The sequence below is a fragment of the Psychrobacillus sp. MER TA 171 genome, assembly GCF_023713305.1.
Classification (GTDB): Bacteria; Bacillota; Bacilli; order Bacillales_A; family Planococcaceae; genus Psychrobacillus.
In genome coordinates this window covers 56836-114506 of sequence record NZ_JAMAWN010000008.1, presented here as the reverse complement: position 1 = coordinate 114506, position 57671 = coordinate 56836, and the positions used below count along the sequence as shown (strand labels likewise).

Sequence of the window (57671 nt, the reverse complement as noted above, 5' to 3'; positions counted from 1 at the left end):
AACCGAATCCATGAAAGCGGATGCTTTTTATCGGGCAAACGGCTTTATATTTGACCGCAGATCTCCTGACACCACTCATGTAATAGGACTTTAAATAACAATTCTATAAGGTGCTCTTTGTGAAGTTATTTTTACAAGGAGCACCTTTTTATATTTAATTCTTAGGTTCCTCTAGATGCTTTTCTTCTCGCATAGCTTTTCGCTCCAAAAGCATAAAAGCCTCGTTTTCTAAACGCAAAAGTTCTATCTCTAATTCCTTTTGTTTATGCTGCTGTTGTTTCACTGTTACGTAGCCACCCATAGCGATTAAACTCAGCAAGGATAAGCCAATAGTTGAAAAAATAAAGATAGCAATAATATCCTCCAAGAAATGCACCTCCCTTTATATAAATAGTATAACAAATACATTAATAGTTAAAGTTTCCAAGGATAAGAAAAACATAGAAGCAAATAACTAACAGGAGCTAACCTTTTGACAGTCTTCTTATATTAATATAATATAGAGAAGTCTCGAATTTGAGATAAATAAAAATATAAAATATATGGATATTATAGAGGAGTTATAAAAATGAACGTATTAGTAGTAAAAGCAAATAACCGACCAGCAACAGAAGCAATTTCAAGTAAAATGTATGAAACTTTCATGGCTGAACTTGAAGGTAAAGACGTAAACGTAACAGTTTATGATGTATATGAAGAGGATACTCCATACTTCGGACAAGACCTTTTCAATGCTTTCGGTAAAGTACAAACTGGTGGAGAGTTGACGGACGTTGAATCTCGCTTATTAGCAGCTAAACAAAAAGCAATGGATCTATTAACTGCTGCAGATGTTGTAGTATTTGCATTCCCATTATGGAATCTAACAATCCCTGCTAAATTACAAACTTTTATTGATTATGTATATGCTGCAGGCTTTGCATTTAAATATGATGCACAAGGCAACATGGTTCAATTAATGACAGATAAAAAAGCAATCTTCTTAAACGCTCGTGGTGGAATTTATTCTACACCTGAGGCAGCGCCAATGGAAATGGCTGTAAACTATATGCGTGCAGTATTTGGTGGAGTATTCGGTATGCAAATCATTGATGAAGTAATTATTGAAGGTCATAATGCTATGCCTGCTAAAGCACAAGAAATTATCTCTGCAGGTATGGAAGAAGTAAAAGCTTCTGCTCAACGCTTAGTAGAGTTAACAGTAAAAGGATAATAAACATATTTGGAGCCGGCAAGATCCTCAGAGATCTTGTCGGCTTTTTTTTTATAGGAGAGATTCTTATCAATGGAGGGCTAGAATGCATCCCGATACAAAGAGGCACGGAATGTAGTAAATCGACTCAAGGTATGTCAGTCCCACAATTGATTACTAAACTGAAAATTTTTAATAGTGCCGGTCCCCATTACGATAAATTATGAAGTATGGTTGGAGACAGTTTTCCGACTTTGTTTATGCGATTAAATTTATTAAATGAACTTTACCGACGGATCAAAGCCGTTTCTAATTATTGATTGGAGCACCAGACGGCGACTCCGGCGGGATGAGTGAGACAGATCAGACATCACAACCACGCGCGTAAGCGATGGGTGATGGCTTATCGCTCACCCCGCGGAAAGCGTCCGGCTGGGGCGAAAAATCAATTCTACTTTCTGATGTATTTGCATCATAAATCAACTCTACCTTTTAACATAGCCAAAAATAAAAACATTTTGATATACTACATATAGAACAGTGTGTTATAATATACATAGAACAAGAGGTAAATAGGAGGTCATGAAATGTTTATAGAGATAAAGCCGAATTCATCTGTGCCGATCTATTTACAGCTAGCGCAACAATTGATGGAAGGAATGGCTAGAGGAGAGCTAAAGCCAGGGGATTCCTTGCCATCTGTTAGAAGCTTTGCCGCTGATTTGGGTATGAATATGCATACGGTTAATAAGGCTTATCATCTTTTGGAAGAGAAAGATTTCATTCAAATTGTTCCGAAATCAGGGGTAATTATACAACCAAAAGGCATGGAAAAAGCAACAGATCAACAAAAGCAATTGTTAGCTGAACAGATTCGCCCATTGCTAGCAGAGGGGATGGTATTGCAACTTTCAGAGGAAGAAATGGTTGTAATGGTACGAGAGCTTGTTCGACATATTAAGGAGGGGTAAATAATGATTTTGTTGTTATTTGGATTTATTCTTTTATTTATTACGATTTTACAGGCATACATTCCAAGATTTCTAAAACCAACGATTGTTTTTGGTGTAAATGTTCCTGAGCAGCATGAAAAGGACAAGGAAATCCTTCAGTTAAAAAATAGATACACAGCTGTAGTTCTTTTTGGTGGGTTAGTTATTTTTGCGGGCTATATTGCTTGGGCGTTGCTTCAAAATCCTCGGGAAGAGGTATTGGCTCTTGTTAGTGTTGGAATTCAAATTGGTGTTCTATTTTTGAGCGTTGCCTATTACTTCATCATGCATACGAAAATGAAGAAATTAAAAGAGAAGCGTCGCTGGTTTTCCGACAAAAATGAAGTCAAAGTAGTTGATTTAGGATTTCAAGAGAAGCTTCAACTGCTGCCGAGAATTTTATTTATTATTCCCATGATTGTATCGATTGGGCTTATATTTTATACGCTTATAAAATATCCACAGATGCCGGACATGATTCCTACTCATTGGGGTCCGACTGGGGAAGCAGATGCTTTTAGTGAGAAAAGCTATCTTACTGTTATTTCCCTTCCACTAATTTTATTGATAATGCAGGTAATGTTTTTATTTACTAGCGAGGGAATTAAAATGTCGGGAACAAGCATTAGCCCTCAACGCAAAAAAACTTCCGTTAAGCAGCAGCTTGCATTTCGGAAATACTCTAGCTGGCTCTCTTTTGTCATGTCGGTAGGAGTCACCTTGCTGATGGGATATCTTCACTTACAGACAATACATCCTGAAATAACCTCATCCCTAGTTATGATTGCTTTACCAATAGGATTTTTGGTGCTTGCTTTTGCTAGTGTAGGTATTTTTACTGTAAAAGTTGGTCAAGGAGGATCACGTTTGAAAGTAGGGGAGGAAGAAGTGGTTGCAGGAAATCCTCATAGTACATCTGTAGATGATGATCGATTTTGGAAGGGCGGTATTTTCTATATCAACAAAGATGATCCAAGTGTTTTTGTAGAAAAACGCTTTGGAGTTGGCTGGTCTGTCAACTTTGCAAGACCGTTAGCCTGGTTATTTATTTTAGGACCTATCGTACTCATTATTGGTATTTCATTTCTCTTATAGAAAATGTCTCTAGAGTAAAACACTCTAGGGATTTTTTTAATTTTTGCCTGCGTTTGAACGAACAATAAATAGGAAAAGGATATAGGACAGATAACAGAAAGGAAGGTTCTCTTATGTGCGGACGTTTTAGTCTATATACGGATATGGAACAGATGAAAGAACGATTTGATGTGCAGTTTGTATCCAATGAAGAGGATTATTATCCTAATTATAATATAGCCCCCTCTCAGTCTGTCGTAGCTATTATTAACGATGGAACCAGCAATAGAATGGGGCAGCTACGGTGGGGGTTGATACCCAGCTGGGCGAAGGACGAGAAGATAGGTTACAAAATGATCAATGCAAGGTCCGAAACAGTTGATGTAAAACCTAGCTATCGCAATGCTTTTACACAACGAAGATGTATCATACCTATGAATTCCTTTTATGAATGGATCGCAAATGAAAAGGAAAAGATTCCAATGCTTATAAAAATGAAAAACAATGAACTATTTGGAGTAGCCGGAATATGGGAGACCTGGAAAAGGGAAAATGAAGAAACGGTTCATTCCTGCACTATTCTCACAACCGAAGCTAATTCTTTAGTAAAGACTATTCATGATCGTATGCCAGTCATACTACCACCAGAAATGTTCGGGAATTGGTTAGATCCAAACCTTCGTGATAAAGATAGGCTTAAAGCAATGTTAAGCCCTTTTGAATCAGCCTTAATGGAGGCTTATCCAGTTTCGAAGGAAGTAAATACTCCAAAAAATAATTACGCTGAGCTCTTAAACTCATTATAAAATAACTACCTGTAACAAAAAAGACAGGCTCCTAAAAGCCCGTCTTGTGAGGTAAAGTATAGTAACTAGGAGGAACATTAACACATTTATTTAGCAGGACTCTCCGCCAACATAACCGCCGCCGCCACTTCCGTATCCGAAAGTACCAACTACGATGATTAAAAGAATAAATAAAACAACTAATAAAGCGAATCCAGAACCCATGCCAGCTCCGCCGCCTGGGTAACCGCCACCGCCAGTGTTACCGCCGTATCCACCGCCGTAGCCACCACCACAATAATTTGAATAACTCATTATTAACACCTCCTCCTCGCTAAGAGTTATCTTATTTATATGTAGAGGGATAAGGTTAGACTGATGAATATGTAACGATTTTTCATATTATTTTTTAGGCGATACGAAAAAATATTGGGGTTCACTGGTATTGACGGGATATGGTGAGGTCGGACAGGTAAGCAAAACTGTAAAATAATAAAAAACGAGCAGTTATGACTGCTCGTTTGTAACTTCCATCGTCTCTTCGGTAACCTTCCAATGCTTAGAAGGAATAATATTATTATTTAACTTTAGAACAAATTTATGGGCATCCTCATAAGTTGTAAAAGTTTTATTGAATTGGCTGTTGGAATTTTTCAAGGTCTCTGTTGTACCATTGATTTTGCGAGTGATTAGAAACATAGGTACACCTCCGCCTATCACTATTTTGTTATAATTTATTATACCGACAAAAACATATAAAAGGTATAAATATACAAATTTATATTATAATTGTTACTGTATTGTAATATAGTAACCAAATATTAAAATAATAAATAATTATGACTATAAAAGTAATTTATTTACAATGTAGTAGTTTTTATTTTACGGAGATGTTATAAGAACTGAAGTACTGTTTTAAAAACCAATGCAATGAGTTGGAAGGAAAGTACTTAAGAGGGTAGGTCTTATAAAACGGTAGGTGGCGAAGCGAGCGGGTTGATGGATAAGGCTTTACGATTAGTGACGAGAGATGGTCTGTTGCTAGTCCGACAGATATCCTCATAACAAAAAGTAGGCTCTCGAAGGAGGGCCTACTTGGATTCCAATATAGCGAAATTAATTGGAATGACCAAAACCAATCGTATGAAGGCTAACCGGCAGTTCCTGCCCATCTCGAATAAGAGAAATAATTAAATTTTGCCCGGGATCACATGAAAATACATAACTTTCCAAGTCGTCATAGCATTGAACCGTATTCCCATTTACTGCTGTAATCACGTCATCTACTTCTAGTAACCCATCAGCAGGAGTAGAGGCTATTACTTGAACTACTTTAGTTCCTTCTCGCTTATCTGCAGTACGATGCAAGACACCAATCCAACTTTTCCAAAAGTTTTTGCGTAAATCCACTTCCTTTTCTAATACACTCTTAAGGTTTAACATGAACTGATAAGTACCAAAAAGCATATTGTCCATTTCCATTAAGCCGATGTCCCCAGCCCAAGAGCCTGTATATTCAATGGAGACAAGGACACCATCTGCTTCAGAGGTAATGGTCCATGTGGTCAATTGCTTGTCGTTCCCTTGCAAAATGAGTTTTTGTTCTTCCTCTAACTCTATAATAGTTCCAACATAGCTAGCGCCCCACCCATAATCTAGGGTTACCTGTCCGCCGATACTTATATCCATTTCGCAACTTCTGGTTTCCCAGGCATTACGTTCGTCTGCTTGCGTAAGTGCTCTCCATACCTTCTCAGGTGTAGATTTTATGAAGATTTCCTTTTGAACCGACTGAACGACTTTAACCAATTTTAATCCTCCTCTAAATAGTTTTTTAGCTTGTGAGCTTATCCTCTAATATCAAACCAATCTCTTCTTGCAATTTTTTATAGTGAACAGCAAAATTGTCTTGCTTTAAACGATAGAGGCGATATTTTCCTTCTCTCCTTTCCTCAATTAATTCCTCTTCTAGCAATATAGTGAGGTGTTTTTTTACTGCAGGCTGGGAGATTGGGAAATGATCAACTAGTTCGGTTTGAGTACATTCCTTTTGAGACAATATGGTGAGGATACGACGACGTATGGGATCTGCTATTGCTCTGTAAATGTCCGTCAAAAAATGACCTCCTCAACACATAACCTTTTGGTTATATGTAAAATATACAATATTGGATAAGCGGTGTAAATATATAGTTGTAATATTTTAGTTAAATCGTTTAAGACTTACTAGTGTCTGTCTTCTCCATTAGCTTTCTTACATTTTCTTTTGGGTTCCAACAGTTGAATTTATGAGAGGGTTCAGTTTGAAAGCCTAATCTTTTGCATTTATAATACATGCCTTTAGTCGTTTTTTCACTGCTAAAATGAATGCAAGTTGCACAGCAATGGAAATCCTTCATCCTTTTACCTCCTATGATGTAATGATCTGTTTATATTGTTCAGTGATTTACGATACGGGGGATTTAGCTGGGGGAGGGGTGTGATTTTGTTATTTAAAATAGGCCTTGGAATTAATCACCCCAAGACCTAAAATATCTAACTTAAGCTTCGTCGAATACTTCGACTTTTTCCATTTTGTCGCCATTTTTCATAGCTTTTGCTACTTCTAAACCGCTAGTTACTTTACCAAAAACAGTGTGAACACCGTTTAAATGTGGTTGTGGTTCGTGAACGATGAAGAATTGGCTTGACCCAGTGTCTTTTCCAGCGTGAGCCATAGAAAGGCTTCCAGCTTCGTGTTTGTGAGGATTTCCAGCAGTTTCACATTTAATAGTTTTACCGCTTCCACCCATACCAGTACCAGTTGGATCGCCACCTTGGCTTACAAAACCAGGAATTACACGGTGGAACACTACACCATTGTAAAAACCACTGTTAGCTAATTCTTCAAAGTTAGCTACTGTGTTTGGTGCTTCGTTTGGATATAGTTCAAATTCAATTTTGTCTCCAGATTCCATAAGGAAATAACCTTTTTTCGCCATTATAAAACACTCCTTTTGTAATGAAAATTCTTTCACAGTATAGCATGAAGTCTTGCTTTTTCCAAAGAACATAGCTGTTATTGGCATGTGTAGTGTACTAAATATAAAATGACGACCATTTCTTCTAAAAACTTACTAAGGAAAACCGGTTTCAATTAAACAAATGGATGTAAGCATGATATGAAAGTGGTACGATACAAAAAGAGGTGATTATATGAACGGACAAAATAGAAAAGACATTCACGCAGGACTAGAAGTTTATATTATTTTGAAGAAGGATCAGCGTACCGGTAACAAAACAAAAGGAATCGTTCAAGATATTTTAACGAATTCATCCTTTCATCCACACGGTATTAAAGTAAGACTCACAGATGGTCAAATTGGCCGTGTGTGTGAAATCGTAAAGTAAAAAGTTGGGGCTTCAAAAGAGCTCTAAAAATAAAAAAGTGTAAAGGGAGAATGAGAAAAGATGCAGGTAGAATCTCAAATTTTAGAGTGGTTTGAACATTTTCATAAATACCCCGAAGTTAGCTGGAAGGAATTCGAAACAACGAAAAAAATAACAGAGATCCTTGATTCGCTCCACGTATCTTATCGATTATTTGATGATGTTACAGGCCTCCTAGCAGAGATAGGTGAAGGGGATGAAGTGATCGCAATTCGTGCAGATATAGATGCTTTGTGGCAGGAGGTGGACGGGGTTTACCGCGCCAATCATTCCTGCGGTCACGACGCTAATATCTCTATGGTTTTAGGAGCCCTTCTTTTACTCAAGGATGAAAAATTAAATAAACGTATTCGTTTCATCTTCCAGCCTGCAGAAGAAAAAGGAAATGGTGCGAATTCTATGGTTGATAGAGGAGCGCTTGAAGGAGTTACGCATCTCTTTGGTGTGCATTTAAGACCGATAGAAGAACTACCTTTTGGTAAGGTTTCACCAGCAATTCACCACGGAGCAGCTATGTTTCTTGAAGGTAAAATTAAAGGAATGGATGCCCATGGAGCCAGACCTCATCAAGGGCAGAATGCAATTGATGTAGCAGTCGCTATACATCAATCCTTAAAGAATTTATATTTTTCTCCTTTTGAGGCATATTCCGCGAAACTAACTAAAATCCAGGCTGGCGGTGAGAGCTCTAATATTATTCCTGGTACAGCTAGCTTTTCAATTGATGCACGTGCTCAAAAGAATAGTGTGCTAAAACAGATGAAAGTACAAATTGAAAAGAATTTACATGCTCTTCAAACTCTTTTTGATATAGATATAGAATGGGAATGGCAGGATATCACTCCAGGAGCAGAAGTCTCCAATGAGGCTGCTTTAATAGCTAAAGAAGGTATCATGCAAGCGATAGGAGAAGAGAGCCTGGCGGAAGAGGTTATCACATCTGGTAGTGATGATTTCCATTTTTATACGATTAGACAGCCAGATTTAAAGGCTACTATGATTGGGGTCGGTGCAGACCTTTCTCCTGGTCTTCATCATCCACATATGTCTTTTGACCGTAAAGCCCTTTATATCGGCGCTCAAGTCCTTATGAAAACGCTTTTACAAGTTGCTAAAAAAGATTGACGAATTTTTAATAAAAGATTAATATATCTCTAATAACGACTAATAAACGACAATTATAAATTGTCGAAAAAGTCGTGAAGGGGTGAAGTGGAATGGTAGAAAAGAAGGAACAAACAGAGAAAAAAGAAATGTCATTAATATGGGCGATTACGCCTTTAATAGTAATGATTATAACAATGGTTATTGCTGTAGTTAAGTTGGAGCAAGGTCCTCACATTCCGCTAATAGTCGGTACAATCATAGCAGCTTTTGTTGCTTGGAAGCATGGCTTTAAATGGAATGATATCGAAGAAATGATGTATAAGGGGATTAAACTAGCACTACCAGCAGTAGTCATCATTATATTGGTCGGCCTTATTATTGGGGCATGGATTGGTGGAGGCGTAGTAGCCACCATGATTTATTTTGGACTAAAAATCATTACTCCGTCCTTCTTCTTAGTAACTATTTGTGTGATTTGTATGATTGTTTCTCTGGCCATTGGTAGCTCCTGGTCTACAATGGGGACTATCGGGGTTGCAGGTATGGGGATTGGTCTAAGCATGGGGATTCCAGCAGCTATGATTGCGGGCGCAGTTATTTCTGGAGCTTATTTTGGTGACAAGATGTCGCCACTTTCTGATACTACCAATCTTGCAGCTGGTCTTACAGGGACAGATTTGTTCGTACATATCCGACATATGTTTTATACAACTATACCAGCAGCGGTAATTGCGTTAGTAGCTTACGGTCTGTTAGGAATGAAATATAAAAATAGCAGTATTGATCAGGAGAGCATCCAGCAAACAATAGGTGTGCTTGATCAAAGCTTTGTAATATCTCCATGGTTATTGTTAATCCCGTTAGCAGTAATTGTATTAGTTGCTTTAAAGGTACCAGCTATACCAGCTTTAGTAGTTGGTATTTTACTAGGATTCCTTTCTCAAATTTTTATACAAGGGGGAGACGTAGCATCAGCTGTTAGCGCTCTTCAAAGTGGATTTGTAATTGAAACAGGTAACACAATGGTGGATGAACTATTTAATCGTGGTGGATTGGAGTCCATGATGTATACCGTGTCGATGACCATTGTGGCGATGACATTTGGTGGGATTTTAGAATTTTCAGGTATGCTTCAATCTATTATGAATCAAATTTTAAAGCTAGCAAAGACTGCTTTTTCGATGATAGCTTCTACTATATTAGCTTGCTTTACAACGAATGCGACATGCTCTGAGCAATATATCTCCATCGTTGTGCCAGCAAGAATGTTTTCTAAAGCATATACGAATATGGGGCTTCACTCTAAAAACCTTTCTCGTGCTTTAGAGGACGGAGGAACGCTGACTTCGGTGTTCATCCCTTGGAACACATGTGGTGTTTTCATATTAGGAACATTAGGGGTAGGTGCTTTTGAATATGCGCCCTATGCTATTTTAAACTTTACAGTGCCAATTTTATCTATGATCTATGCCGCGGTAGGATTCTCTATTGTTAAAATTACAGAGGAAGAAAAGCAAGAAATTTTAAACAGAGAGATTGCCGAAGCGTAAAAAAGAAAGTTCAGTGACAAGCTGAACTTTCTTTCTTTTTTTATAGGTTCATGATCGAATATGGATAAAAAGATTAGTTGATGCCCATACACATTTATTGGTAGGTAGGAAAATTAAATTCATAGATTGCTCGCGGGCGGCCTTGCTGGTACGTCATTTCTTCCCCGACAATGGATGCATAACCTTTGTTCAACAGCTTCTTTAGTATCCTTTCGGTAGTCCTGCGGCTGACCTTTAAAAAGATTTCTAAATCATGTGCCGTAAACGCAACGGAATGGTGGAGGCGACTAAAAAGCATAATTTTAGAAAGGTTTGCCGGACTTAATGTTGTTTCCTTAGCCAATACCAAAAGTCGAGGATCGCTCGTTCTTAAATTGATCTTGGTTTTATCCTGGAAGAGGGGACCAGTCAATTGTTTTCTTTCATTCATAAGGAAGGCTGTATTTTCAGTCGCATGGGCTAAGGCATCTTTGGCATTTTCACTTGCTTCTATCGCTGTAGTGCCATATCCAAAGGCAATTCGAATGGGTGTACTAAAAAGTTTCAACCAACCATCGACCTTATTGCTCTGCAAGGCTTGTTGAACCTTCCCTTGAGTTGTAAAAAGCAAGTAAAGGAGGTCATCCGATTTTACAATAGAAGCATCGATAGAATCTGCAATACTTTTGAGGGTAGCTGCTGTATGAATGTCTTGCTCGGTAAGCGAAATAGAGCAAACGGCAATTTTAGCAGCCTCACTTTTTGTGAGTAATGCCAGTGACCTAGTTTCTTCAAGGGACTTTAAAATAGAGTTTTTAGGGTCAATCATTCGTACAACAGGGATTCCCCTTTGTACCAGGGTCTCATAAACTGCGTGCACAGAGGTGATAGCCAATTTTGTTTTTTCTTTCCTTTGAAGATTTATATGAAAGGAAACCACTTCATCTAAAGAGAACGCCGGATCTATTTGCTTAAGGAAGGGTACTGAATCGGTTTGATTAATATCCTGTAGGACACTCTCTACAAGGGCAGGTTCTATTAAATCCATGGATATTTGTTGTATAGGAGTATTACAGGTTGCTAATAATGTAGTGGCTACAGAAGTACCATCCTGTTTTAAATAATAGGAAGGTACCGGCAACAGCTCTCTCTCCTGTTCCGCATATAGATAGGGGAGCGAACCAGAGAAAAATACAGCGTCGCATGGTTTTATATTTTTTAGTAGTTCCTTTGCTTCTTTTGGGGTATGATATTGATAATAATCTAAACGGATAGAAGGAATTTCTTGTTCGAAAAGCTTCAAGCGATCTATAAAGTTTCTAGAACCAAGTACTGCTATACGTGTTTGCATGACATCCTCCTTTTTTTAAAATATTAACGACTATTTAACGACAACTATAACTAAATAATATAAAAATGTAAAGGAAGTTAGAAAAATATGAAAATTAAAGAAATAGAAATTTATGCTATTAGATTACCATTAATTGACCCATTTATCATCAGCTATCATACATACGATGATATGCCTTCGATTATAGTTAAGCTAACAACAGAAGAAGGTTTCATTGGATATGGGGAGGCAGTAGCAGACGAGCATGTAACAGGGGAAACGTGGGAGAGTACTTATGCGATGCTGAAAAATACGTTAGCACCGGCTTTGATTGGAGAAAATCCAATGGAGTTTGAGCGACTGCATGAAAAAATGGACAAGGCGGTTTACCAAGCTCCAGCAGCTAAAGCAGCTTTAGACATTGCTTGTTACGACGTAGTAGGTAAAAAACTAGGAGTTCCTGTCTACCAATTGTTAGGCGGACGTTATCACGAAAAGTTTCCGGTTACTCATGTACTTAGCATAGGATCACCAGAGTCTATGGCAGAGGAAGCAGAAAAACGTATCAAAGAGGGCTATACATCGTTTAAAATGAAGGTTGGAACTGAAGTACAAGCGGATGTACAACGAATCCAAGCTGTTAGAGAAAAAGTGGGTAATGGGGTTGCTATCCGAGTGGACGTAAATCAGGGATGGAAGAACAGTGCCAACACGATTTCTGCCATGCGTCAGCTGGAGCATATAGGATTAGATTGGCTAGAGCAGCCTGTTATGGCAGATGACTTCAATGGCATGGTGGAGGTCAAGGAAAAAACGAGTACTCCTCTTATGATGGATGAAGGCTTGAGAGGAATACGAGACATGCGTGAATTAATAGAAAAACAAGCCGCGCATAAGGTGAATATCAAGCTGATGAAATGTGGCGGTATATATCCTGCTATGAAGCTCGCTCATATGGCAGAAATGGCTGGACTTGAATGCCAGATTGGCTCAATGGTGGAGTCTTCCATTGGTTCAGCAGCAGGTTTTCATGTGGCATTTTCTAAAAAAGCATTTACGAGTGTTGAATTGACCGGTCCACTTAAATTCTCGAAGGACGTTGGAAACTTATGCTATGATGTCCCATTTATTAAACTTAATGAGCGCCCAGGTTTAGGAATTGATGTGGATGAAAATATGTTAAAAGAGTTAACCGAGTTCACCGTAAAAGTCATGAAGTAAGAGGAAGTGTATCAATGAAAGAATGGACTGTCAGTCTAGGGGGAAAAGATTATCCAGCTAGAGAATTAACAACAGACAATATGGAACAAATTTTAGCGTTACAGAGCGTTGTTCTCCAACACTTAGAGAACAAGGAGTTTTTACAGCCTCTCACAAGAGAGGAGTTTGAAGATTCTCTTAAGCATCGTTTAATGGTAGGAGTATTTGCTGGTGAGGAGCTAATTGCGTTTCGTACCCTTGCAATCCCGGTAATGGATGAGCATCATCTAGGATATGATATCGGTCTTTCTGAATCAGAATTAGGTGATGTGGTTTACCAGGAAATCACAAATGTCCATCCAGAATATCGAGGCTACGGTCTTCAAAGAAAACTAGCAGACCTAGTAATGGAGCTCCTGCAGGATTCTCCGTACATCTACATTTGTGCGACAGTAGCTCCATTTAACTTTGCCAGCTTGAAGGACAAGCTTAGCCAAGGAATGGTTATTAAAGCGCTTAAACGTAAGTATGATAATATGTTACGTTACATATTTTGCAAGAGGCTCGACGGAAATGACTATATTGTATTTGGTGAAAGTCAGATGAATATAAAAATGTCTGACATAGAAGAACAGCAAAAGCTACTTAAAGCAGGCTGGGTAGGCACCAACATTCTTCAAAAAGAAGAAGAGTGGTACGTAGTCTATAAAGAAACGATCTAAAGTAATGGGAATACCTTTAGAGCTATAGCCTTGAGGTAAATCTTATAAATTTTTGCTTATTTGCATAGACTATAAAAGGCAGGGACACTAGTGTCTCTGCCTTTCTTATATATTCATTATAGCAGATTTATTTTTTTATTATAAGACTGCAAATTGTTAGAATTTTTTGTAATAATACATAAGCATGCTATGTCAGGGAGGTTAGTGGATGGAAAAACATATTTGGGATGAGGAACAGCGACATTTAACCACAGTAGTTGAAAAGCTAAAGGGACATATAGATGTTCTTCAAGTTTTTCTTAAAAAACAAAAAGGTGAACTAATAGAAGAGCGGCAATCCGTTTCAAAGGAGTTCTCAGATTTGTCTGATGAACGTGGAATTGATTTTGCAACCATACTACCTACTCTCAAGGAAAAAGAGTTACGTTATATCCATGTTAATGATGTGCTTTCTAAGTTAGAGCTACTCTATAAAAGTGCTTATTTTGGACGAATTGATATAGAGGATGAACAACTGGAAAACCTTTATATTGGACTCGCTACGTTTGGTGAAGAAGATACAGGTGATATTATTATCCATGATTGGCGTGCCCCTATATCGAGTCTTTTTTATGAAAACAAATTAGGTGAAGCGTTCTACCAAATTCCTAGTGAAGAGATAGTGCCCGTCCAGATCCAAAGACGCCGACAATTTAAAATCTCCTACGATAATCTTCTACAAATATTTGATGCAGACATATATATCGGTGATGAGGTGCTACAAAGCCTTATGACGGATACGGCAAAACAAAAGATGAAGAGTATTGTGACGACCATTCAAAGTGATCAGAATGCAGTTATTCGTTCAGAAAGTCATCATAATATGATGGTGCTAGGACCACCGGGAAGTGGAAAGACATCTGTAGCTATGCAACGCATCGCTTATCTTCTATATCAATACCGCAGGACGCTTTCGGCCAAAAATATTATGCTTATTTCCCCAAGCGATTTGTTCAATGATTATATTTCTAATGTGTTACCGGAATTAGGAGAGGAAAATGTCGTCCATTCTACCTATTATCGTTTATATAAAGGCATGAAGCGCCTTCCATTAGTGGCAGAGACCTTTTATGAAAATGTAGAGCGGCTACAAAAGGCCGACTTGATACATCAGGAAAGCTTTTATTGGAAAAACTCAAATGCTTATGCAATTCATCTCGTACAATCCCTACAGGATTTAGCAATGGCCGGCTTACCTTTTTACACATTGAGTATTGGTAAGAAAGTTTTTATATCAGCTACAGAGCTGCAAGAATTGTTTTATCGAAAATATACAAACTTGGAAATAGACTTCCGTTTAAAAAAGATTCGTAATCACTTGATGCCTAGGTTAAGGGAATGGAAGGAACAGGCGATTTTGAGGAGATACGAGGAGCTTAGGGGAGTCGACCAATACATCGGTGATGACGAGGATTTAATGAGACAGAGTAAAAAAGAGATAGAAAAGCAGTACTCACCCCTCCATAGTGCAATAGAAGAACTGGGATTCGTTAACATCATGAAAATTTATACGGGTTCCATTAGGAGTATGGATACAACGGAGGCTAAAAAAGTCTATGAATTAACGATTCGACAAATAAAATCCAAACATCTTTTTTATGAAGATTTAGGTCCGCTTATGTATATACAAGCTAAAATCAAAGGGATTGACAGAAACCTGGACATCAAGCATATTGTAATCGATGAAATACAGGACTATTCATTTCTTCAGTTTAAAGCTATTCAGCAGCTTTTCCCGAAAGCTCACTTTACCTTGCTGGGAGATAAAAACCAAATAGTAAATCCAACAGAAAAAGATCAGATACCAAGGGAGCTTTCCGATATATCAATAGTAGAACTTAACAAATCGTATCGTTCTACGCATGAAATTACAGATTTTATGAGTGCTGTTTTAAAGCAAGATAAGGTCCTCTCGCTAGGAGTGAGGGGGAGAAAGCCATTAGTAAAAAGAATAGACAAGGAGCAGCGGCTAACGGAAATAAAAGCAGTGGTAGATTCTTATTATGAGACCAACACCTCTTTGGTTATATTATGTAAGGACATGGCAAGCTGTAGGATGCTCTATGAGGAATTGAAGAATATCATTCCCTCTATTCAACTAATATCACAGGAACAAAAGGTATATATGAAAGGGATATTAATCATGCCAGGATACATGGCAAAGGGGTTTGAATTTACGACTGTATTAATAGCAGACGCTGACCAATCGATTTACAATGGGACCAATGACAAGTTTCTTCTCTACACGATGGTCTCGCGAGCAACCAGAAACTTAATTATTTTCTATCATATAGAGCTTACGGAGGCTTTGAAACAAATCCAAAAGGACTTATATCTTACGGAAACCTTAAAATAAAACAAAGACACCCACCTTTATCTGACTGTAAAGGTGGGTGTCTTCAGTCAAAGGTATGAGGCTGATTTAAGACCATTGGCTGAATGCAATCTAGGTCAATTCCCTTACATTAAGAATAGTAAGAATATTTGAAGGGGTGTTTGACGATGAAAAATTTATATCAAGACTCAAGATTTTGGCTAATCATATTGGCTAATATAGCTTCCTCTATAGGCTCAGGAATTACAATGATAGCAATTCCCTGGATGCTCGTGACGAGTGACGACGGTAACGCAGTATTCGGTTATATTACGATTTCAATGACTATCATTAGTTTTATCATAACGCCCTTTGTTGGCTCGTTAGTAGATAGAATGTCCAGAAAAAAGTTGCTGTTAATTAGTGAAATAGTTTGTTTAGTTGCCTTATTGTTTTTCACTTCCATTGGATTCTTGGGCTTATCCTATGAAATTTGGCATTACACACTAATTTATATGATTGGCAGTCTGTATTACACTATTTTTTATCCAACCATGTTTGCGATGAATCAGGAGATTTTTCATAAGGATCAGTATAAATCTTTAAACGGGACAATGGAGGTACAGGGGCAGCTTTCTAGCATGATAGCTGGAGGAGTAGCTAGTATTTTGTTAATGAAATGGGATTTACATTTTATTTTACTATTAGATGTTTTGACTTACGGAGCAGCTATTTACTTCTATGTTAAACTTCCTTATGCCAGAGCGAAACGATCAGAAGCAGAGAAGGAAGAGAAAGGTAGAGCTTGGGATGGGTTAGTTTATATGATGGGACGTCCAGCCATGTTCGTTTTTTTGGTATTTGCCTTTATGCCCTTTATAGGAGTTATGCTGACGAATTATTTGTTTCCTGTTTATTTAGTGGAAGTACTAGAGGCGGATGCTAGCGTTTATGGCTTAGAAGGAATGATATATGCTGCTGGAGCAGTGCTAGCAGGGGCATTTGTTCCGATGCTTGCGAAAAAACTAGGAAATGAGAAGACTATTATATTAGGAGTGCTTATATATACCGTTGCCATTTCTTTGATTGTTTTTGTAGAACTACCTGTATACCTATCGTTAATGTTGTTTTTAGCTATCGGAAACAGTGGGGCTCGAGTAGCGAGAAATTCGTTCCTTATGGATCAAGTTCCGAACAAGATTATTGGCAGAGTTGATAGTTTGTTCCGTTCTATTGGCTTGCTCATCAGAATTTTATTGCTTGCACTTTTTACAGGAATGGTCTCTTCCGGATTAATTATCATATGTTTCTATATATTAAGTGGACTATTGGTCGCGTCGGCCTTCATGGTTACAATTAGCTGGAGGAAAGGCTTTTCGGTAAGAAATAAGAAAGCTATTTGTATAGAGGAAGTCAGTCTGTAAACAGATGAGTCATTAAGTTCTATAGGTAATCTACGAAACTTAATAAATAAATCAATAGAACTGCTCTTTCGTAAGGTGGAATATGAAGAGCAGTTTTTTCATATTCTCTTGATAGTGAAATGTAGAGGAATTTTAAAAATATAAGCTTAAAGTTATTCGTTGATTTTGACTAACAATTTTTTATGGTGACTGTAAACATTATAAAAAGGACATTCCAATTACTATTAAAATCATAAAATAGATGACGAAATTGGGTTGGTGACAGTTTTTCAGCTTCGCTTATTCGAGTAAATTTATTAGCGCTTTATCGAACCTAAACCTGATCCCATTTATTGCTTGGAGTGCCAGACATCGACTCCTACGGGATGAGTGAGATAGATAAGACAGCATAAATACGCGCTAGCGATGAGTGATGGCTTATCGCTACCCCGAGGAAAGCGTCCGGCTGGTGCGAAAAATCAATTCTACTCTCTGATTTAAGATTTCTTTTCATCATAAATCAACCCCACCCTTTAATATAGCCAAAATATAAACAGTAATTTACAAAGAAGCTTCTATTATAACCCGAATTTAATCTTTTTTATAATTTTGCCTGCTGGAAGTTATTAGGTCTAAAAAACTAGGATTCTCAGGTTAATATCCTACCCTAAACTATATTGTAAAACATATGTTTATAAACTAACGTCAATTCCATAATTTTAGAGTACAAAGAATTGTTGAAATTAACAATGTAATTAAGTAGTACATGTTGATTTTACTATATTCGTTGTTTATAATGGAAGACGACTCAATAATGATAATCGTTATCAACAAAGTTGAGAAATATATTTTTTATGGGGATTACAAATGAGATTATGGATATTAGTAGTAGCAACTATTATCCTATCCTTTATTTCGCTATTTATAGGTGCCATTGATATAAAACCGAGTGATCTGCTTGATTTGGACTCCCAGAAGACCCAAATCTTTGTAATGAGTCGATTGCCACGTTTAATGGCAATTATTTTAGCTGGTGCAGGAATGGGTATTGCAGGCTTAATTATGCAAAGTTTAAGTCGAAATAAGTTCGTATCACCGACAACGGCCGGTACGCTGGATGCAGCAAAACTAGGTGTCATAGTTTCGATGATATTCTTTACAAATATGTCTTATATGGGACAAATTTTCTTTAGTTTTTCATTTGCACTAATAGGTACGTTTATTTTTATGCAATTGCTTGAGCGTATTAAGTTCAAGGATGTTATGTTCGTACCCTTAATTGGTATTATGTATGGTAATATCATTGGTGCCATTTCCACATTCTTAGGATACGAAGCAGATGTCTTACAAAATGTAGATTCCTTCTTCTTAGGAAGCTTTACACTAATTGTCTCTGGACGCTATGAATTACTATACGTAGCCGTACCTGCCATTATTATAGCTTATATTTACGCAAACAAATTCACTGTAGCAGGCATGGGTGAGGACTTTGCAAAAAACTTAGGTTTAAGTTATCGTACAGTATTAAATATAGGTCTTGTTATTGTAGCAATTATTTCTACAACGGTCGTTTTAACAGTAGGTATTATACCGTTTTTAGGTTTAATCGTACCGAACCTTGTTTCTTTGTATTTAGGAGATAATTTACGCAAGACAATCCCGCATACTATTTTCATGGGAGCAGCATTCTTACTCGCATGTGATATTATCAGCCGACTAATAGTTCATCCCTATGAGATTCCGGTAAATACAACAGTTGCCGTAATTGGCAGTGCGATCTTCTTAATTATGTTGTTTAGGGGGAAAGCATATGCGAAAAAATAGTAAGAAGCTAATTATTTTGGCTGTTATTGCATTAGTATGTATGGCATTGTTTGCATTTTATAATATTCAAGGCGGCTTTAGTTATGCCTTTCCAAAGCGTGTAGAACGTTTAGCTGCAATGGTAATCACGGGTACTGCAATTGCATATGCAACGATTATATTCCAGACAGTAACACATAATCGTTTATTAACACCTTCCGTAATGGGTGTTGACTCTATGTATGAGGTAGTACAAACGGTGATTTACTTTACAGCAGGCTCTGCCTCTTTATTCGTCGTAAATCGTTATTTGAACTTTAGTGTATCGATTATGGCAATGATCATTTTCGCGGTGCTTTTATATCGTTTCTTATTCCGAGCAGATAAGTATCCAATCTTCCTTCTCTTATTAGCAGGTATGATTATTGGGACTTTGCTAGGAAGTCTAGTGACATTTATGCAGGTCATCATTGATCCTGTTGAATATGAAAGTTTACAAGCTCGGTTGTTTGCAAGCTTTATGAATGTGAAAACCGAATTATTACTAATTGCCATGGTTATACTAGGACTGGCATTTTTGTATGGCTCTAGGTTATTAAAAGATTTGAATGTTGTTTCGTTAGGTCGAGACAATGCCATTAACCTCGGTGTTAACTATGACAAGATTGTTCTACAAGTTTTGATTTTATCTTCTGTGTTAATAGCTACTTCCACAGCTCTAGTTGGTCCTGTTACATTCCTAGGACTAATCGTAGCGAACGTAGCTTATCAATTTTTAGATACGTATAAGCATTCTGTACTAATTGTTGGAGCGAGCTTGATTAGTATTATCGGCCTTGTCGGAGGACAATTTATCGTACAGCATGTGTTTCATTTAAATACAACTATTAGTGTCATCATTAACTTTGTCGGTGGGATTTACTTTATTTACTTATTACTAAAGGAAAGTAGGAAAGCAGCATGATAGAAATTAAAGAGCTTTCTAAAAGCTTTGGGAAAAAACCGGTCGTTGAAAATGTAACACTAAAAATACAACCAAAGGCAATCACTTCTTTTATTGGACCAAATGGTGCAGGTAAATCCACATTGTTATCCATGGTAAGCCGCCTTTTAGATGCGGATACAGGGGAAGTATTTTTAGATCAAACGGATGTAAAGAAAATGAAATCGAATAACTTTGCAAAGCGTGTGGCTATTTTAAAGCAGGCCAACCATTTAAATATCCGTTTAACAGTACGTGAGCTTGTTGCTTTTGGTCGCTATCCTTATTCCAAAGGACGACTAAATGCAGAGGACGAGAAGTTGGTAGATCAAGCGCTGGAGTATTTAAATTTAACAGATATGCAAGATAAGTTTTTGGATGAGTTATCAGGTGGTCAAAGGCAGCGTGCTTTTATTTCCATGGTAATTGCTCAAGATACGGAATATATTTTATTGGATGAGCCGTTAAACAATCTAGATATGAAACATTCCGTACAAATCATGAAAATCTTACGTAAACTTGTAGATGATTTAGGAAAAACTGTCGTTATTGTATTACATGACATTAACTTTGCTTCTGTTTATTCTGATCGTATCGTTGCACTGAAAGAGGGGCGCCTTGTAAAGGATGGTCCAACACATGAGATTATCAATTCCGAAGCATTACGTGATGTCTACGATATGGATATCCCAGTACAAGTGCAGGATGGTTGCCGTATTTGCGTATACTTTAATTCTCAATAACTTTGTAGACGAAAGGTTTCTTTTAGTTTGTAATCAGTAGATTCCATGTACGTGCATAAGTCAGACACTTATGCACGTGTTTCATGAGGCTAAATGAGAATGATAATTAATTGCAGAAATCAGTTGACAAATTTTGAGGGTTTCATTTAAACTAGAGTTAGAAATGAAAATGATAATCATTTTCAATTAAAGTAAGTATATTTTAGGAGGAAAAGAAAGATGAAAAAATGGAAGTTTTTAACTGCAGTTGCAGCTTTAACATTAATGCTAGGAGCATGTAACTCAGATGATGATTCAGCAACTGGTGAATCTACAGAGAAAGATTCAACTTCAGCAGCAACTGACACGGCTGAAAAATCTGCATTTCCAATGAAAATATCTTCTTTGACAGCTTCAAGCGAAGATGAAGAAAAAGGTACAACAATTACATTTGAAGATGTAACTTTAGATAAAATGCCGGAGCGCATTATCACTTTAGATTACGGTTTCTTAGATACACTTGATGCACTTGGAGTAGAGGGAATTGTAGGAATCGCAGCGAACGGTGGTAAAGGTAATATCCCACCACACTTAAAAGAAAAATATGTTGTTGACGGTGTAGCTGATGTTGGTACGCTAAAACAAATCGACTTTGAAGCGGTAGCAGCTGCTGAACCAGATGTTATTTTCATCTCAGGTCGTCAAGCACCATTCTATGAGGAATTAAAAGAAATTACACCAAATGTAGTATTCATCGGTTCTGACAATGAAAATTATATTAACGCTGTAAATGAAACAGTTGACTTAGCAGCTCAAATCTTTGATAAAGAAACAGAAGCTGAAAAGCTAAAAGCAGATCTACAAGCAAAAGTGGATGAAGTGAAAGAAAAAGCAGCAGGTTATGAAAATGCGTTAGTAGCAATGTACAATGACAAAAAAATCTCTGGTTTCGATAACGGAGCAGATTCTCGTTTTGCATATGTGTACAATGACTTTGGTTTCAAACCAGCAACTACTGATATTGAGGCATCATCTCATGGTTCAGATTTCTCTTATGAATCGGTTCTTTCTGTAGATCCAGAAGTTTTATTAATAATTGACCGTACTGCTTCTGATGTAGATGCAATTAAAGCAGATATTGAAAATGATATTATTAAACAAACTCGTGCTTACAAAGAAGGCAAAATTGTGTACCTAGATGGTGTTAACTGGTACTTCTCAAGCAATGGTGTAACAACAGAAACAGAAAAATTAGATGAAATCTTAAATGAGTTAAAATAATCTCATAAAAAGATTCTTATCATAACCAAATAAACCCTATAAGATAGACCTTTGAAAAAAAGGTCATCTTATAGGGTTTTTGTTTTTAGCCTTGTTTTTTAATCACTAACTTCTAGTGAATAGAATATGACTTTGGAATATCTAATTTGTTGAACGTAAGAACAAATGGTTTAGATTCTGACCGTCTGGTTTACCGTATGTAAATTAAGAGCTATTCAAATAACTAAATTGCATTTATCGGTTGTTAAATAAACCAACAAGAAAGTGATACTGGATAAAATAATATATAAAAACTTTTTCAAGTATTTTGTGGATTTTAATTTTTCCTATCACGCTGTTTGCCTACTAAAAAATAAGAGGTGATCCAAGCGGTAATTGGAATGACTAATGTGACACCTATTGCTGCACAACATATAGTTATTATTTCGCTACTAAAAACTTTTGAATTAACAATTTCTCCAACAGAGTAAGATAAGTCTTTAAACCATATAAGTAAAGCCAAATAACTACCGAAGAAGGCAAAAAAAAGCGTGTTCGTACTCGTTCCTAAAATATCGCGTCCGATACTTATTCCAAAACGGAATAACTCTTGGCGCTCGATATTTGGATGGTGATAGTGCATTTCACGCATTGGCGATGCAATAGCAATGGCAGCATCTGTGATGGCTCCAATTGTACTCATAATGATCACCGACACAGCTATCTTTATGAAATCAAGTCCAATGTAAAATGAAAACATCCCCAACTCTTCTGTTTCCTCTTCGCCAAAACCTTGTATCATTGCCTTATTTGTTATAGCAGTAATAAAGGCGACTAAGATGACGGTTGTAATAATCGTAGCTATAAAAGCCGTTTTCGTTGTGCGGTTCACTTTATTAATATAAAAGAGGTTAATACAACTAATGAGCACACATGCGATAAATGTTAATAAAATGGGATTTATCGTTGGAGCATTCATAAAAAATAGCGTAACGATAATGACTCCAAAATTAAAGAATAATGCAATAAAAGAACGAACGCCTTTTTGTCCGCCTATGACTGTCATCAATAGGAATAACAGTCCGGCAAGTAAAACGATTACATTCATAACTTAGCCTTCCTTCTCTTGACAAAAAATATTGCGGTATAAAGCCCAATTGGAATCGTGATAACAATACCGATACCGCCTGTTAATGCACGAACTAACTCAAGTGAAAGATTCATTGAAAGAGTGTAGCCGAGCGTAGACGAATTTTTAAAATAAAGTAACAGAGTAGGGATTGAACCACTAACATAAGCAAAAAATAAAATATTCGTCATAGTGCCCATAATATCCTTGCCGATTTCCATTCCAGATTTTGTGAGATCTTTTACAGAAATAGTAGGGTCTTTTTCATACAACCCAAAAATCGAAGTAGACATTGTAATCGAGACGTCCATTACGGCGCCTAAAGAACCAATAAAAATGCCAGCTAAAAATACAATTTTGTATGGACGCGTTATAAATTGTAATTCCTCATAACGAAGGCCATTTTCACCTGTAACGACTAAAGCAATGTACGTAATGAGAAGTGACGAAAACGTACCAATCAGTGTAGCTATGATCGCAGCGAATGTCTTTTCGTTAACCCCATTCACGAGTAATAAAGAAACGACGGTAAATAAAATAATGCTAACCCCACAAATCCATAGCAGACTCTGGTTTGCATGATCGATATAAATGTCTAAGGCGAACCAAAGTAGCATCGCATTAAAAGCTAAACCAATAACAGATAACAATCCTTGTTTTTTTCCAATGAGCAGAAGTACAAAGATAAAGACCCACGCAATGATGACTAAATATTTATCACGTTTCACACCGGTAATCGTGCCAGTGTTTTCTTGGACTTCTTCAACTTGCTCATTAACAGAAATGAAAATTTCACTGCCAACTTCAAATTTCTGGTCAAATGCTTGAGATTCTGAAAACTCATTCGTTAAATGAACGAGTAAACCTTTTTCGTGACCATTTTTTACTTCGGCGATTATTTGCTGTGTATATAATACGTCTTTATTTTGATGAATATCTTTTACTTCTACTGAGTTGTCTATAGTCATTTCAACGACTTCTGCAATCGAATTTTTATATAGAGAATGATTATGGTACACAAATACAATCGAGCTAATAACACAACATATGAGAACAATCGCGAATATGCGCTGTTTCCATGTGGTCTTTTGATATATTCTGTGAAGAAACAGCATGTACACACCTCCTGTAAACAAGATTTAATTATATAATTCAAAAGTAAATTTAGCTAATTTCAATTTATATTTTACATGAGCTCCGACGTTTAACGAATTATTAATGGTACTAGATAGATGTTTGATAGATAGAATAGGTTGGAGTATAACGTTAATAACAAAGGAAAAAAGACATTTTCAAAAAACGCTTCTCCATAACTGTTGCATTAGAAAAAAACAGTATCAAAGTAAAACAAGCTAGAAAATGTAAAAAGAACCCGGTGAACCGTGGTTCTTTTGTTCTAAATTATTAGAACACCATCTTAAACACACAGAGGACGATGTAAGTTATTGTTTTTTGGTTAGAGTTCCGATTAGGAAGGAAGGGAACACCTGGCTATTAGAGCTGCTGTGATCCAGAATTGGTAAGAGTGAGGTCTATATGGGATAAAGTTTGAAACTATTTCTTCTTTCAACCGTATAAAGAAGTAGAAAAAAAGAAAGAAGGATGGATAAATGGCTTTTGTATTTATTATTTCAGCCGTAGTCGCAGTACTCACTGCATTATTAGTAGTCCCACTTGGCGGCGATCGTAAGGATAAAGTGTCTTCTATTGCTTTACTTGCAATCCTAACGTTCGTTGTAGTCGCAATCATATATTATGTAACAAATTTAGATAGAAACTGGACTGCCTTATGGCCGTGGCTAGTATTGATCACCTTTGCAGGAACGTTTTTGGCAAGAGGTGTAGAACAAAAGGTAAAAGGTATCCTTTTACTAGGAAGCTTAGCTTTAGCAATTTATATGCTATCAGCACCTGTGTGGAATGCTGATAAAAAGTATGAAGTAGCAAAAATGGATGAAGAAGTTGAAATTGAGGCATTCGATGAAACGAAAACACCAGCTAGTGTTCCTCCTAAGTTTGCGCGTAACAAAATGAAGAAGGCGTTTGGTCAAGTACCAGATACAAGCTACTATGAATTAGGTAATTTGCAAATTCAAAAGGTAAATGGCAAGTACGTATATATCGCACCGGTAGAATTTTCAGGATTCTTCAAATGGTGGAATGGAGACGTTACGCCAGGTTATTTCACAATGAGTGCAACTGATTCAGCGGATAACCCTAAATTTGTGAAATCCCAAATGACCTATACACCATCGTCATTTCTTCATAAAAACTTAGAAAGACATATGCGTATGAAGCATCCGACTAAAATTTTCTATGGAGATGCCCAATTAGAAATCGATGAAGATGGAAAACCATACTATATTCGTTCATACGGTAAATTTATCACTGCACGTAATGGCTTTGATGTAGAGGGGATCGTTGTTGTAGACCCAGCTACAGGTCAAACGGAATCATTTGCTTTAGCAGATGTACCTGAATTTATTGATGGTGCTGTTTCACCAGAAACTGTAAGCTTACAAAACAGTTATTATGGAAAATATGTACATGGTTTTATTAATAGCTTGATCGGTAAAAAAGAAGTGAAGCTTCCTTCAGACGAAGGGACGGAGGCTAATGTAAGTCCTATCTTCACTGAAAACGGAGAAATGTATTATTTTACAGATTTCACTAGCCCTAAAGAAGGCGTGGACTCTATGCTGGGTTACTCCTTAACTGACGGTCGAACTGGTAAAGCTACCTATTACACTGGTAACCTAGAGGATTCCTATATGGACTCACAAGGTGCACTTCAAATTATTGAAAAGAAATTTATTGAAAAGAAATGGTCTGGTGAGATGCCTGTTCTCTATAATTTTTATGGAGAAGCAAGCTGGCTAACACCAGTATTAGACTCAAACGGGTTTCTACAAAACTACTTTATCGTGTCAGCAGCGAACCCGGAAATCTCTGTTTACGGGAATACGCCAAATGAAGCGTTAAAACTTTATAAAACAGCTATTCAGCGTGGTGGAAGCACTGTAGACGGTAGTTCTAGCGCCGAGGAAAAATCAGTGTCTGGTACAGTAGTTCGTGTATTTAAAGAACGTGTAGGAGACTTCACCCAAGTATCGTTCCTACTAGACAATAAAGCAAATTACATTGTCTCTTCGGAAATGGCACCATTCGTTGTATACATGGAAGTGGGCGACAAGGTACAGGTGAAATACTTAGAGACTGGCGAGCTATTCTTACCAGTGAAGGAAGTAACGATAGAGGGAATTGAGTAGTGCTATAAAAAAGGGATTTGGAGTTATCTCCGAATCCCTATTTTTTCGCTAAATTTAAGGCAATATCAGCTTTTTCTAAGTCATGCTCCATTTGTTCGTTTAAATCATACGCGTGATACATTTCGTTTTTAATCATGTATTGTGCGATTTTATCATGTGTATCAATGGCAGTATCCAACTCACGACGCAGCAGCTTCTTAACAGAAGGAGTCGCAGTTTCCGTAATTGCAGTAGCTAGGTTTCTAACAGCTGCTTTAGAAGTAATTAATAAATCGGTAGCAATTGCTAAGTCGTCAATCATTGCCATTTCTTGTTGTTCTGTTTTTGTTTCCTCTTTTTTAGTAGCCATTTTAAATTCCTCCTAATTAATTATTTGCTTGCGTCTGCAAGGACTTTTCTTAAATCCTTAATAGCCTTTGTAGAAAGCTCTAAGTCTTCCTCTAAAATTTCTTTTAATTTTTTGTCTTGTACTAAATCCATAAATAATTTACTTTTTGCGACACAAGAAGTTTTAAAGATTAACACCTCGTGCACCTCTAGTTGTTCGTGCAATGCCAGTTCTTTAGTAGCCATTTGAAATCCTCCTATGCAAGATTATTTGTTTTAAATCATTTACCCCCTTTTATTTCCTTTTAATCCTAAAAAGTTTTACTTGAAATAAATTTCAGTCTTTCATTTAAATAGAAAGGGAGAAGGATATTTGAAAGGAGACAGAAGGAAGGATATGCTAATAGAATCAGTAGTTAAAGGAGGAGAAAAGATGGACGTAGTTATCGTAACTGGATCCACTAGCGGGATCGGACAAGAGCTTGTAAAACAACTTATAGATAAAGATAAGAAAGTATTTGGTATTGCAAGGGGAGAAAGTAAGCTTGAACATCCTAATTATCATCACGTTCTATTAGATTTAGCAGCAACCGAAAAGGTAGCAGAAACTCTAGAAGAGCTGTTGAATAACGTGATAGAAGAGGCAACATCACTGACCCTTATCAATAATGCAGGAACCATCGAACCAATAGGAACAGCTGGAGAGATAGATTCTAATCTAGTGGCTAAAAGCATTGCGGTAAACTTAACTGCACCTATGATATTAACTGGAACGTTTATAAGAATGACAGAACAAAGAGAAATTCCGAAAAAGGTTATGCAAATTTCTTCTGGCGCTGGTCGAAATGGGTATGAGGGGTGGAGCAGTTATTGTGCTGGGAAGGCAGGACTTGATCGTTTTACAGAAGCAGTACAGCTAGAGGAATCCAGGAAAACAAATGGTGTAAAGCTAGTATCTATTGCTCCAGGAATTATTGACACGAACATGCAGGGGAAAATTCGTGAAGCTTCAGAAAGTGAATTTGCGTTGGTAAATAAATTTAAAGAGTATAAAGTGTCTGGTCAGCTAAGTAGTGCAGAGAAAGTTGCATCCAAGCTGATAGGTTTTTTGGAAAGTGATCAATATTATACTAGTGAAGTTGTAACAGATTTACGACAACTGTAAGGAGTCATTTTATCTTTTAGGCAAAATCCGATACAATAGAGGGTATAGAATCTTGAACGTGAAATGGAGGCGCCTAGTTGTGCGTGAAGTAGCAACATTACAAAAAGAAGCAATGGATATGCTAAAGAAAACAAGCAGAACCTTTTATATTCCAATTACTTTTTTAGAGCCCACTCTGAAAAAGGCGGTTGCTTCTGCATATCTTTGTATGCGTGCAATTGATGAGATTGAAGACCACGAAACATTGGATGCAATAGTAAAGCAACGTTTACTGTTAGAAACTAGCAAGATGCTTGTAAATGGTTTTGACAAAAAAGAATATGAACTACTTGTAGCTCCGTATCAGGAGCAATTACCAGCAGTTTCTCTACGACTTGGCGACTGGCTTGAAATCTGCCCAACAGATTTAGTGGCTACTGTTAAGACCTATACCGCTGAAATGGCAGAGGGAATGGCGAAGTGGGTAGAGAAGGAATGGCAAGTAAAAACAAAAGAAGACCTAGACGAGTATACCTACTATGTAGCTGGACTTGTTGGTGTAATGCTTTCTGAGCTATGGAAGTGGAATGCAGATATTGAAACTGACCGCGATTTAGCAATAGCGTACGGGAGAGGCTTGCAAGCAGTAAATATATTAAGAAATAAAGACGAAGACAAAGAGCGAGGGGTGCAATTCTTCCCCGAGGGATGGACACGAGCGGATATGTTTGAATATGCGGAGGACAACCTATCTAAAGCAGACGAATATATAAAAAGCATTAACCGTAAAAGCATCCTACTATTCTGTAAGCTGCCACTTGCGCTAGCACATAAAACATTAAAAGCGTTGAAGAGCGGTAAAGAAAAAATGAGTCGCTCCGAAGTAGAAGAAACAGTAGTTGAAGTACAAGCAGAAGTTTAAAAGTGTATAGACTAAAGCAATCTCGAGATGTAGTGTCTCGAGATTTTTTAATAGGCTGATTAAAGTGAAAGATTTAATAACCTAAAAGAATAGGGAGTATCGATCCCTATAAATATGGTTACTTGTTTTAAAGGGTATTGTACAAAATGACATAATTCGGGCTTTTTTCATATAGTATCTAGGGGGTGAAAAAATGGCTAGAGTTAAATACCGAGATAAAGATGTTGACCTCATGGCAAGGATGATGAGAGCAGAAGCTGAAGGTGAAGGTAAGCAAGGGATGTTATATGTTGGAAATGTAATTGTAAACCGTGCTAAAGCCGATTGTTTAGACTTTAGAGATGTAAGGTCTATTGAGGATGTCATTTTTCAGGTACAAGGGGGCAATTATTCTTTTGAAGCCGTTCAAAAAGGTAATTTATTTTATGAAAGAGCGAGAGGTACTGAAAAAAAGTTAGCAAAGCAGGCTTTGGACTATTGGAGAGAACAACCAGCGAAATATGCATTGTGGTATTTTAATCCATACGCTCCGTGTCCTCCGACTTGGTATGGTCAACCTTTTTCAGGTCAATATAAAGATCATTGTTTTTATGAACCAGCAGCCGGAACATGCGAAAGCGTTTATATAGGCTAGGTTATACAGTATTTTAAATCTGGAGTTTTAGTGGAATTTAATGTTCTTCAATAAGTCTATTTGTAAGACATATTCAGATAAAATGAATATGTCTATTTTTTGAGCATAGTTTTATAAATCACTGGAGATAGATGAAAATATAGCAGTCATTTTTACTTCTACTAAATAAAGTACTTATATTCAAAAGAAAAACACCTCCGATTGAAAATTAAGGTAGTGTATACCCATTTTTCAACGAAAGATGTTTTTATTTGTCTAATGTAATCCCAGCTAAGATTATATATGAGCAAAGCTTAACAGCAGCTAGAAGTAGGGTCTTGAATATTCACACTACAAACTCCCGTTTCAGGTAAATCTAACTCAACTTTTTTGGCCGCAACCAAATCCCCAGTTAAATACGCAACGATAGAGCGCACCTGCTCGTATCCCGTGGCCATTAGAAAAGTAGGTGCCCGTCCGTAGCTTTTCATCCCAACAATATAATAGTTCTTTTCAGGCTGTCTTAATTCCTCTTCTCCATGGGGGCGAACAGTTCCGCAGCTATGGATATTTGGATCAATTAATGGGGCGATCGCTGTCACGCTTTCAGTTACTGGATCGATATCCAATCGAATCTCTCTTGTTAAAGAAAAATCTGGTCGACTACCTGTATTTGCAATAATTTCATCGACGGGAGGTAGAGTGGTAACCTGCCCCTGAGATTCACCTTCTATAATGATTCCATTTTCTGTTTTTGCTAAGTGATGAATAAGAAATGGTGTGAATACCCGCACTTTGCCGGCATCTACTAGCTGGTGTACTTTACTGCCTAATTCACCTCGAGCTGCCAGGGCATCCTTGTCTTCTCCTCCAAATGCCGCTTCAACATTTCTTTTTCTCATAATCCACATGATTTCAACTTTGTCATCTAATTGAGCTAGCTCTAAAATCGAATTAATCGCAGAATGACCACCACCAACAACAGCTACTCGTTTTCCTTTATATTTGTCTAGAGCAGAGCCATGTACATTAGGAATTCCGTAATAAATATGGTCTTTTAAATCTTTTTCAGCATTTGTCCATATGTTGTCGGCATTAATTGGATTGGGGGAAGACCATGTTCCAGTTGCGTCAATAACTGCTCGAGTCTCTAGTCTCTTTAATTGTCCTGCTTGCTCCATGTACAAAATGAAGGGTACATCTGATCGATTTGCAGTTTTCATCTTGTCTAATCCCTTTTTGCTAATGGATACTACTTTCGTGTTAAGTGAAAGTGAAGACTTTATTTCGGGTATTTTTGCTAAAGGCTCTAAATAGCTGCTAATTAGTTCTTTACCTAAAGGAAGATGCTCAGGATTTGGTGCAATCCATCCCTGTTTTTTCAATAATTTCTCCGCAACCTTATCTACATTATATTGCCATGGAGAAAACAAACGTACATGTTCCCAAGAAGAAATATGGTGTCCAACAGTACTTCCAGCTTCAAGAATGATAAAGTGTTCTCCTGCATTTACTAAGTGAGCAGCTGCTGCCAAGCCAATGGGGCCAGCACCTATAATGGCTATAGGTAGTTCTTTGTTTGGTTCAATCTTTTCAGGAGTGGAAGAACAGCATCCTGTGTTAATCGGCGTTAATTTAATTTGATTCATTATAGTAACCTCCAGTAATTTATTTGTAATTTGCAACTATATAATATTTTATTAAGCAAGCTTTCGCTTGCTCAAAGTAACGGAGTACAGCATACCGTGGATTTAGCCATTGCCTGATTCAATAATTGAATGGAGCGTATGACAGTTTCTTTTTCAAACTCATTCATATGTGAAAATACTTCCTCTAAATAATCATTCATCGATTGATCGATTGTTGTAGCGACAAATTTTCCTTGAGTGGTTAAAGAAAGCAGGGACACTCTTTTATCTTTAGGTGATGGACATTTCTTTACTAATTCCATTTTAATTAATGTTTGAATCTGTCGACTAAAGGTAGTGATATCCACTGCAAGAATATCTGCAATTTGTTGCATAGAACGATCGGGGTGTTTATCAATTTCATATAGAATATGGCTTTGAATAGTTGAAATATCAACAGAACCTACTGAACAACAATTTTTGTTTAATAGTCCAAAGCGACGCGTTAGTATTTGAAATAGCTCCCGTTTGTTATCCATGTGGTTCACCTCTAATAAAGTATAGGGTCATTACTTGTAAAATGCAACTAATTAATAAAAATTTCGAGCATAAGTGCTCGAAATCATACTTATTCACCCGTTTTCGCGAAGTGCCTAATTCTTTCACCAATCTCATCGCGAACTCGTTGGAAGACGCTCCATTTTTCTTCTTCAGATCCTTTTGCTTTAGCAGGGTCATCAAATCCCCAATGCACTCTTTTCACATGGGGTGGTGTTACTGGACATTTGTCGGCAGCATCGCCACATAGAGTAACGACTAATTCGGCGTGATGGAGTGTGTCCATGTCAATAAGATCTGAGGTTTGATTGGAAATATTGATATCTACCTCATTCATGGCCTTTATAGCATTAGGATTAAGGCCGTGTGCTTCAATTCCAGCACTTTTTACAATCCATTCGTCACTTAAATATTGTTTTGCCCAACCCTCTGCCATTTGACTTCTGCATGAGTTACCGGTGCATAAAAAGTATATGATTTTGTTGGTCATTGTAGTTTTGCTCCTTTAGTTAATAGGCTAGTAAGGAAAGATATAAACCCAATAGTGTGATGAATAAAATAGGGACTGTTAACAGGAGACCTGTTTTAAAATAGATTCCCCAAGATATTTTAACGCCTTTTTGAGAAAGGACATGCAACCATACAAGTGTTGCAAGAGACCCGATAGGTGTAATTTTTGGTCCCAAATCAGAGCCAATAATATTGGCATAAATAAGTGCCTCCCGGATTGTACCGGTAGTATTCGTCTCGGCGATTGCAAGTGCATCAATCATTACCGTTGGCATATTGTTCATAATGGATGATAGAAACGCAGCGATGAACCCCATAGACATGGTTGCAGTAAATAAGCCATATCCAGCAGCAGTCTCAATAACCCCCGCCAAGGCATGAGTCAATCCTGCATTTCCTAGTCCGTAAACAACTACATACATACCAATAGAAAAGAAGACAATATTCCATGGTGCACCTTTAATTACCGTGCGAGTATGGACAACGGAACTCTTTCTTGCCATAACGATAAAAAATATGGCAACCACGCCAGCTACAAATGACACAGGTAACCCTATAAACTCACTTGTGAAATAGCCGACTAATAGAATAGCAAGCACATACCAGGACAAGCGGAACATAGACGTATCTTTTATAGCCTCCTTAGGCTGTTTAAGCATGGTTAAGTCGTACGTTCTCGGGATACTTTTTCTAAAGTAAACCAGCAAAACTGTAATAGTGGCAATTAAAGAAAATATATTTGGCAAAATCATTCGAGATGCATATTCTATAAATCCAATGCCAAAGAAATCAGCAGAAACGATATTTACTAGATTACTGACGACAAAGGGTAAAGAAGTCGTATCGGCTATAAAACCACTAGCCATAATAAAAGGAAAAATCATTTTCTCTGTAAAATTTAAGTTGCGAACCATTGCCAATACGATAGGGGTAAGGATCAAAGCAGCTCCGTCATTAGCAAAGAACGCTGCAACTACCGCCCCTAGTAGACTGACATAGACAAACATTTTAATACCATTGCTTTTTGCTACTCTAGCCATATGAAGGGCAGCCCATTCAAATAGACCAATTTCATCTAAAATCAATGAAATTAGAATAATTGCTATAAAAGATAGGGTAGCATTCCAGGTGATGTCTATTACTGTTAGGACATCATTAAATCCGACCACGCCAACTAACAACGCGACAACGGCTCCTGCGCAGGCAGACCAGCCGATATTCAAGCCTCTAGGCTGCCAAATGACAAAAATCAAAGTAACGATAAAAATAGTTGCTGCTAAAATAAGTGGTGACAATATAGAAACCTCCAATAATTACTTACATGAAATACGTCTTCCTTGTTCCTCTAGCTGTTGCAGGTAAAAGTCTTGGTTTGGCAAATGTTCGAGCAAGCCTTGTACGAGTGAAAAGAGCTCCTGATTTCTATTTAGCGAATAAATAATCCATTGGCCTCTTCTAGATTCTTGAACTAAGCCTGCATCCTTTAGCTTTTTTAAATGCTGACTAATTGCAGGCTGACTCGTCTTGAAAATCTCCACAAATTCACAAACACAATAATCATGCGATTCCAGCATCTTAAGCATTGTAAGTCTGGTTTTATCACCGAGTAGCTTGAAAAGATTCGCAGCACGTTCGATTTCTTGTTCCAAGAGTAATCCATCCTTTATATAAGTGTTTGCTTATATAATACTTTGCTTATATGCTCGAGTGCAACTAAATTTTACAGTAGGAGAAGAGGTGGACTATAATAAAATATATGGAACGTAAAGTAGAAGGGAAGTATTTAAATGTTAAAAACAGCAGTATTTGAACAATTGAAGCAAGCGATGCGTGATAAAGATGTGTTATCAAAAGGTGTATTGACTCTTTTAAAAGCAGCTTTAGATAAAGCTGAAAAAGAAAAAGGTGCTACTCTAACGCAAGAAGAGGAAGTAGCAGTGGTAAATCGTGAAGTAAAACAAACGAACCAAGCATTGGACGGAGCCAAAGATGCGGGGCGTGAGGATTTAATTGAAAAAGAGGAAGCGAAGCTAGAATTATTAAAGAGCTTCTTGCCTAAACAATTAAGTGAAGAAGAAATTGCTACAGCTCTTACAGAAGCAGGAGTTACTAAGGGGATGAACATGGGTGACGCAATGAAAATTGCTAAACCTTTACTTTCAGGAAAAGCAGATGGAGCAACAATGTCTAAAGTAGTTAAAAGGTTAATTTAAAAAAAGGAGGGGCGTGACTCAAAAAGTCATGCCCCTCCTCTATATATTAAATCGATTAAACTTTGCAGAAACGGAAGAGAACCTTGCAGAGATCGACTAAAACCTTGCAGAGATGGTAGAGAACCTTGCGGAGACAAGTGAGAACCTTGCACAGATCAGCTCAAACCTTGCGGAAACCGGCAAGAACCTTGCAACAAGAGATAAACCTTGCACAGATCAGCTTAAATCTTGCGGAAACAATCAAGAACCTTGCAGTAACCGGAAACCTGCCCTTCCTTCTTACCTCATTTGCATATCAAGCCTAAGTAGTGCTTACGCTTTTCTTATTTTGCCCGGATGAAAAGTACTTTTAAATAGTTACCTTCTTTGAAGAGAGGGGAAGTACGGAAATCACTTGGTAACGAGAATTCATCCTCAATGACATACTTTCGATTGCTTTCGTTAAATGCCTTTTCCACAAAGGTCTTAAATTTCTTCATGCCAAAGGTTGCATTGTTTGTGGAGGCAACAATTACCCCATTCTTTTCTGTTATCGCAATGGCATCCATTAATAATTTTGTATAATCCTTAGCAGAACTGAACGTATACTTCTTCGAGCGGGCAAAGCTAGGGGGATCTAAAATAACCATGTCAAAAGATAATTCTTTACGCTTGGCATATTTGAAATAATCGAAGACATCCATCACGATAATATCCTGTTCTTCAACATTAATCCCGTTTATTTCAAATTGCTCTGTCGTTTTACTTAAACTGCGTTTTGCTAAATCGACACTTGTTGTCTTTTTTGCACCGCCAGCTGCAGCAAATACCGAAAAAGCACCAGTATAGGAGAATGTATTGAGAACCGTTTTTCCTTTTGCATACTCATCGCGTATTTTTTTTCGAACCTCTCGCTGATCTAGGAAGACTCCGACCATCGCTCCATCGTTTAAGTAGATAGCAAAGTTTTCCCCATTTTCTTTTACTAAGAGAGGGAACTCCCCGCGTTCGCCTTTAACGAAATCGTCGTCTTCTAAGTACTGACCCTTCGTATCAAAGCGCTTCTTCTCATAAATTCCTTTATAAGAAGGTACTGCTGATTCTAAAGCTTTTAAGATTTGCTCCTTAAATGCATAAATCCCTTCGCTGTACCAGCTAAGTAGATAAAATTCATCAAAATAATCGATCGTCAAACCGCCGATTCCGTCACCTTCTCCATTGAAGACGCGAAAGGCAGTTGTATCATCGTTTTCATAGTAATCTTTTCGGTGCTTTAATGCATTGGTAATTTTATTTTGAAAGAAACCAGTATCAATTGTCTCTGCTTCATTTTTAGTAAGCAGCCAACCAATTCCCTTGTTTTGCTTCCCGACATAGCCTTTGCCTATAAACTTTCCGCCAGGATTTCTGAGCTTTAGTATTGTTCCATCTATCAATGAGTCCGTCTCGTGAAAGCCATCCTTCAGTAAAACAGGAACCCCCTTCTGTAAATCTTGTGCTAGAGAGTCTTTTACTTTAATATCTATTTCTTTTTGCATACATTTCATCCTTCTAGTTATGTTTTCTCTATTATCACATAAGCAGCTATATTTAAAAAGGAACGAGGTTCCAGTTAATTAAGTAGCTTATAAATGACTTATTTAACTCGACGTTACACCCTCTTCGTCACATTCTTCCTATGAATTATGATATACTAATCTATATGTCGCGAAAGGAAGTTTGTTTTGAAAAAATCAAAAGTTATCATACCAATCATGGTAATTGTGGTCGTGTTGGCAGCCATTCTTTTATCTCAAGAAGAATATAATGAAGTCACTATTATAAATAAGATTCTTATCGCACTTGGTGCAGCTATTGTGTCCTCTTCCATAGGTTATATCCTCTTAAAACCAGACATCGACAAGGTAGATCCAAAACCATCAGCTAATCATACAGAGAATAAAAAGAAGGGAAGCGGAAAATAATCTGTTTCCCTTTTTACTTCACTAGATAGGAGCGACTAGCATGCTAGAAAATGCAACACAGTTACTACAGGAATATTATGGCTATGACTCTTTCAGAGAAGGACAAGAGAAAGTTATCAATTATGTAATGAATGGCAAATCGAGCCTGTGTGTTATGCCTACTGGAGGTGGTAAATCTCTTTGCTATCAAATTCCCTCTCTATTATTAGATGGGACGACCATAGTAATTTCGCCGTTGATTTCCTTGATGAAGGATCAGGTGGATACCTTATTGCAGGCAGGTATACCCGCAACATTCATAAATAGCACATTATCTTCTGAAGAAGTAAGAGAAACGATGGAAGAGGTTTTAAATGGCCAATATCGAATGCTTTATATAGCTCCAGAGCGTTTGGAATCACAAGCCTTTTTGAACCAATTAAAAAAAGTGAAGGTACCGTTAATCGCAGTCGATGAGGCACACTGTATCTCTCAGTGGGGTCATGATTTTCGTCCCAGCTACCGTGCGATTCATCGATTAAAGGATGTATTCACGAAACAGCCTGTTGTTCTTGCATTAACAGCAACAGCGACACCAGCCGTACGAGACGATATTTGTCGTCTATTACAAATTCGAGATGAAAATACGGTTATAACTGGATTTGCTCGTTCAAATCTATCGTTCTCTGTTGTGCTCGGACAAGATAAGAATAAATTTTTAAAAGAATTTATTAAAAAGAATGCACAGGAAGTCGGCATTATATATGCAGCAACGAGAAAAACAGTAGATTTGCTATATGATTTATTAAACAAGGCAGGTGTCCAAGCGGCTAAATACCATGCCGGATTACCTGAGGCTTTTAGAAACAAGGAGCAGGAGCGGTTTCTTACAGATGAGGCACAGGTTATGGTTGCTACAAATGCCTTTGGAATGGGAATTGATAAATCGAATGTTCGATATGTTATTCACTATCAGCTTCCTAAAAACATGGAAAGCTATTATCAAGAGGCTGGAAGAGCTGGCCGAGATGGACTACCGAGTGAATGTGTGGTTCTCTATGCATCGCAGGATGTACAAACACAGCGATTCTTAATCGATCAGGCATTAGACCGAGATAGAATTCCTCAAGAATTAGAAAAACTTCAAGGGATGGTAGATTATTGCCATACAGAAAACTGCTTACAGCAGTATATCGTGCAATATTTTGGAGAGCCCAATGGAGAAACTTGTGGTCAATGTGGAAATTGTACAGATTCTAGAGAAATGCAGGACGTTACAAAGGAAGTACAAATGGTTTTGTCTTGTGTGGTTAGAATGGGACAAAGATTTGGTAAGACGATTACCGCTCAGGTGCTAACAGGTTCAGAAAATAAAAAGGTAATAGAGTTTGGATTTCAAAAACTATCTACTTATGGGATATTAAAGGCTAAATCCTTAAAAGAAGTGTTAGGGCTTATGGAGTTTATGATTGCAGAAGGGTTACTTCTAGTGAAACAGGGAAGTATGCCGACGATTTATATTTCGGATGCAGGAAAAGAAGTATTGTTAGGTAAGAGAAAGATCATGCGTAAGGGAGTAGCGGTCACAAAGCAGATTGCTAAGAATGACCCGTTATTTGAAGGGTTAAGAGTGCTTCGGAAAAAAATTGCGGACGAAGCTGGTGTTCCACCGTTTGTTATATTTTCTGATAAAACATTACAAGACATGTGCGTAAAGCGTCCGCAAACCGAAGATGAGCTACTAGATGTACATGGAGTTGGTGCTAATAAGCGTGACAAATATGGTCAAGCTTTTCTAGAAGAAATACTCCGTTATATCACCGTATAGTTTTTATGTGATACTACTGTAAGATTCGAAGGAACATTAATTTTCTTCGCATCCTCCATAGATATTTCGACAATAACAGATTGCTCTAGGATTTTAAAAATAGTACCCTGTACTTCAACATCATTGCGTGTAAAAGAGATCTTCTCATCAATTTTCCGTGCTGCCACGAAAGGTGAAACATCCTTAGGTTGTCGTTGGAAACTCATGTATCTGCCTCTTTTCTAATATATTCACTCACAGAGCGATATAGTAATTATACCACAAAACTGGGTTGAAAATTGTAGTTTAAGATTATTAAAAAGAGATTCCCTACGAATATTGTCGAATTGTAGTTTGTCCAATGACACTAGCACATTTTATGTTTGAGATGACCTCATTTGCACATGATAGAAGTAAGGCAAGAAAAAGAACGCGGAAGATAAATTAGGCTTTAACTAAGAGGAGATTATGCAGAATGCATTTTAACGAATTTAAATTAGATGATAAAATATTGCAAGCAATTGAACAACTAGGTTACACAGAGCCAACAGAAGTCCAACAAAAGGTTATCCCAGTAGCCTTATCAAAGAAAGACATTCTGGTTAAATCGAAAACAGGTAGTGGGAAGACTGCAGCATTTGCCACTCCTTTATGTGAGCTAGTAGATTGGGAAGAAAATAAGCCACAAGCTTTAGTTTTAACCCCGACAAGAGAGCTTGCAGTGCAGGTTCAGGAAGACATCACAAATATCGGTCGCTATAAACGAATTAAAGGATTAGCGTTGTATGGAAAATCTCCATTTGCAAAGCAAAAGCTGGCATTAAAGCAAAAAACACATATTGTAGTTGGAACTCCAGGTCGTGTGTTAGACCATATAGAAAAAGGAACATTGGATGTATCCAAAATAGGATACTTAGTAATTGATGAAGCAGATGAAATGTTAAACATGGGCTTCCTTGAACAAGTAGAATCTATTATAAAACTGCTTCCTAAAAAACGTACGACTATGCTATTCTCTGCAACCTTGTCACAGGAGATAAAAACGTTGAGCGGCAGATATATGAATGATGCGGTATCAATAGAAATAGACGCAGCTGAAGAAGATACGCCTAAAATTGAGCATTTAAAATATATAGTGAAAGATGACCAGAAGCTAGCCTTCATAGAAAAGCTGACGATTACAGAAAATCCGGATAGCTGTATTGTATTTTGCCGGACAAAAGAGCGTGTAGATCAATTAGTAGACGCATTAGACAATAAAGGCTATACGGCAGATAAGATTCACGGTGGTATGATGCAGGAAGATCGCTTTGAGGTAATGGATGATTTCAGAAAAGGAGAATTCCGTTATTTGATCGCTACGGATGTCGCAGCACGTGGTATTGATATTGAAGATATTACGCACGTAGTACATTATGATGTGCCGTTAGAGCAAGAAAGCTATGTACACCGTACAGGTAGAACAGGAAGAGCTGGCAGAAGCGGAAAATCGATTATGCTTGCGACTCCTCATGAAGACAAATTTGTAAAAGAGATTGAAGCATTTATTGGCTTTGAAATTCCAACTGGTCGTGAAATTACGTCAGAAATGGTTGCTCAAAACAGAGCAGCGTTTGATTTGAAGATGCAGGAGCAGCCAGAAGCTAAGAAATCAAAAGGCGAGCAGCTGAATGTTAATATTACTAAGCTATATTTCAATGGTGGTAAGAAAAAGAAAATCAGAGCGGTAGACTTCGTAGGGACAATAGCCAAAATTGAGGGCGTTTCTGCTGACGACATCGGTATTATTACTATTCAAGATAACGTTTCATACGTTGAAATTCTAAATGGTAAAGGACCTCTAGTATTGAAAAAAATGAGAAACACAACGATTAAGGGTAAGCTTTTAAAAGTCCATATTGCGCATAAATAGGATATTTAATAGAAGAAGAAAAAACACCTCTAGAGAAGTGATCTAGAGGTGTTTTTTCTTCTTCATTTTACTCTCAGTGTAATAGCGTATAATATCAACTCTTATTTAGCTCATCTAACTTTTTCAATACGGCATCTAACTTTTGGTTTATTATTTGTTTTTCTTTAGTTGAGCTTCTTAAACCTTTAATAACGATAAAAATAATTGCAATAACTAGAACAATAAAAATCAAAAATATTAAAGTCGCTAAAACATCATCCAAATTCAAAGCCATTAATTACACCCCCTAAATGCATTTACTCGTTCTATACACATATGCCAATTTTCAGTAACGTCTTGTAATTACTTGTTTATTCTCCTCCAAATCAATGATGCCATAAGAAGCAAAACTCCAACTGACGCTCCTATAAGTTGGTCTACTAGGAGTTCATTGGTTCTTAAATAACGAATAGCAAAAGTTCCACCGAAAATAACAATCATTGTTAGCGATAATTGAATAAAATAGGTATTAATTTTAATAATCAATTCCCCCAGCAACATACTTTTTAATATTTTAACATAAATATCCAATTCAAAAGGTTATCAACTTATTTTTCGAACAACCGACAAGCGAGCGTTATTATCATTTCCTTACTAGGTTTACTTCCTATCTTTATGTAAATAACTCATTCCCATATGATTTCATATAGTAAATGGTATGTAGATGAAGGAGTGAAGAACCTGAGCAATAATAACTTTAACTATGAGGATTTGTTAAGATGTATTCCACCGCAGGATATTCCACAGCCGATTAGAGAGTCGGACGGTGCAGGTGGAACAGACCTGGGTCCAAGAGATATTATCCGTGCAATTGAAAATCCTAATATGCTTGTGCCTCCAGTAACCGACGCCGGAACCGTACCAAATTTAACGTTTTCGTTTTCCGATACAAATATGACATTGAAGCCAGGCGGGTGGTCTAGGGAGATCACGGCTCGTGAATTGCCGGTAGCAACCACTCTTGCTGGGGTGAATATGAGGCTAACTCCAGGAGGCGTTCGTGAACTACATTGGCATAAGGAAGTGGAATGGTCTTATATGCTAGCGGGTAGAGCAAGGATCACAGCTGTAGATGAAAATGGAAAAAACTTTATAGCTGACGTAGGGCCAGGGGATATCTGGTACTTCCCGCCTGGGATTCCCCATTCTATTCAAGGGCTAGAGGAAGGCTGCGAGTTCCTATTGGTTTTTGACAACGGGAATTTTTCTGATTTAGATACATTTACTATTTCTGATTGGTTTGCCCATACTCCAAAAGAGGTACTGTCTGCTAACTTTGGTCTTCCAGAAGAAGCCTTCAGAGACATACCAAAAACCGAAAAGTATATTTATCAATCTACCGTACCAGGTCCCATCAGTGAAGTAGAGCCTCTTAGTCCTTTTGGAACAAGGAAATTTTCACATTCATTATTAGGACAAAAACCGATTACCTCACCGGGGGGCTCGGTTAGAGTGGTAGATTCTAGAAATTTCCCCGTTTCTCAGCTTATATCAGCAGCATTAGTTGAAATCCTCCCTGGAGCAATGCGAGAGCTTCATTGGCATCCTAATAATGATGAATTTCAATATTTTCTCACAGGTCAAGGTAGAATGACTGGTTATGCTGCAGATGGAACAGCACGAACCTTTGATGTTCGCTCAGGTAACGTAGGGTATATGCCATTTTGCTATGGTCATTATATCCAAAACACAGGTACGACACCTTTGTGGTATTTGGAAATTTTTAAATCACCGATTTACCAAGATGTGTCTCTTACCCAATGGATGGCTTTAACACCTCCGCAAATTGTTAAGACTAATTTAAATGTAGGCAATGAAGTTATTTCATCTCTACGTAAAACAAAATGGGAGGTGGTAAGGTTTCCTGGGTTTGAATAGCTATAGACATTGACATTAGAAGTCCCCTACAGAATAAAGGTTATGTTTTAAAAAATATACTAACATTAGAAGCACAAACCACGGTTGGATTTGTAAACTAATGTTAGTGTGTTTTTTAATTTCATAGTATTTTGGTGTTCTTCCTATTTTATGATTAAACTATACTTATTAGTGAATTTTTAACTTTATACACGATAATAATGGAACCTGAAGGGGCTAAGGCATGTACAAGATTTTAGTTATAGAAGACGATCAAACAATATATGAAGAGTTAAAAATGTTGTTACGAGTTCATGGGTACGAGCCGGTGGATGCATTGCCTTGTGATTTGGTGCTACTTGATATTAATTTACCAGGGGAAAATGGTTTCGAAATATGTCGAAGGATTCGCGAGACGTCAGACATTCCCATCATTTTTTTGACGGCGAGAGATTCAAATGAGGATGAATTAATTGGTTTTGGTGTTGGAGCGGATGATTATATTCGAAAGCCTTATAATACATCGATCTTACTTGCTCGTATTGCAAGACTCCTAGCACGTAAGGTGTCTACTACTAGTGAAGAGGTTAGAGGACTTTCACTGGAGATAGCCAATTTAAAAGCCAGCTTTAAGGGACAATCTATAGAGCTGACGAAAAATGAAACGCGCATTTTAGCAAGTCTTATGAAAAAGGAGCTCATAACTCGGGAAGAAATTATTGAGGAGTTATGGAATGATAGTCTATATATCGATGAGAATACACTTTACGTCAATATTAATCGTTTAAGGGATAAATTAAAACAAATAGGAGCAGTAGAATTTATTAAAACAGTACGAGGTGTGGGGTATCGCCTTTGATGAAACAATTTTTACTAGACCGTATTATTACGATTGGATGTCTACTCATTGCTTTTATTTTTATGCTTATTTTTTTAGTGATGCTTGAAATACCGACATTATCAATTGTAACATTGGGCACTTTTTATCTTCTGTTATGTGGTACTTGGCTTGCTGTAAATTTTATCACAATTAAAAATAAGCTAAGACGTTTGGAACGATTACTCCGGCAGGTGGAGCAGCCTTATTTAGTAGGAGAAGTACTACCAACTCCGTACTCATTTACCGAGCAACAATATTTTGACATTATGCGTATTATATCGCAGGATGCTATTTCTCGTGTAGAGCAAGCAAATCGAGAGGCAAAGGAGTATAAAGAATTTGTGGAACAATGGATTCATGAGCTGAAGACGCCACTTACGGCAATGAACTTAGTCTTAGCGAATGATGCTGATATCCGTAAGCTACGTCGGGAACTGAAGCGGTTGAATAATTTGACGGATCATATTTTACATTTTGCAAGGCTGCAATCACTTGAAAAGGATAAGCAGCTAGCACCTTTTCAATTAGGACAGTTACTAAATCAAGCGGTAAAAAATCAAATGGATTTACTCATTGCAGCTAAAATTAGAGTATCAGTGGATGGGGAAGCGATCATTTTTAGTGACCAAAAAGCACTACAGTTTATCGTGAACCAGTTTTTAATTAATAGCGCAAAGTATAGTCCAAGCAGTCAAGTGAAGATGCAGATTTCTGAAAAAGCCTTAGTATATGAGGATAATGGTATTGGTATACCCAAGCAAGAATTACCCCGGATTTTTGATCGTGGCTACACAGGGACAAATGGAAGAAATTTCGGGACAAGTACCGGAATAGGGTTATATATTGTCTCCAAAATGTGTGACGAATTGCATATCCGACTTACCGTACAATCTGAGGTTGGACAATTTACACGCTTTACACTGGAGTTTCCTTCAAATCTAACGTAAATGTAAGATTACATGCTGTTACCGTTAGATAACATGAGATCTTAATATGCTAAGCTAGATTTAAAACGGGGGAAGATCGAATGAAGGTTTTATTAAAAGTAGAAGATGTAACGAAATATTACGGAACAGGTCAAGTGGTTACTAAGGCTTTAGATGGTATTTCTTTTGACGTGGCAAAAGGTGACTTTGTGGCAATCATGGGTGCTTCCGGCTCCGGAAAAAGTACTTTACTAAATTGTATTTCAACAATCGACCGTGTCAGCGCAGGGAAAATCATTTTAGAGGGAGACGTAATTTCTTCTAAAAAAGAGGATGAACTAGCGCATTATAGACGTGACAAACTGGGCTTTATCTTTCAGGATTATAATCTACTGGATACCTTAACAGTAGAAGAAAATATTACGTTACCTTTGAATTTACAAGGGGTTGCTCATAAAAAATCATCTGTTTTATGCAGGCAAATTACCGAGCAACTAGCTATTTCAGAACAGCTGAATAAGTTTCCGGTTGAGCTATCAGGTGGTCAACGTCAACGAGTTGCTTGTGCACGAGCATTGATAACAAAACCTAGCGTTATTTTGGCGGATGAGCCAACTGGCGCACTTGATTCGATAAATTCGAAGAAGCTAATGGGCACACTGGTAATGATGAATGAGGAAATGCAGTCGACTATTTTAATGGTCACGCATGATCCACTCGTAGGGTCTTACGCCAAGCGGGTACTATTTTTAAAAGATGGTAAGCTATGGAATGAACTGTATAAAGGGGATAAATCCAATAGAGTGATACACGAAGAAATTTTAGCAACAATGGCGCTGCTTGGAGGTGAAGGGCTTGTATAAAACATTAGCTTTTCGCAATATGAAGCGTCAGTTACGCAATTATTTAATTTATTTTGTGACAATTTCAATGACGATTTCACTCGTCTTTGCAATGAATAATATGATTTATAATAAGGATTTGCAGGAACGTGCGAATTCGTTTGCGTCACTTTCCGTAGGTTTATTAGTATTGTCTGGCTTTTTGTGTGTCATCATCGCAGTGGTTCTTGGTTATGCGAATGCGTTTATGCTAAAGTTACGCAAACGAGAATTTGGTACATATTTAACTCTTGGTATGAAACGGCATCACATTGTGAAATTATTTCTAATTGAAAATAGCTTTCTTGGTATTTTTGCTATTTTGACAGGATTTATATTTGGTTCTTTATTGTATCAAGGACTCATGCTATTGATGTCAAAGCTTCTAGAATTTGAGTTCGCATTTTCGCTTGTATCGGTTAAAGGTGTTATTGTCACGTTTGTGATGACTGTAGCTATTTTTATTGTGACATTTATCGCATCGAGTGTTTATTTAAAACGTGTCACAATTTTTGAGCTCATTCATGGGGAAAAGAAAGTAAATAAAGTACAAAGCATACCCGTGATCTCAAGTATAGTAACAGTCATTTCAGCTATAGCTATCGTGTATGCTTTTTATCAATTTTCCATTCATTTAGAAGGTGTATTCCTGGACAATTCAGATAGCGCTATAGGTTTACTGTTAATGATTGTGTTGTTAGCTATCTCGATTATTACATTCCATTTTGGGCTAGGGAAAAGCTTAATTTATATCCTATTAAAAAGCAAAGAGCTACGCCAAAAAGGAACAAATCAATTTGTCCTTCGCCAGTTAAGTGCCACTTTAGGTACCAATGCGATTTTACTGGGATTACTTGCATTTTTGATGACCTTTGCAATTATTGCAGCAAATACAGGCTTTTTGTATAAGGCAGTCGAAGAGGAAAATATAGCTACACGCTATCCATTTGATGTAATGGGGAATGCAGAGTTGGGGGTTGTTCCACCAGTTTCAATTGCACAGGCAAAACAGGAAATTGAAAAACTTACAGAAATTGAACGATATATTGAAACGCCATTCTTTTCTACTGAAAAAGTGGATTTTCTTAAGCAAACTTCTTGGTATGATGAAGAATTTACGGATAAAGATGTATATGTGCGCGAGTCAGATTTAAATAAACTGCTTAAAGCTATTGGAGAAGAGCCGATTACGTTAAAAAATGAATTTGCGATATATTCTGATATGACTGCAATAGAAAGCTATGATTTTTCTAAACAAACGGTCCAATCCAATGGAAAGTCGTACACATTTAGTCATCTGGAGACACAATTGCCTGCTTTTGTTTGGGCATACTTTGTCATAGTGGTTCCAGATGAAGTAATAGAAGGCATGAAGCAAGTCCAAACAGCTTATGCGATGGATTTAAAAGCTGTTGATTTTGATCCAAACGTTTTGCACGAGAAGTTGTCTTATCTAGAACCGGTAGAAAATTTCTTTGTTCAACGTAGTGATTATCGTGTTCAAAGCTATGAGCGCTTGTCTAGTATGGCATTTTCAGCAATCTTAATTGTGAGCGCATTATACTTAGGCTTTGTGTTTATCTTACTTGTGATGGCCATTCTAGCACTGAAGACATTATCAAACATAAGTGACGACATAAAAAAATATAATATTTTATATAGAATTGGAGTGTCGAAATCATTCCAAACAACTACACTTGCTAAACAAATTTCTAGCTTTTTTGCATTTCCTATTATTGTGCCTGTCGTTATAGCGATTCCAGTGGCGATGATTTCAGAGAAATTTATTCATTTACTAGGATTTGAAGAGCAGTTAAGCATGACTTATTTATTGCTTATTATAGTTGCGGTCATTGTTCTGATTTATATCATTTACTTCATTGTGACATTTTCGATTACGAAAAAGCATGTATTAGATGGTGAGGTAAAATAAAAAACCAGGTGTCTGCTGTTACATAAACAGTAGACGTCTGGTTTCTATTTTATGTTTAGGGTATAGAGTTAGATAGTTAAGGCTATAAAATTCGGTTACTGTGTATTTATATTAAATAGGAATGATAATCTAATTTTTTAGTAATACTAATTTTATTAATGTTTTATTCATCATTCATTAAGTGTTTAATTGCTTTAATGTTGCTAAGGAGCAAATATACTTCTTAATCCAATAACTCGTCTTCTATAAAGGTACGATAAGATGCTAGGATACCATCTGGTAAGTTATTTGGTGGAAAAAATTGAAGTGAGATAGATTCTAATTCATCCGGTGTAAGTAGGCCTTCATATTCATAGGTTTTGTAAACGATAGTAACCGAATAAAAGGTATCACCATTTGGATTTTCTATATAATAATCAGGACCTGAGTAAACTTGGCAAAGTGTCAGTTTTCCAATACGCAAGCCGGTCTCCTCTAAAACCTCTCGATGTGCAGTGTCTTCCAGGCTTTCGCCAAGCTCCATTAATCCTCCAGGCAGACCATAAATGCCAGGTGCTCTTTCTTGAAGTAACACTTCGTTTTGTTCATTTAGTATTAGCACAACTGAACCAGGCAGTATGAGTGGCTGATGCCCAACATATTGGCGCAATTTTTTATAGTATTCCAAGAGTCTCCCCCTATTCAAGTTAAGAATTATTAACAGTTTACTATAAAAATGGTACGATACGTATAATGATGAAACTTACCTTATGATAATTCGTATATAAGATTATGTTAAACCTACATGGAGGATGTGAAAGTTAGTTGACTAAAAAGCTTTGGTTCCAGGTTGGAACCGCAATATTATTTACTTTATTAATTATTTTTATGTTTATGCAGGTTAAATCGATCTTTTCCCCTTTTCTGACAATTGCCCAGGCTATTTTTATGCCGCTGTTATTGGGTGGGGTATTATTCTATTTATCCAGACCACTTCAAAAATGGCTAGAATCGAAAAAATTTCCACGATGGGCTAGTATTATATCAGTATTTGTTGTAATTGGTCTCCTTATTTGGGGATTCATTGCATTATTAAGTCCTGTCCTAACAAAACAGGTGAATGCGTTGGTAGATAATACACCTGAGATGGTAGAAGAGGTAGAGGAATTTGTTAATTATTCCATTTCCCAGAGAAAAAAATTTGGTGAACTGCCAGAGGCAATTCAAACTACGATAGATAGTGCAAGTGGAAAAATAGAAACGATAGCAGTATCTGCAGGCGGTTTGATAGTTAAGTTCGTCCAGAATGTATTCCAAGGAGTATTTTTATTGGTGCTTGTCCCATTCTTCCTGGTCTATATGCTGAAGGATCATGAAAAATTTGTCCCTTTCATTACACAGTTTTTTAAGGGGGAAAAGAAAAAGTTTATACGTAAAACCTTATCTGATATAGATGATACTCTTCGCTCATACGTTCAAGGACAATTATTCGTGAGTTTTTTAGTGGGAGTAATGTTATTCATTGGATATACAGCAATTGGTCTTGAATATGCCTTACTACTAGCGCTATTTGGGATGATTATGAATGTTATTCCATTCTTAGGGCCATATATATCCCTAGTTCCTGCAGTTATAATTGCTTTAATTCAAGAGCCTAAACTAGCTATCTACGTAGCGATTATAATGCTTGTAGCTCAGCAAATTGAAAGTAACTTCATTACTCCAAACGTGATGGGGAAATCCTTGGATATTCATCCACTAACGGTTATTACAATCATTTTAGCAGCTGGAAATATTGCAGGTTTAATGGGAATCATTTTAGGGGTTCCAACCTATGCAGTTATTAAAGCTATTTTAAAGAATATATACGCACATAGGGAAGGGATTAAGGATACAGCCACGAAATCTGTCTAGGAGGGGATGGAATGACCTTTAAATCTAAAATTGATAAAACCTTTGCTTATTTTATAGGAGTAGCAATTTTTATAATAGCACTTGCTACTCTTGTACCTGCCTTATATGAAATCTTTTCAGATGATGTAGATGTAAAAGCAGTGGTTATTATCAGTATTCTATTTATCATGTGTGTTGGATTTATTTTGTGGATAATCTTTGATATTGAGTATTCTTTTAGGGAGAAGTACTTATTTATTAAAGGAGGGCCGTTTAAAAGTAAAATTCCTTATGAGGATATAACGAAAGTCAATAAAACATCTCAAATTTTAGCTGGTTATCGAATTCTATCTTCTAAGGATGCGTTGGAAATTCATTATAAAAAAGCAGTGCTTGGAAGTGTCATTATCTCACCTAGCGAACAGCAGAAATTTTTAAGAATTTTGTCTGAAAAAGCACCACACATCTCTATGAAATGAGGTTTGATGATGGATAAGGACGATTATACACCGCCGGTTAACGATTTAATGGGTGATATTCTTAGGAACTATGAAAAGTCTGGAGGCATGGATCGTATCAAGGGAATGGGTCAACCGATCTCGGATGAATATTTCTCAGGAGACATTTTTCAGCACTTTCAAAAGATAGCCAAGGATGCGGGGTACAAACCACACTGGCTGAAGCTACAGCATGAAATTCGTGATGAGTTACAGGATATAGCGTCTAACTATACACTTGGTCTTAAAGAAGGTCTCCATTTTCGAATTACTAAAGTAAATGAAAAAATTATGGCTTATAACAAGTCATGTCCACCTCCTATGCAAAAGAGTACGGTACGATTAGAATCAGTAGAAAATGCAGTGAGTCGTTGGTTGTAAGCATTGCTAGACAGACTTGCTTCAAATATTATAAGAAACCGAGAATCATCCTTCGGTTTCTTTTTTTTATTTTGTTCTCTTTTACCTAACTTTGTGTTAACCTATATTTATAAGAGGTTAACACAAATAAAAGGGGAAAAAATTATGAGAAATGAACGTTTGAAAATGATGATTACTGCTGCTATCTTTGCTGGCATTATTGCCGTAGCGGCTCAGATCATGATCGCTATACCACCTGTACCATTTTCACTCTTAACGATTGCTGTTATGTTAACAGCTACTATTTTACCTAAAGAGTATGCGTGTCTTGCCATTATCATCTATATATTACTTGGCCTCGGTGGGATACCTGTTTTTGCTGGTATGACGGGAGGACCAGGCATATTACTCGGTCCAACAGGAGGATATATTTTAGCTACGCTACCAGCTGTGATATGTATAAGTTTTTTGTTAGACCTGTTTGGTCATAACAAATTTGTAGCTATTGGAGCCAATATGCTCAGTGTAGTCATTATTCTATCTATCGGTATGGTTTGGCTAAAAATGGTTTCCGGTATTTCATGGGAGGGAGCCTTCAAGGGTGGATTGTTAATTTTTCTTATTCCTGATTTAGTAAAATCTATAGTTGCAGCACTAGTAGGAGTGGTTATTAGACGTCGTTTGGTTCAAGCTAAATTGATTAGGGCTACTCCTCTTTAATATAAAAAGAATGCTCCAAGGGGAAAGGAGCATTCTTTTTTATTTCCAGGTTGGAGAAACATCATCTAGGAGGAAATCGTTCTTCGCTAGAAGAACGGTTTTTCGTGTGGGTATGATCTCTTTCGTCTTGAACTTGAATGTTCAAATCCTCTACAGAGATTGCATCAACAGTTTGCATATCCTCATGCATATCGAACAGGCTGACTTTAGTCGTCTTAACCCTATCAGGATTGTCTAATAAACGACCATCTGCCTCTTCTCGTTTATCCTTCATGTTTCGTAAGTTTTAAAAGCATTTGGCTAAGTGCTTGCTTCTCATCTTTGTCAGCAGTTTTCCATAGTTGCTGTAAAAGATGTTCTTCACGGTTTCTAGGTTCTTCGTGCGCTGCAAGATAACCTGCGACTTTCTCGGTTGCTTTTGCAAGGGTCTCATCACTTAAACCCATTTTTTCACCCATTTTAACTTTGTCAGCTAGATAATCCTTAAATGTAGTAAAGCTTTTTAGGATATTATTTTTTTCGTCTGTACTGAAGCTTTCTAATGCTACTTCCACTTGTTTGTCTATTTTTCGATCCATTCTTTCTCACTCCTTTTTTTTGGGGATTGTTATTAGCTATTCCCGAAGCTAAAAGGAATATGCATTTTAGTTTTACAATAAAGTTATTGGCAAACGAGTAGAAGGGGAGTACAACGAACAAACCTCTATTCAAAGGTGTGTAACTTCGATTTCCTCACTGGCGAACGCTTTCTATGGGAAAGAAAGAAGCATTCACCCCATTAATCGACTGCCAAAACAATTAGTAAGTAAAACTTAACTTGGGTAAGTAAAAAATTACATTAATAAAAATGGTTGACACACTAATTGAAAATGATTATCATTATCGTATAGAGCTTACTCAATAGAGAAGGTTCTTACCAGCAACTTTTCTCCAAAGTACAGCTGAGTATTTATTACGACTTAACCCCCTCAACGTTAAGTTCGTCCCTTGTAAAGCGGCATCCGCATGGATGCCGCTTTTTTATGAGATAAAACAAGGCTACGAGGTAACTATCAATAAATAGAGAGCGTCCGCTGTAACGGAGAACAGCCTACAGGTATTGGAATAGGAATATTTGGTGGACGAACCTATATTTTTATAAAAGTTTAAAAAGAAATAATCGTGGAAAATTTAAAATAGGAAAAATTAAATAATTGATAGTATGAAATTATTATGTGTAATTTATCAGTCATTATTAATAATATACAAAAATAAGGATTTACAAATTTATCACATGTATTTATTGAGACTTCGGCGGCCATTCTAAATGGGAATTATCTTCTCTGTACATCCAATCAATTGGGACATGCATCAGATGTGCTCCCATGCAAAAAAGAGCATATAGCATAAGGTAAAATCGTTTAAGAATCTTGCGTTGTACCAATTATTAATCATGTAATAATGCCTTGTGACATGGAACTTTTTAACTTCCGCACCGTAGAAGTTAGAAAGGGGGCGGTTATTATGAAAGACGTGCGAGATTTTTATGTGGATATTACACCTATTGAGGCATTAAGGGTAATAGAACAATCAATTGTCACAGGATCTATATCTGGTAAGGTGTTAGACGTATATAAGCGCTCTGTAGGAGACCAAGAGATAGTTGTTTGTGTAATAGAAAAATTCTATTATCGAACAAGTAATAGAGCATCTTTAACTATCACATTAGACAATTTGGAGGAATTTACCAAGGTTCATGCAGTAGCCTCTGGTGGTGGGGCAGGAGCATTTATGCGTTTTGATTGGGGAGCTGGCGGTAATTTTGTAGAGAGTGTAAGCCGTGCTTTGGATCAGTATATTGTTGAACAGTGAAATTTTGATAATTTTTGTCTAAAATTACTATTTAACAAAAATAATGAAAAATCTAAAAATTTAAAATATAATTAATGTAGGAATAAAAATGAATGAGTATTCATTTTTTGTTTCTACATTTTTTTAATTTAAAATAGGGGGTTATGTATGGGTGCGTTCAAATTGTTGGGCGTGGAATTATCCAAGCTAACAGAGAAAAAAGGGGTATTATTTTCACTCATTGGAGTTTTGCTAATTCCAATTGTCTATGCAGCAGTGTTGTTATCTGCTACATGGGATCCGTATGACAATCTAGATAATTTACCTGTAGCGTTTGTTAATAATGATGCAGGTGCTGAATCAGGGGGAGCCCCAATAAACGTGGGGAATGATTTAGTGGCAGATTTGAAGCAAAATCCAGCATTAGGATGGGATTTTGTATCGAAAGAGGAAGCCGAAAAAGGACTCAAGAGTCAGAAGTATTATATGACGATTGAGATTCCAGAGGACTTTTCTAGCAAGGTAACAACCGTGCTAGATGCTAATCCACAGGTAGCAGAAATAATTTATACACAAAATGAAGGCTTGAACTTCATGGCTTCACAGGTGACGAAAAGTGCTACAGAAAAAATTCGTGAACAGCTAGGAAACAAAATTACGGAAACCTACACCAAAACATTATTCGCACGATTTGGTGATATTTCTAATGGATTTGCTTCCGGTGCTGATGGTTCTAACAAATTGTATGAGGGTACAACAAGTCTTTCGGCAGGTACAAGTCAACTGCTACAATCTTTAAACGAAAAATCAGGAGATGTTCAGAAGCTTGCAGTTGGAGCTAAAACTGCTGAGGATGGAGCTAGCCAATTACTTAGCTCGATTAAAAGCGGAGAGAATGACATTAAAAAGCTGGCTGCAGGATCAAAAGAGGTTGTGCAAGGCTTAGATTCTCTAAAAGCTGGATCTGACCAGGTATTGAATGGTTTAAAGACTGTTAACACAGGCAGTTCCACATTATCTGCAGGCTTAGAAAAACAGTTGAAACCAGGGGCAGAGCAGTTAGCAGGTGGAATTGCTAAAGTGACAGAATCTACGAAAACGCTTTCAGGAGGATCTCAAAATCTTACGGAAGGCTTGAAGGGTTATTTAGCAAAACATCCTGAGCTTGCAAAAGATGTGGAATTTATGACGCTTGTAGGTACAAGTGATGCAATTTCAAAAGGTCTCACTCAATTTGATCAGCAAGTTCAACCATTAAAGCAGGGTGCTGACGCTTTAGTTGCTGGAGCGACTCAGCTTACCACAGGGTCTAAGCAGCTGAATGCTGGGATCAATCAACTTGTAGAAGGACAAACGGCAGCTAATGCTGGGATCAATCGACTTAAAACAGGAGCAAATCAAGTGGCTAATGGGAATGCCACTGTTGCAAGTTCTTGGACGAAGATTGGCAATGCAGTTACTGATTTAAAGGCAGGGCTTACACAAATTAGTGATGGTAACCAAACTGTAGCAGTTGGTTGGGAGACAATGACTTTAGGGGTAACATCACTAAACGATGGTGCAAATCAATTGCAATCTGGAAGCCAAGAGCTTCAAACTGGCTTAGCAGGTGGAGCGGAACAAGTAAATGGTATTCAGGTGAGTGAAGCTAATATAGCTAAATTCTCTAATCCGGTTAGTTTTAAGGGGGAGACGGTGAACAGCTATAATTATTACCGTGATTCTACAGCCCCATATATTATTTCTTTAGCTTTATTTGTTGGAATTTTAATCTTATCTTTTATCGTTGATTTCAAAAGACCAGTTACTTTGCCAGGTTCATTATTTAGCTGGTATGCAAGTAAACTTATGCAGCTTTCATTATTTGCAGTTGCTCAAGGTTTATTAGTATCTTTATTTTCATTATTCTTCTTGAAACTTCAGGTTACTAATGCGGGATTATTTATACTGTTTACTGTTTTTGTAAGTCTAGCGTTTATGTCTATTGTATTCTTCTTGATAGCATTAGGAGGTAATATTGGTCGATTTATTGCTCTTGCATTCATCGTTCTTCAATTATCTACAACAGGCTCGAACCTACCAATACCTATGTTACCGGAGAACTTACAAGCGCTTAGTAAATTCTTACCGCTAACGTATTCTAATGCAGGGCTTAAATCCGTTATTTCTTTAGGAGATCCAGGGTTTATGCTGGCAAATGGTTTTGTACTTCTAATTTGCTTAGTGGCATTCCTTGTACTGACATTTATCGTATTTGCTGTCAGCTACAAGCATGTATCTCGCTACATTGCAGAAAGAAATCCAGTAACAGAAGCTACAGTGTAATAAGATATGCTAAAACGGTAAAAGAGACACTCGCTAAATATGGCAAGTGTCTCTTTTATCTATAGCTTAGTTATGCTTTATTTTCAAAGGTTTGAATAATCCCTTTCATTACTTCTGTAGCTTTTTCCATTGCATTTATAGAGATATACTCATATTTCCCATGATAGTTTTCTCCACCTGTAAAGATGTTTGGTGTTGGCATACCCATGAAGGAAAGCTGAGAGCCATCTGTCCCGCCACGGATAGGGATAATTAATGGTTCTATGTCTAAAGAAATCATAACATCCTTAGCAATATCTACAATTTCCATAACAGGTGTAATTTTTTCACCCATATTATAATATTGATCTCTTACATCCACCACGATTGCGTGTTCTCCGTATTCAGCTTTAAATTTTTCTGCAACATCTAGAAACAGTTGTTTTTTAGCTTCGAATTTTTGGCGGTCGTGATCACGAATAATGTAGCCTAGCTCTGATTTTTCTACATCCCCGTTGAAGGACATCAAGTGAATAAAACCTTCGTCCCCACTAGTTTTTTCTGGAACTTCATCCACAGGCATATGGGATTGGAATTTAGTTGCCATCGTAATGGAGTTCACCATTTTTCCTTTAGCAGAGCCAGGATGTACACTTTTCCCATGGGTAGTAACTTTAACACTAGCAGCGTTAAAGCTCTCATATTGCAGTTCTCCAAGTGGACCTCCGTCCATTGTGTACGCGTATTTAGCTCCGAATGTTTCTACATCAAATTTATGTGGTCCGCGACCTATTTCCTCGTCAGGCGTAAAGGCCACACGAATTTTCCCGTGTTTTACTTCGGGGTTTTGAAGGAAGTATTCCATAGCAGTCATGATAATAGCTATACCTGCTTTGTTGTCAGCTCCTAATAAGGTCGATCCATCTGTAGTCATTAGTGTTTGACCAACGTACTTTGTTAATTCAGGGAAGTCTGCAATTGACATAACAGTATTCTTATTCAGTTGAATGTCTCGTCCGTCATAGCTTTCAATTAGCTGAGGATTTACATTTTTTCCTGTGTAATCTGTTGCTGTATCCACATGTGCCAAGAAGCCGATTGTAGGTACTTCCTTATTTGTGTTAGCTGGTAGAGAGGCAAACAAGTATCCATTATCATCTAATGTGATCTCTTCCATCCCAAGTTCTGCTAATTCCTTCTCCAATAAATGAAGTAAGTCCCACTGACCTTCAGTAGAAGGACAAGAAGAGCTAGCGGCATTGGATTGTGTATCTATTTTAGCGTATCTAGTTAATCGATCGATAAGAATTTCTTTCATGATAAAATCTCCTCCAATATGCAAAGCATATATTTATTTTAACAGATTATTCCGTGTTGAGGAATAATGCGAAAATATACTGTATGAGAAGAGAAATTGTGCACCATAGTAGGAGAGCATTACAAGTGCATGCTCATAAGGGATAGCTACTATAAACTTATTAATCGCTAGGATGGAATCAGAGAATATAAATAAGATGGCACCAATTATGGCGAACCTATTACCTGTCTGTAATGCATGCCAGCCCATAGTTAAAATAACACCTATATACAGAACAACAGCAACTACTAAAACAAATTCTCCTTCAGTCCATAAGGTGCCTGCAATCCAAATAATCATAATAAGCCCATAAAGAAGTAACAAAGCTGCTGCCCACTTAGGGATTGTGTTTTTCTTTATTCTTCTGAACGCAAAAATATAAACGATATGTCCTATTAAAAATGTGATGAGACCAATAATAAACCAATAAATTAGTCCGTCTGCTAGCATACATATAAATAATCCTAATATGATAAGTGTCTTGTAGCTCTTGGGTAAACCAGGTGGTTGAACACTTGCAAAAAGAATAATAAGCAGCATAGGAATAAGTTTGAACGTTATTTTAATACCAACCGGATCATGAGGTATCAAAAATATATAAATAATTCCCATAATCGCAATTGTAATTGCTAATATTTTACTTGACATAATAACACCCCTTTATACTTACATTCGTTATCTTCTATGAATTACCTGCTATTGTATGAGAGTATAGGCTAAAAAATGTTATTAAAAATAGACTATGTTAAAGGTTAGGGTTGATCTATGATGCAAAAAGATCTTAGATCAGAGAGTAGAATTGATTTTTCGCCCCAGCCGGACGCTTTCCTCGGGGTGAGCGATAAGCCATCACCTAACGCTTATGCGCGTGGTTGTGATGTGCCACTTGAAAGTTCCTTGTTTATGTTTGCAGTCACTATTAAAAAGAATTGTTAGTCCAAAATCAACCAATAACTTTAACAAAGCTTTAAAAAATAAGGATAGATAAAAGAAGATGGTCGTGAAGAGAATCACGACCATCTTTTTTACTTTTCATTAGTGTCAAAAACACAGTAGGGATGAGAGGAAGCAAGATCCTGCTGGTTAAGTTAACTGCTCATGAATAAGGCGAATCATGAGTTACATAAGTACCAGCTATAAAATCATGAAGGGATCTCTTATCCTCGCGTAAACCGACCATAAAACAGCTCACAATTAGACCAATACCCAAAGTTATCCCATAGACAATTCCTGCTATTATAACTCTTTTTACCATCGTCCAAACGTCTACACTAGACCCGTCTACTTTAACGATTCGTACTCCCACAATTCGTTTGCCTATTGTGTATCCTGCCCATAAAATAGGCAAGATAAAAGTATAAAAGTTTTGTCCTATGGTCGTAAACCAAGTATCACTTTCTCCGAACAAAAGTAAGCTAATAATTGCCAATGGTATACCGATAATAATTCCATCTAATAGACCTGCCCCAACTCTTATCCAAAAACCTGCTGGGTTAATCATAACTTATAAACTCCTTATTTCTAAAATTAAAGTGAAGCATCATCTACGCTGTTTAAGTAATCCTCAATTGTACCAATTACAGATTCGACGCATCCTTCCTCAAAAGGAGAAATGAGATTAGCTTCTTTTACTAGCTTAGTGAAGGACATAGAGCCCCCTAGTTTACAAAGGTGTAAGTAATCCTTCCATGCAGAGTCACGATCCTCTCTTGAACGCTTCCAAAATTGGAATGCACAAATCTGTGCCAACGTATAGTCGATGTAATAGAAAGGACTAGCATATATATGTCCTTGGCGCTGCCAGAAGCCACCAGCCTCATAATAACTGTTTCCATCATAATCACGATGAGGGAGGTACGTTTGCTCAATTTTTCTCCATGCTGCTTTTCTTTCTGCTGGTGTCATTTCTGGATTTTCATATACAATGTGCTGGAATTCGTCTACTGCCACGCCGTAAGGAAGGAACAGAAGACCACTACTTAGATGGGCAAATTTATATTTCTCTGTTTGGTCCTTGAAGAAAAGCTCCATCCATGGCCAAGTGAAAAATTCCATACTCATCGAGTGGATCTCGCAGGATTCAAACGTTGGCCAGATATATTCCGGTATCCCGATATTTCTACTTGTATAAACCTGAAAAGCATGACCTGCTTCATGAGTTAACACATCAATATCTCCAGATGTTCCATTGAAATTAGAGAAAATATAAGGAGATTCATAGTCATCGATAAATGTACAATATCCTCCAGCTTCTTTTCCTTTTTTAGCTTCTAAATCCATTAGGTCCCGGTCAATCATAAACTGGAAGAATTCCGCTGTTTCTGGAGAAAGCTCCTCATACATTTTCTTTCCATTGTCGATAATCCATTGAGGAGAAC

At 37.2% G+C, this 57671-nt stretch carries 62 protein-coding genes (2 of these 62 only partly in view); 35 read left to right on the top strand and 27 right to left on the bottom strand.

Translation table 11 applies throughout. The features are described from left to right. Positions 1–94, top strand: partial view of a GNAT family N-acetyltransferase gene (locus M3627_RS09785; protein ID WP_169359301.1) — the 3' portion only. The gene continues 344 nt to the left of window position 1, outside the view; only the last 94 of its 438 coding nucleotides appear in the window; its start codon lies off the left edge, out of view; the stop codon is at positions 92–94. A gap of 60 nt (positions 95–154) precedes the next feature. Here M3627_RS09785 and M3627_RS09780 read toward each other — a convergent pair whose 3' ends face one another. Continuing rightward, a complete protein-coding gene (locus tag M3627_RS09780) occupies positions 155–367 on the bottom strand; it encodes a hypothetical protein (protein WP_169359300.1) in 213 nt (70 codons plus the stop codon). Between the two features lie 201 nt (positions 368–568). Between M3627_RS09780 and M3627_RS09775 the strand changes: the two genes are divergently transcribed. From M3627_RS09775 to M3627_RS09760, 4 genes are all read left to right on the top strand, one after another. Further along, the gene (locus M3627_RS09775; protein WP_169359299.1) at positions 569–1213 is read left to right on the top strand and encodes an FMN-dependent NADH-azoreductase; all 645 of its coding nucleotides are present in this window, start codon (positions 569–571) and stop codon (positions 1211–1213) included. 566 nt (positions 1214–1779) lie between these two features. Continuing rightward, the gene (locus M3627_RS09770; protein ID WP_169359298.1) at positions 1780–2163 is read left to right on the top strand and encodes a GntR family transcriptional regulator; all 384 of its coding nucleotides are present in this window, start codon (positions 1780–1782) and stop codon (positions 2161–2163) included. A 3-nt stretch (positions 2164–2166) separates the two neighbouring features. Beyond that, positions 2167–3279, top strand: coding sequence for a DUF1648 domain-containing protein (locus tag M3627_RS09765; protein WP_251555387.1), 1113 nt, complete (start codon positions 2167–2169; stop codon positions 3277–3279). A gap of 113 nt (positions 3280–3392) precedes the next feature. Then, positions 3393–4064, top strand: coding sequence for an SOS response-associated peptidase (locus tag M3627_RS09760; protein WP_251555385.1), 672 nt, complete (start codon positions 3393–3395; stop codon positions 4062–4064). Positions 4065–4154: 90 nt separating this feature from the next. Here the strand turns inward: M3627_RS09760 and M3627_RS09755 are convergent, their stop codons facing one another. The 6 genes from M3627_RS09755 to M3627_RS09730 all read right to left on the bottom strand — a co-directional run bounded on the left by M3627_RS09755 (position 4155) and on the right by M3627_RS09730 (position 7024). Continuing rightward, a complete protein-coding gene (locus M3627_RS09755; RefSeq protein ID WP_169359295.1) occupies positions 4155–4358 on the bottom strand; it encodes a YjcZ family sporulation protein in 204 nt (67 codons plus the stop codon). Positions 4359–4550: 192 nt separating this feature from the next. After that, positions 4551–4742: a hypothetical protein gene (locus M3627_RS09750; RefSeq protein ID WP_169359294.1), complete on the bottom strand. Its 192-nt coding sequence runs from the start codon at positions 4740–4742 to the stop codon at positions 4551–4553. A 417-nt stretch (positions 4743–5159) separates the two neighbouring features. Then, positions 5160–5852: an SRPBCC domain-containing protein gene (locus M3627_RS09745; RefSeq protein WP_251555383.1), complete on the bottom strand. Its 693-nt coding sequence runs from the start codon at positions 5850–5852 to the stop codon at positions 5160–5162. A gap of 25 nt (positions 5853–5877) precedes the next feature. Further along, a complete protein-coding gene (locus tag M3627_RS09740; RefSeq protein WP_251555368.1) occupies positions 5878–6159 on the bottom strand; it encodes an ArsR/SmtB family transcription factor in 282 nt (93 codons plus the stop codon). Between the two features lie 100 nt (positions 6160–6259). Beyond that, a complete protein-coding gene (locus M3627_RS09735; RefSeq protein ID WP_240949685.1) occupies positions 6260–6442 on the bottom strand; it encodes a hypothetical protein in 183 nt (60 codons plus the stop codon). A gap of 141 nt (positions 6443–6583) precedes the next feature. Further along, a complete protein-coding gene (locus tag M3627_RS09730) occupies positions 6584–7024 on the bottom strand; it encodes a peptidylprolyl isomerase (RefSeq protein WP_169359291.1) in 441 nt (146 codons plus the stop codon). A 214-nt stretch (positions 7025–7238) separates the two neighbouring features. On the opposite strand from M3627_RS09730, the gene M3627_RS09725 reads away from it, so the two are divergent. The 3 genes from M3627_RS09725 to nhaC all read left to right on the top strand — a co-directional run bounded on the left by M3627_RS09725 (position 7239) and on the right by nhaC (position 10129). Beyond that, positions 7239–7433: a YwbE family protein gene (locus M3627_RS09725; RefSeq protein WP_251555366.1), complete on the top strand. Its 195-nt coding sequence runs from the start codon at positions 7239–7241 to the stop codon at positions 7431–7433. A gap of 60 nt (positions 7434–7493) precedes the next feature. Then, positions 7494–8597, top strand: a complete 1104-nt coding sequence (locus M3627_RS09720; protein WP_169359289.1) for an amidohydrolase — start codon at positions 7494–7496, stop codon at positions 8595–8597. 92 nt (positions 8598–8689) lie between these two features. Then, positions 8690–10129, top strand: coding sequence for a Na+/H+ antiporter NhaC (nhaC, locus tag M3627_RS09715; RefSeq protein ID WP_169359288.1), 1440 nt, complete (start codon positions 8690–8692; stop codon positions 10127–10129). Positions 10130–10223: 94 nt separating this feature from the next. Here the strand turns inward: nhaC and M3627_RS09710 are convergent, their stop codons facing one another. Continuing rightward, complete coding sequence (locus M3627_RS09710) at positions 10224–11459, bottom strand: hypothetical protein (protein ID WP_251555358.1); 1236 nt, start codon at positions 11457–11459, stop codon at positions 10224–10226. An 87-nt stretch (positions 11460–11546) separates the two neighbouring features. Between M3627_RS09710 and M3627_RS09705 the strand changes: the two genes are divergently transcribed. The 8 genes from M3627_RS09705 to M3627_RS09670 all read left to right on the top strand — a co-directional run bounded on the left by M3627_RS09705 (position 11547) and on the right by M3627_RS09670 (position 21904). Next, on the top strand, positions 11547–12659 hold the full coding sequence (locus tag M3627_RS09705) for a mandelate racemase/muconate lactonizing enzyme family protein (protein WP_251555356.1): 1113 nt from the start codon (positions 11547–11549) through the stop codon (positions 12657–12659). Positions 12660–12673: 14 nt separating this feature from the next. Next, the gene (locus M3627_RS09700; protein WP_169359285.1) at positions 12674–13360 is read left to right on the top strand and encodes a GNAT family N-acetyltransferase; all 687 of its coding nucleotides are present in this window, start codon (positions 12674–12676) and stop codon (positions 13358–13360) included. 208 nt (positions 13361–13568) lie between these two features. Further along, the gene (gene helD, locus M3627_RS09695) at positions 13569–15755 is read left to right on the top strand and encodes an RNA polymerase recycling motor HelD (RefSeq protein ID WP_251555347.1); all 2187 of its coding nucleotides are present in this window, start codon (positions 13569–13571) and stop codon (positions 15753–15755) included. Between the two features lie 146 nt (positions 15756–15901). Continuing rightward, on the top strand, positions 15902–17137 hold the full coding sequence (locus M3627_RS09690; protein WP_251555332.1) for an MFS transporter: 1236 nt from the start codon (positions 15902–15904) through the stop codon (positions 17135–17137). An 846-nt stretch (positions 17138–17983) separates the two neighbouring features. Beyond that, on the top strand, positions 17984–18940 hold the full coding sequence (locus M3627_RS09685) for an ABC transporter permease (RefSeq protein ID WP_169359283.1): 957 nt from the start codon (positions 17984–17986) through the stop codon (positions 18938–18940). Further along, complete coding sequence (locus M3627_RS09680; protein ID WP_169359282.1) at positions 18927–19883, top strand: iron chelate uptake ABC transporter family permease subunit; 957 nt, start codon at positions 18927–18929, stop codon at positions 19881–19883. Before M3627_RS09685 ends, M3627_RS09680 begins: the two co-directional genes overlap by 14 nt. Beyond that, a complete protein-coding gene (locus M3627_RS09675; protein WP_169359281.1) occupies positions 19880–20644 on the top strand; it encodes an iron ABC transporter ATP-binding protein in 765 nt (254 codons plus the stop codon). The genes M3627_RS09680 and M3627_RS09675 overlap by 4 nt, the downstream gene beginning before the upstream one ends. A gap of 219 nt (positions 20645–20863) precedes the next feature. Beyond that, positions 20864–21904 (top strand): siderophore ABC transporter substrate-binding protein, encoded by a 1041-nt coding sequence (locus tag M3627_RS09670; RefSeq protein WP_169359280.1) that lies wholly within the window; start codon positions 20864–20866, stop codon positions 21902–21904. 316 nt (positions 21905–22220) lie between these two features. Here the strand turns inward: M3627_RS09670 and M3627_RS09665 are convergent, their stop codons facing one another. Then, on the bottom strand, positions 22221–22991 hold the full coding sequence (locus M3627_RS09665) for a YibE/F family protein (RefSeq protein WP_251555330.1): 771 nt from the start codon (positions 22989–22991) through the stop codon (positions 22221–22223). Next, positions 22988–24127 (bottom strand): YibE/F family protein, encoded by a 1140-nt coding sequence (locus tag M3627_RS09660; protein WP_251555322.1) that lies wholly within the window; start codon positions 24125–24127, stop codon positions 22988–22990. Before M3627_RS09660 ends, M3627_RS09665 begins: the two co-directional genes overlap by 4 nt. A gap of 495 nt (positions 24128–24622) precedes the next feature. Here M3627_RS09660 and M3627_RS09655 point away from each other — a divergent pair, with 495 nt between their 5' ends. Beyond that, positions 24623–26281 (top strand): sulfite exporter TauE/SafE family protein, encoded by a 1659-nt coding sequence (locus M3627_RS09655; protein ID WP_169359277.1) that lies wholly within the window; start codon positions 24623–24625, stop codon positions 26279–26281. A gap of 37 nt (positions 26282–26318) precedes the next feature. On the opposite strand, the gene M3627_RS09650 is transcribed toward M3627_RS09655, so the two are convergent. After that, complete coding sequence (locus M3627_RS09650; protein ID WP_169359276.1) at positions 26319–26630, bottom strand: spore coat protein; 312 nt, start codon at positions 26628–26630, stop codon at positions 26319–26321. A gap of 20 nt (positions 26631–26650) precedes the next feature. Continuing rightward, the gene (locus M3627_RS09645; RefSeq protein WP_169359275.1) at positions 26651–26854 is read right to left on the bottom strand and encodes a YvdQ family spore coat protein; all 204 of its coding nucleotides are present in this window, start codon (positions 26852–26854) and stop codon (positions 26651–26653) included. 127 nt (positions 26855–26981) lie between these two features. Here M3627_RS09645 and M3627_RS09640 point away from each other — a divergent pair, with 127 nt between their 5' ends. The 3 genes from M3627_RS09640 (at position 26982) to M3627_RS09630 (ending at position 29308) form a co-directional block, all read left to right on the top strand. Next, positions 26982–27773 carry an SDR family NAD(P)-dependent oxidoreductase gene (locus tag M3627_RS09640; protein ID WP_251555320.1) on the top strand — a complete coding sequence of 264 codons (792 nt, stop codon included), beginning with the start codon at positions 26982–26984 and terminating at the stop codon, positions 27771–27773. A gap of 79 nt (positions 27774–27852) precedes the next feature. Next, positions 27853–28674 (top strand): squalene/phytoene synthase family protein, encoded by an 822-nt coding sequence (locus M3627_RS09635; protein ID WP_251555305.1) that lies wholly within the window; start codon positions 27853–27855, stop codon positions 28672–28674. A 193-nt stretch (positions 28675–28867) separates the two neighbouring features. After that, entirely contained in the window at positions 28868–29308 is a 441-nt protein-coding gene (locus M3627_RS09630; RefSeq protein ID WP_251555303.1) for a cell wall hydrolase, read from the top strand. A 293-nt stretch (positions 29309–29601) separates the two neighbouring features. On the opposite strand, the gene M3627_RS09625 is transcribed toward M3627_RS09630, so the two are convergent. The 5 genes from M3627_RS09625 to M3627_RS09605 form a co-directional block, all read right to left on the bottom strand. Continuing rightward, positions 29602–30936: an NAD(P)-binding domain-containing protein gene (locus tag M3627_RS09625; RefSeq protein ID WP_251555294.1), complete on the bottom strand. Its 1335-nt coding sequence runs from the start codon at positions 30934–30936 to the stop codon at positions 29602–29604. A gap of 71 nt (positions 30937–31007) precedes the next feature. Beyond that, positions 31008–31454, bottom strand: coding sequence for a MarR family winged helix-turn-helix transcriptional regulator (locus tag M3627_RS09620; RefSeq protein WP_251555292.1), 447 nt, complete (start codon positions 31452–31454; stop codon positions 31008–31010). Positions 31455–31543: 89 nt separating this feature from the next. Continuing rightward, positions 31544–31963, bottom strand: a complete 420-nt coding sequence (arsC, locus tag M3627_RS09615) for an arsenate reductase (thioredoxin) (RefSeq protein ID WP_251555290.1) — start codon at positions 31961–31963, stop codon at positions 31544–31546. Between the two features lie 19 nt (positions 31964–31982). Further along, a complete protein-coding gene (locus M3627_RS09610) occupies positions 31983–33278 on the bottom strand; it encodes an arsenic transporter (protein WP_251555288.1) in 1296 nt (431 codons plus the stop codon). Positions 33279–33296: 18 nt separating this feature from the next. Beyond that, the gene (locus M3627_RS09605) at positions 33297–33632 is read right to left on the bottom strand and encodes an ArsR/SmtB family transcription factor (protein ID WP_240949684.1); all 336 of its coding nucleotides are present in this window, start codon (positions 33630–33632) and stop codon (positions 33297–33299) included. A 138-nt stretch (positions 33633–33770) separates the two neighbouring features. Between M3627_RS09605 and M3627_RS09600 the strand changes: the two genes are divergently transcribed. Then, on the top strand, positions 33771–34196 hold the full coding sequence (locus M3627_RS09600; protein WP_251555286.1) for a GatB/YqeY domain-containing protein: 426 nt from the start codon (positions 33771–33773) through the stop codon (positions 34194–34196). Between the two features lie 323 nt (positions 34197–34519). On the opposite strand, the gene M3627_RS09595 is transcribed toward M3627_RS09600, so the two are convergent. Beyond that, positions 34520–35713 (bottom strand): class I SAM-dependent rRNA methyltransferase, encoded by a 1194-nt coding sequence (locus M3627_RS09595; RefSeq protein WP_169359266.1) that lies wholly within the window; start codon positions 35711–35713, stop codon positions 34520–34522. Positions 35714–35899: 186 nt separating this feature from the next. On the opposite strand from M3627_RS09595, the gene M3627_RS09590 reads away from it, so the two are divergent. Further along, entirely contained in the window at positions 35900–36139 is a 240-nt protein-coding gene (locus tag M3627_RS09590; protein WP_251555282.1) for a hypothetical protein, read from the top strand. Between the two features lie 40 nt (positions 36140–36179). Then, positions 36180–37946, top strand: a complete 1767-nt coding sequence (gene recQ, locus M3627_RS09585) for a DNA helicase RecQ (RefSeq protein WP_251555280.1) — start codon at positions 36180–36182, stop codon at positions 37944–37946. Here the strand turns inward: recQ and M3627_RS09580 are convergent. Further along, a complete protein-coding gene (locus M3627_RS09580; protein WP_169359263.1) occupies positions 37931–38152 on the bottom strand; it encodes a DUF2187 family protein in 222 nt (73 codons plus the stop codon). The genes recQ and M3627_RS09580 overlap by 16 nt on opposite strands. A 248-nt stretch (positions 38153–38400) precedes the next feature. Between M3627_RS09580 and M3627_RS09575 the strand changes: the two genes are divergently transcribed. Next, the gene (locus M3627_RS09575) at positions 38401–39837 is read left to right on the top strand and encodes a DEAD/DEAH box helicase (RefSeq protein WP_251555278.1); all 1437 of its coding nucleotides are present in this window, start codon (positions 38401–38403) and stop codon (positions 39835–39837) included. Positions 39838–39931: 94 nt separating this feature from the next. Here M3627_RS09575 and M3627_RS09570 read toward each other — a convergent pair whose 3' ends face one another. Beyond that, positions 39932–40111, bottom strand: a complete 180-nt coding sequence (locus M3627_RS09570) for a DUF4083 family protein (protein WP_251555276.1) — start codon at positions 40109–40111, stop codon at positions 39932–39934. A gap of 401 nt (positions 40112–40512) precedes the next feature. Here M3627_RS09570 and M3627_RS09565 point away from each other — a divergent pair, with 401 nt between their 5' ends. From M3627_RS09565 to M3627_RS09545, 5 genes are all read left to right on the top strand, one after another. Then, the gene (locus M3627_RS09565) at positions 40513–41754 is read left to right on the top strand and encodes an oxalate decarboxylase family bicupin (RefSeq protein WP_251555269.1); all 1242 of its coding nucleotides are present in this window, start codon (positions 40513–40515) and stop codon (positions 41752–41754) included. A gap of 223 nt (positions 41755–41977) precedes the next feature. Then, positions 41978–42592, top strand: coding sequence for a response regulator transcription factor (locus M3627_RS09560; RefSeq protein WP_251555267.1), 615 nt, complete (start codon positions 41978–41980; stop codon positions 42590–42592). Further along, complete coding sequence (locus M3627_RS09555) at positions 42592–43560, top strand: sensor histidine kinase (protein ID WP_251555489.1); 969 nt, start codon at positions 42592–42594, stop codon at positions 43558–43560. Before M3627_RS09560 ends, M3627_RS09555 begins: the two co-directional genes overlap by 1 nt. An 80-nt stretch (positions 43561–43640) precedes the next feature. Beyond that, positions 43641–44402: an ABC transporter ATP-binding protein gene (locus tag M3627_RS09550; protein ID WP_251555265.1), complete on the top strand. Its 762-nt coding sequence runs from the start codon at positions 43641–43643 to the stop codon at positions 44400–44402. After that, on the top strand, positions 44395–46353 hold the full coding sequence (locus M3627_RS09545) for an FtsX-like permease family protein (protein ID WP_251555263.1): 1959 nt from the start codon (positions 44395–44397) through the stop codon (positions 46351–46353). Before M3627_RS09550 ends, M3627_RS09545 begins: the two co-directional genes overlap by 8 nt. A gap of 223 nt (positions 46354–46576) precedes the next feature. Here the strand turns inward: M3627_RS09545 and M3627_RS09540 are convergent, their stop codons facing one another. Continuing rightward, positions 46577–47020 carry an NUDIX hydrolase gene (locus M3627_RS09540; RefSeq protein WP_251555258.1) on the bottom strand — a complete coding sequence of 148 codons (444 nt, stop codon included), beginning with the start codon at positions 47018–47020 and terminating at the stop codon, positions 46577–46579. Positions 47021–47157: 137 nt separating this feature from the next. Between M3627_RS09540 and M3627_RS09535 the strand changes: the two genes are divergently transcribed. The 4 genes from M3627_RS09535 to M3627_RS09520 all read left to right on the top strand — a co-directional run bounded on the left by M3627_RS09535 (position 47158) and on the right by M3627_RS09520 (position 49802). Further along, entirely contained in the window at positions 47158–48246 is a 1089-nt protein-coding gene (locus M3627_RS09535; RefSeq protein ID WP_169359258.1) for an AI-2E family transporter, read from the top strand. Positions 48247–48257: 11 nt separating this feature from the next. Further along, positions 48258–48704: a PH domain-containing protein gene (locus tag M3627_RS09530; protein ID WP_251555256.1), complete on the top strand. Its 447-nt coding sequence runs from the start codon at positions 48258–48260 to the stop codon at positions 48702–48704. Between the two features lie 9 nt (positions 48705–48713). Continuing rightward, positions 48714–49103 carry a DnaJ family domain-containing protein gene (locus tag M3627_RS09525; protein ID WP_251555254.1) on the top strand — a complete coding sequence of 130 codons (390 nt, stop codon included), beginning with the start codon at positions 48714–48716 and terminating at the stop codon, positions 49101–49103. Between the two features lie 144 nt (positions 49104–49247). Next, positions 49248–49802, top strand: a complete 555-nt coding sequence (locus M3627_RS09520; protein ID WP_251555252.1) for a biotin transporter BioY — start codon at positions 49248–49250, stop codon at positions 49800–49802. A 61-nt stretch (positions 49803–49863) separates the two neighbouring features. On the opposite strand, the gene M3627_RS09515 is transcribed toward M3627_RS09520, so the two are convergent. Beyond that, positions 49864–50076 (bottom strand): hypothetical protein, encoded by a 213-nt coding sequence (locus tag M3627_RS09515; RefSeq protein WP_169359254.1) that lies wholly within the window; start codon positions 50074–50076, stop codon positions 49864–49866. After that, positions 50066–50380, bottom strand: coding sequence for a DUF3243 domain-containing protein (locus M3627_RS09510; protein WP_169359253.1), 315 nt, complete (start codon positions 50378–50380; stop codon positions 50066–50068). The genes M3627_RS09515 and M3627_RS09510 overlap by 11 nt, the downstream gene beginning before the upstream one ends. Positions 50381–51305: 925 nt before the next feature. Here M3627_RS09510 and M3627_RS09505 point away from each other — a divergent pair. Next, the gene (locus tag M3627_RS09505; protein ID WP_169359251.1) at positions 51306–51653 is read left to right on the top strand and encodes a DUF6054 family protein; all 348 of its coding nucleotides are present in this window, start codon (positions 51306–51308) and stop codon (positions 51651–51653) included. 147 nt (positions 51654–51800) lie between these two features. Further along, a complete protein-coding gene (locus tag M3627_RS09500) occupies positions 51801–53957 on the top strand; it encodes a YhgE/Pip domain-containing protein (RefSeq protein WP_251555250.1) in 2157 nt (718 codons plus the stop codon). A gap of 70 nt (positions 53958–54027) precedes the next feature. Here the strand turns inward: M3627_RS09500 and pepT are convergent, their stop codons facing one another. The 4 genes from pepT to M3627_RS09480 all read right to left on the bottom strand — a co-directional run. Next, positions 54028–55254: a peptidase T gene (gene pepT, locus M3627_RS09495; protein ID WP_251555248.1), complete on the bottom strand. Its 1227-nt coding sequence runs from the start codon at positions 55252–55254 to the stop codon at positions 54028–54030. A 33-nt stretch (positions 55255–55287) separates the two neighbouring features. Next, positions 55288–55941 (bottom strand): lysoplasmalogenase, encoded by a 654-nt coding sequence (locus M3627_RS09490; protein ID WP_251555246.1) that lies wholly within the window; start codon positions 55939–55941, stop codon positions 55288–55290. A gap of 448 nt (positions 55942–56389) precedes the next feature. Beyond that, entirely contained in the window at positions 56390–56794 is a 405-nt protein-coding gene (locus tag M3627_RS09485; RefSeq protein WP_169359247.1) for an RDD family protein, read from the bottom strand. A 26-nt stretch (positions 56795–56820) separates the two neighbouring features. Continuing rightward, positions 56821–57671: the 3' portion of a M3 family oligoendopeptidase gene (locus tag M3627_RS09480; protein WP_251555233.1), read on the bottom strand. 847 nt of this gene lie beyond the right edge of the window; only the last 851 of its 1698 coding nucleotides appear in the window; the start codon falls outside the window, past its right edge — the gene reads right to left on this strand; its stop codon occupies positions 56821–56823.

Coding starts and splice junctions, on each gene's coding strand:
- M3627_RS09775 (WP_169359299.1), top strand. CDS start 569: ATGAACGTATTAGTAGTAAAAGCAAATAACCGACCAGCAACAGAAGCA.
- M3627_RS09770 (WP_169359298.1), top strand. CDS start 1,780: ATGTTTATAGAGATAAAGCCGAATTCATCTGTGCCGATCTATTTACAG.
- M3627_RS09765 (WP_251555387.1), top strand. CDS start 2,167: ATGATTTTGTTGTTATTTGGATTTATTCTTTTATTTATTACGATTTTA.
- M3627_RS09760 (WP_251555385.1), top strand. CDS start 3,393: ATGTGCGGACGTTTTAGTCTATATACGGATATGGAACAGATGAAAGAA.
- M3627_RS09755 (WP_169359295.1), bottom strand. CDS start 4,358: ATGAGTTATTCAAATTATTGTGGTGGTGGCTACGGCGGTGGATACGGC.
- M3627_RS09750 (WP_169359294.1), bottom strand. CDS start 4,742: ATGTTTCTAATCACTCGCAAAATCAATGGTACAACAGAGACCTTGAAA.
- M3627_RS09735 (WP_240949685.1), bottom strand. CDS start 6,442: ATGAAGGATTTCCATTGCTGTGCAACTTGCATTCATTTTAGCAGTGAA.
- M3627_RS09730 (WP_169359291.1), bottom strand. CDS start 7,024: ATGGCGAAAAAAGGTTATTTCCTTATGGAATCTGGAGACAAAATTGAA.
- M3627_RS09725 (WP_251555366.1), top strand. CDS start 7,239: ATGAACGGACAAAATAGAAAAGACATTCACGCAGGACTAGAAGTTTAT.
- M3627_RS09720 (WP_169359289.1), top strand. CDS start 7,494: ATGCAGGTAGAATCTCAAATTTTAGAGTGGTTTGAACATTTTCATAAA.
- nhaC (WP_169359288.1), top strand. CDS start 8,690: ATGGTAGAAAAGAAGGAACAAACAGAGAAAAAAGAAATGTCATTAATA.
- M3627_RS09710 (WP_251555358.1), bottom strand. CDS start 11,459: ATGCAAACACGTATAGCAGTACTTGGTTCTAGAAACTTTATAGATCGC.
- M3627_RS09705 (WP_251555356.1), top strand. CDS start 11,547: ATGAAAATTAAAGAAATAGAAATTTATGCTATTAGATTACCATTAATT.
- M3627_RS09700 (WP_169359285.1), top strand. CDS start 12,674: ATGAAAGAATGGACTGTCAGTCTAGGGGGAAAAGATTATCCAGCTAGA.
- helD (WP_251555347.1), top strand. CDS start 13,569: ATGGAAAAACATATTTGGGATGAGGAACAGCGACATTTAACCACAGTA.
- M3627_RS09690 (WP_251555332.1), top strand. CDS start 15,902: ATGAAAAATTTATATCAAGACTCAAGATTTTGGCTAATCATATTGGCT.
- M3627_RS09685 (WP_169359283.1), top strand. CDS start 17,984: ATGAGATTATGGATATTAGTAGTAGCAACTATTATCCTATCCTTTATT.
- M3627_RS09680 (WP_169359282.1), top strand. CDS start 18,927: ATGCGAAAAAATAGTAAGAAGCTAATTATTTTGGCTGTTATTGCATTA.
- M3627_RS09675 (WP_169359281.1), top strand. CDS start 19,880: ATGATAGAAATTAAAGAGCTTTCTAAAAGCTTTGGGAAAAAACCGGTC.
- M3627_RS09670 (WP_169359280.1), top strand. CDS start 20,864: ATGAAAAAATGGAAGTTTTTAACTGCAGTTGCAGCTTTAACATTAATG.
- M3627_RS09665 (WP_251555330.1), bottom strand. CDS start 22,991: ATGAATGTAATCGTTTTACTTGCCGGACTGTTATTCCTATTGATGACA.
- M3627_RS09660 (WP_251555322.1), bottom strand. CDS start 24,127: ATGCTGTTTCTTCACAGAATATATCAAAAGACCACATGGAAACAGCGC.
- M3627_RS09655 (WP_169359277.1), top strand. CDS start 24,623: ATGGCTTTTGTATTTATTATTTCAGCCGTAGTCGCAGTACTCACTGCA.
- M3627_RS09650 (WP_169359276.1), bottom strand. CDS start 26,630: ATGGCTACTAAAAAAGAGGAAACAAAAACAGAACAACAAGAAATGGCA.
- M3627_RS09645 (WP_169359275.1), bottom strand. CDS start 26,854: ATGGCTACTAAAGAACTGGCATTGCACGAACAACTAGAGGTGCACGAG.
- M3627_RS09630 (WP_251555303.1), top strand. CDS start 28,868: ATGGCTAGAGTTAAATACCGAGATAAAGATGTTGACCTCATGGCAAGG.
- M3627_RS09625 (WP_251555294.1), bottom strand. CDS start 30,936: ATGAATCAAATTAAATTAACGCCGATTAACACAGGATGCTGTTCTTCC.
- M3627_RS09620 (WP_251555292.1), bottom strand. CDS start 31,454: ATGGATAACAAACGGGAGCTATTTCAAATACTAACGCGTCGCTTTGGA.
- arsC (WP_251555290.1), bottom strand. CDS start 31,963: ATGACCAACAAAATCATATACTTTTTATGCACCGGTAACTCATGCAGA.
- M3627_RS09600 (WP_251555286.1), top strand. CDS start 33,771: ATGTTAAAAACAGCAGTATTTGAACAATTGAAGCAAGCGATGCGTGAT.
- M3627_RS09595 (WP_169359266.1), bottom strand. CDS start 35,713: ATGCAAAAAGAAATAGATATTAAAGTAAAAGACTCTCTAGCACAAGAT.
- recQ (WP_251555280.1), top strand. CDS start 36,180: ATGCTAGAAAATGCAACACAGTTACTACAGGAATATTATGGCTATGAC.
- M3627_RS09580 (WP_169359263.1), bottom strand. CDS start 38,152: ATGAGTTTCCAACGACAACCTAAGGATGTTTCACCTTTCGTGGCAGCA.
- M3627_RS09575 (WP_251555278.1), top strand. CDS start 38,401: ATGCATTTTAACGAATTTAAATTAGATGATAAAATATTGCAAGCAATT.
- M3627_RS09570 (WP_251555276.1), bottom strand. CDS start 40,111: ATGGCTTTGAATTTGGATGATGTTTTAGCGACTTTAATATTTTTGATT.
- M3627_RS09565 (WP_251555269.1), top strand. CDS start 40,513: ATGATTTCATATAGTAAATGGTATGTAGATGAAGGAGTGAAGAACCTG.
- M3627_RS09560 (WP_251555267.1), top strand. CDS start 41,978: ATGTACAAGATTTTAGTTATAGAAGACGATCAAACAATATATGAAGAG.
- M3627_RS09555 (WP_251555489.1), top strand. CDS start 42,592: ATGAAACAATTTTTACTAGACCGTATTATTACGATTGGATGTCTACTC.
- M3627_RS09550 (WP_251555265.1), top strand. CDS start 43,641: ATGAAGGTTTTATTAAAAGTAGAAGATGTAACGAAATATTACGGAACA.
- M3627_RS09530 (WP_251555256.1), top strand. CDS start 48,258: ATGACCTTTAAATCTAAAATTGATAAAACCTTTGCTTATTTTATAGGA.
- M3627_RS09525 (WP_251555254.1), top strand. CDS start 48,714: ATGGATAAGGACGATTATACACCGCCGGTTAACGATTTAATGGGTGAT.
- M3627_RS09520 (WP_251555252.1), top strand. CDS start 49,248: ATGAGAAATGAACGTTTGAAAATGATGATTACTGCTGCTATCTTTGCT.
- M3627_RS09515 (WP_169359254.1), bottom strand. CDS start 50,076: ATGAAGGATAAACGAGAAGAGGCAGATGGTCGTTTATTAGACAATCCT.
- M3627_RS09510 (WP_169359253.1), bottom strand. CDS start 50,380: ATGGATCGAAAAATAGACAAACAAGTGGAAGTAGCATTAGAAAGCTTC.
- M3627_RS09505 (WP_169359251.1), top strand. CDS start 51,306: ATGAAAGACGTGCGAGATTTTTATGTGGATATTACACCTATTGAGGCA.
- M3627_RS09500 (WP_251555250.1), top strand. CDS start 51,801: ATGGGTGCGTTCAAATTGTTGGGCGTGGAATTATCCAAGCTAACAGAG.
- pepT (WP_251555248.1), bottom strand. CDS start 55,254: ATGAAAGAAATTCTTATCGATCGATTAACTAGATACGCTAAAATAGAT.
- M3627_RS09490 (WP_251555246.1), bottom strand. CDS start 55,941: ATGTCAAGTAAAATATTAGCAATTACAATTGCGATTATGGGAATTATT.
- M3627_RS09485 (WP_169359247.1), bottom strand. CDS start 56,794: ATGATTAACCCAGCAGGTTTTTGGATAAGAGTTGGGGCAGGTCTATTA.